Below are 57,671 nucleotides of genomic sequence, written 5' to 3'. Positions count from 1 at the left end.
GAATATAATGCGTCTATGGTCAAAGCACGTCAGACGCTGGAGTTTATGGTGAAGAACCTGGCAGATCAGGTGGGTATCATGGATGAAAGCGATCTAAAGGGCATGATCGATGTGCTTTATGAAAACCGGTGGATATCCAAAACCACCTGTGAGCATTACCATAAGATCCGCATGATCGGCAACAAGGCGGCCCATGAGGGGGATTCCAACGCCTACAGCGCGAACCAGGCATATCATATGCTTTCTCAGGAGGTTTACACCTTTGCGGATGATTACCGCAATGCCAAAAAGGGAAGAAAGCCGCTTACAAGGCCTGCAGTACAGGGCAGCAGCCAGAACCGTACCGGTGCCGGACGGGAAAGCAGCGAAGCAATGCGCACAAACCGCGTGGACAGCAGCACAAAACGTGCCGGTAAAAGCTACGGACCGGGCCGCGCCGGCAGCTCCCAGGCGGCGCGAAGCCGGAAACGTTCCGGAAGCCAGAGTTCCTCCTTTTCCTTATATACCCTGTTGAAGCTGCTGGTTCCGGTGCTGTGTATTGTGCTCCTGCTTCTGGTGGTGAAGCTTGCAAAGCCGGAAAGCAGAACAAAAGAGACGGAAGGTCCTACTGCTGTGGAGACCATGGAAGCTACGGAGGCATCGCAGGAAGAGACAGAAAGCAGCGGTCCGGTTTACCGCACCACAGATGTACTGAATGTGCGGCCGGAACCGAGTACATCTTCTGAGCGTATCGGTCAGTTGAATGCAGGTGTTACCGTAGAGTATGTACGTGCCTACGACAGTGACTGGGCGGTTATTCTTTATAATGGTCAGGAGGCCTATGTGGCCAGCCAGTATCTGACTGCCGAATAAAATTACCTGATGCAGAAAATTTCGAGAACGGATGGGACAGAATATGCGTAAAGGCGCAAAATTTTGCCCCATCCGTTTTTGCGTCTGAAAGTAAGCTTTTAAAATTTCTATATGTGTGAAAAGTCATTTCGTCATTATGCCTAAAAACTATCGCTATAAAATTGTTATTGTTTCATTTTTACTATGGTATTTTTTTAACAAAGGAGTATGATGTTAGCAGAAAGCCTATATTTTGTATAATTGTAACTGTTCAGTAGGTCTGCGCATTTACTGCGCTGACCGTAAGAAAACATAGGCGGGTAGGCAAAAATCCCATTGCCGCAGGCAATTTTTCATGGATTTTTGCTCGTGACTGTGAAAGAACTGAACAGTTACGTATAATTTTATTCTTATAGGAGGGTCAGGATGGATACCGTTATCAAGAGGATATCGGAGATTGAACAATCTGCGGTAGCGGTTATGGATGATGCCGCTGCGCGCAAGAAAGCCTTTGCTGCCGAGATGGAAGAAAAGACCCGGCGGTTTGACCAGACAGCAGATGAGGAGACAGAAAAAAAGCTGCAGAGTCTCCGACGGGAGATGGAAACCAGGATGAACCTGGAATTGTCCGGGCAGAAGGCGGAAGCAGAAAAGCAGCTTGCGCAGATGGAAAAAAATTATGAGCTTCACCATGAAGCTTATGTAAAAAAGCTGTTTCAGGAACTGATAAAGGAGTGATCGTATGGGGCTTTTGGCTTACAGCGGGATTACGACAAAGGTGCGGGCGATGGAGAGCCGCCTGCTGAAGCCGGAGCAGTTTCAGGAGCTGGCGGAGCAGGAAGATGTGCGGAGCGCGGCAGATTATCTGAAAGCGCAGCCGGCATACGCAGAAGTTTTTGAGGGTCTGGATGATACGAAGCTGCACCGCGGGTACATGGAACAGATCCTGACGCAGTCGGAATACCGTGATTTTACCAGGCTTTACCGTTTTTCCGGCGTGAAACAGAGACGGTTCCTGGATCTCTATTTTAAGCATTATGAAGTGGAAGTAATAAAAAAGCTCCTGCGGCATGTGCTGGGAGGCCGGGAAGGCCAGCCGGACTTGTCCATGTTCCAGGATTTTTTTGAGAAGCATTCCGATCTGAATTTGGAGCTGCTTTGCAGGGCAAAGAATTTTTCGGAGTTTACCGAAGCACTGGAGGGGACGGTATATGGAGAACTGCTGAAGCAGATGCAGGAGAACGGCCAGCCTGGCCTGTTTGACTGTGAGCTGAAGCTGGATCTGTTCTATTTTCGGTCACTCTGGAAATTGCGGAGCAAGATTTTAAGCAAAGAAGAACGGAAAATCCTGGATGTCTGCTTTGGAAGCCGTCTGGATCTGCTGAATATCCAGTGGATCTGCCGGGCGCGAAACTTTTACCGGCTGTCTCCGGCTGAAATCTATGCACTGCTGATACCGGTTCATTACCGGCTGCGGGCGGACAAGGTGAGGCAGCTGGTGGAGGCAGAGGACGAAGCAAAGTTCTATGAGGTGTTAAAGGAAACACCATACGGCAGGCAGGAAGAGCTTCAGACGGGAAGAACGCCGGACATCCAGCTTTTGTCGAATCAGATGTTAAACCGGATTTACGGAAAGACAGGACACCGCTATCCGCATTCTCCGGCGGTGCTGGATTCGTATCTGTACCGGAAAGAACTGGAGATGCGAAAGATCATCACGGCGCTGGAGGGAATCCGGTACGGACTTCCGGCGGCGGAGATTATGGGACTGCTGGCAAAGCAGTAAGCAGGAGGTTTGTGCAGTGCGGGAGCATTGCAACCAAGGCAGAGGCTGCGCAGAGAAAGCGCGAACCTCTGCAGACAGGAGGAGTTACCCGTGATAGAGAAAATGAAGTTTTTAAGTATCACAGGTCCGAAGGATGATATTGACCGGGTGGTGGACCAGTATCTCTCAAAGTATGAGATCCAGCTGGAAAACGCTCTGTCGGAGCTGAAAACGGTGGCAAATCTGCGACCGTATCTGGAAATCAATCCATATAAGGCGGAGCTGCAGACGGCAGCGGCACTGATGGAGGAGATCAAAGGAAACAAAGCAGTGGATGGCCATGGCAGGGATACGGGGACGGTAAGACGTGAACCTGGTCAGGTGATACAGGCGCAGGATTCCGGACTCACCGGACTTTCCGTGGAGAATGCTGTGAACACCGTCCACAGCCTGGATGAGCAGCTCCAATCTCTCCGGACCCAAAAGGAAGCGCTGGAAACGCAGGTGCAAGGCATTGAGGAATCCATGGACCGGGTGATTCCTTTCACAGATCTGAACTATGACCTGAAGGATATCATGCATTTTAGGTATATCAAATTCCGGTTTGGCCGCATGACCCATGAATACTACAACAAGTTTATGGATTATGTGTATGATACCATTGATACGGTGGTTCATAAGTGTCAGGAGGATGCGGATTACGTCTGGCTGGTGTACTTTGTGCCGGAGCCGCTTAGCGACAAGATTGACGCAATCTACGCGTCCCTGCATTTTGAACGGTTTTTCCTTCCGGATGAATATGAAGGAACACCGGTGGAGGCCACCCATGAGCTGGAACACCAGCTTGCGGAGCTTTATGAAAAGATCCGGGATGTGGATGAAAAAATCGGCAGCGCGCTGGAGTCTCACGCAGAGGAATTGCGAGCGGCATACCGGAAGCTGGAGACCTACTCCGGAAACTTTGATGTGCGAAAGCTTGCGGCCTGCACAAAGGATAAGGATCACACCTTCTACATTCTCTGCGGCTGGATGAGTGAGACAGACGCAAAGGCCTTCCGTAAGGAACTGGAGGAAGACCATGATACCTTCTGCTTTGTGGAAGAGGATCATGACAATATTATCAGCAGACCACCGACCAAGCTGAGGAATCCGGGGCTGTTCAGGCCCTTTGAAATGTTTATCCGCATGTATGGGCTTCCATCCTATGAGGAGATCGATCCGACCGTCATTCTGGGCCTGACCTACTCGTTTTTGTTCGGCTTCATGTTTGGTGACGCGGGACAGGGCCTGTGTCTGATGCTTGGCGGCTACCTGCTATACCGTGCAAAGAAGATGAACCTGGCAGCCATTATTTCCTGCTGCGGCTTCTTTTCCACGATATTTGGCTTCCTCTTCGGCAGCGTATTCGGTTTTGAGAATATCATCAAGCCGCTGTGGCTGCGTCCGAAGACTGCCATGACAAATCTTCCTTTTGTAGGAAACCTGAATACGGTATTTATCGTGGCGATCGCCATGGGTATGGGAATCGTTCTGATGACTATGGTGCTCAATGTCATCAACAGTCTGAGAAGCCATGACACGGAAAAAGCATTTTTTGATACCAACGGCATTGCAGGCATCGTATTTTACGGTGCGCTGGCTGTGACCATTATCTTGTATATGAGCGGTCATGTGCTTCCGGCTACCGCAGTTTTAGTGGTTATGTTTGTAATCCCGCTTCTGGTGATCTTCTTTAAGGAGCCGCTTACGGCACTGGCTGAGAAGCATGCGAAGATCATGCCGGAGGAAAAGGGCATGTTCTTTGTGCAGGGTGTGTTTGAATTGTTTGAAGTATGCCTGAGCTATTTTTCCAACACGCTTTCCTTTGTCCGTGTGGGAGCTTTCGCAGTAAGCCACGCGGCCATGATGGAAGTGGTACTGATGCTGGCCGGTGCTGAGGCGGGAACGCCCAACTGGCTGGTAGTAGTGCTTGGCAACCTGTTTGTGTGCGGCATGGAGGGGCTGATCGTGGGTATTCAGGTACTCCGTCTGGAGTATTATGAGCTGTTCAGCCGTTTCTACCGGGGTACCGGACGGGAATTTAAGCCATATGGAAAGCAGAATGGATGATAGACAGCAAAAGACAGATTTTAAAATAAAAAGGAGAATCCGATCATGACAGTATTAGCAAAAATCACACTGGCAGCAGCCTTACTTTTAAGCATTGCAGTTCCGTTTGGCGCATTTGCGGCAGGCGAGAAGACAAAGGGACGTTATAAAACAGCCATTGGCGTAAACGTGTTCCTGTTTATGGCAACCATCGGCGTGGCAGCAGGACTCATGTTTACCGGTCATGCGTTTGCGGCAGAGGAGACCGCCAAGGCTGTGAACAGTGCGGCCGGATGGGGCTATCTGGCAGCAGCACTTTCCACCGGAATGAGCTGCCTGGGCGGCGGTATTGCCGTATCCGCAGCAGCATCCGCAGCGCTGGGAGCCATCAGTGAGGACGGCTCCATCCTTGGTAAATCCCTCATCTTCGTAGGTCTTGCCGAAGGTGTCTGTCTGTACGGACTGATCATTTCCTTTATGATCCTTGGTTCTCTGTAAACGATGAAGATGTATCTCATCAGTGACAACATCGACACCTGGACCGGCATGCGTCTGGCCGGTGTGGAAGGCGCGGTGGTGCACGGGAAAGAGGAACTGAAGGCGGAGCTTGATAAGGTTCTGGCCGACAAGACCATCGGAATCGTTCTGCTGACGGAAAAATTCGGGCGGGAGTTCCCGGAGCTGGTGAATGAGGTAAGGTTAAATCACCGGCAGCCGCTTTTTGTGGAGATTCCGGATCGTCATGGAACCGGCCGCAAGCCGGACTTTATCACGGCCTATGTAAATGAAGCAATCGGATTGAAATTGTAAAGGAAGGTGACCAACTTGACCACCGAGGAAAAATTACAGCATTTTCTGGATACCTGCATGGAGGATGCAAGAGTCCGCAGCGGGCGGATGCTGGATGAATATATGACGGCACTGGAAAAGACATTTGAGGAACATAAGGCAGATACCCGGAGACGGGAGAAGCTGCAGCTTTCGCAGGAAACAGAGAAGATCGAGCGCGAGATCAACAAGCAGCTGGCAGTGGGCCAGATCGACATCCGCCGGACTCTGGGCAGAAAACAGGAAGAGTTAAAGGATAAGCTGTTTGTGGAGCTTCGCGATATGCTGGCAAATTACCTGGAAACGCAGGATTACCAGAAGCTTTTAGAGCGTCAGGTGCAGCATGCCGTTGAATTTGCCGGAACGGACCAGGTGATCATTTACCTGGATCCAGTGGATGAGGATAAATGTAACCGTCTTGCCCTTCACAACGGGAATGCGGAGCTTCGCATCAGTGAATATTCGTTTACCGGGGGCACGCGCGCGGTGATTCCTGCGCGCCACATCCTTATTGATAATTCGTTCCAGACCAAGCTGGAGGAAGCCAGGGAGAAGTTCCACTTCGACCTGAGCCTGACAGAAGGAGGAAACGGCCATGTCTAAGACGGGGGTGATCCGTGGGATTAACGGCCCTATCGTCCATGTAAAAGGCGATCCGGGCTTTACCATGAATGAGATGGTCTATGTAGGCCATGATAATCTGGTGGGTGAGGTCATTGGCTTAAAGGCCGGGGACACCATCATCCAGGTATATGAGGAGACGGCCGGAATCCGGCCGGGCGAGCTTGTGACGGGAACCGGAGCACCGGTATCCGTTACCCTGGCCCCTGGCATTCTGACCAATATTTTTGATGGTATCGAGCGGCCGTTGAGCGAGATCGCAAAGACCGGCGGTGCCTACATCAGCCGCGGTGTGAATGTCAGTGCCCTGGATACGGAAAAGAAATGGCAGACCCACATGACCGTAAAGAAGGGTGACCGGGTTTACGGGGGCACTATCATTGCGGAGGTGCCGGAGACTCCGGCTATCCTGCATAAGGTGATGGTTCCGCCGGACAAGGAGGGGTATGTGCTGGATGTTGTGGAGGATGGCGAGTATACGATCAGCGATCCGCTGGTAACGATCCAGCATCTGGATGGAAGTGAAGAAACACTGACCATGACCCAGAAATGGCCCATCCGTGTGGCAAGACCGACGGCAAAGCGCTTCCCGGCTACCAGGCCGTTAATAACCGGTCAGCGCATTCTGGATACACTGTTCCCGCTAGCCAAGGGCGGCACGGCGGCAATCCCGGGCGGTTTCGGTACCGGGAAGACCATGACTCAGCACCAGATCGCAAAATGGTCTGACGCGAACATCATCATTTATATCGGCTGCGGCGAGCGCGGAAACGAGATGACGCAGGTTCTGGAGGAGTTTTCCGAGCTGATCGATCCGAAAACAGGTAATCCGCTGATGGACCGCACCACGCTGATCGCCAATACCTCCAATATGCCGGTGGCAGCCCGTGAGGCGAGCCTGTATTCCGGTCTGACACTGGCGGAGTATTACCGGGATATGGGCTATCATGTTGCTATCATGGCGGATTCCACCTCCCGGTGGGCGGAGGCGCTGCGTGAGCTGTCCGGACGTCTGGAGGAGATGCCGGCGGAGGAAGGCTTCCCGGCTTATCTGGCCTCCAAGCTGTCGGCCTTTTATGAGCGGGCCGGCATGATGCAAAACTTAAACGGTACCGAGGGAAGTGTTACCATCATCGGCGCGGTATCGCCCCAGGGCGGCGATTTCTCTGAACCGGTGACACAGAATACGAAGCGTTTTGTTCGCTGTTTCTGGGGACTGGATAAGAATCTGGCTTATGCGAGACATTTTCCGGCCATTTCCTGGCTGACAAGCTACTCGGAATATTTGAATGACCTGGGTTCCTGGTATACGGAAAATGTAGATAAAAAGTTCGTGGATTACCGAAACCAGATTGTTTATCTGTTGTCCCAGGAGAGCAGCCTGATGGAGATCGTCAAGCTGATCGGCGGTGATGTGCTGCCGGATGACCAGAAGCTGATCCTGGAGATTGCCAAGGTGATCCGTGTTGGATTTCTGCAGCAGAACGCGTTCCACAAGGATGATACCTGCGTTCCCATGGAGAAGCAGTTTAAGATGATGGAGATCATTCTGTATCTGTACCGCAAGTCCCGCTCTCTGATTTCCATGGGTATGCCGATGTCGGTGCTGAAGGTGGATCCGATTTTTGACCAGGTTATCGCCATCAAGTATGATGTGCCAAACGATAACCTGGCATTGCTGGACGAATATAAAACAAAGATTGATACGTTCTATGAGGGCGTCATTGAGCGGAACGCATAGGAGGGCTGTGAAATGGCAATTGAATATTTGGGTTTAAGTGCGATCAACGGCCCTATGGTGGTGTTGGAGGGCGTTTCCGGCGCAGCTTACGATGAGATCGTGGAAATGACCGTGGATGGAAATAAACGCAAGCTGGGCCGCATTATTGAGGTGTATGAGGACAAGGCTGTGATCCAGGTATTTGAGGGTACCGAGGGTATGGGCTTAAAAAATGTACACACCCGCCTGACGGGTCATCCGATGGAGCTTGGCGTGTCAACGGAGATGCTGGGCCGTACCATGAACGGAATCGGTGAGCCGATCGACGGACTGGGAGAGATTCTGCCGGAGAGGATGCTGGATGTAAATGGCAAGCCCTTAAACCCGGTGACCCGTGAATATCCGCGAAATTATATCCGTACCGGAATTTCTGCCATTGACGGTCTGATGACCCTGATCAGGGGACAGAAGCTGCCGATCTTTTCCGGAAACGGACTTCCGCATGATCAGCTGGCGGCGCAGATCGTGCAGCAGGCATCTCTGGGGGATGACTCTGACGAACAGTTTGCAATTGTCTTTGCTGCCATGGGCGTGAAGCACGATGTGGCAGAGTTTTTCCGCCGGACCTTTGAGGAAAGCGGCGTTTCCTCTCATGTGGCCATGTTCATGAATCTGGCCAATGACCCGGTGGTGGAGCGTCTGATCACGCCGAAATGCGCGCTGACGCTGGCTGAGTATCTGGCCTTTGAGAAAAACATGCACATTCTGGTCATTTTAACGGATATGACATCCTTTGCGGAGGCTATGCGTGAGGTATCCTCTTCCAAGGGTGAGATCCCGTCCCGAAAGGGCTTCCCGGGATACCTGTACAGTGAGCTGGCAGCGCTTTATGAGCGCGCAGGCATTGTAAGAGGTGTGAATGGCTCCGTAACCCAGATTCCGATCCTGACGATGCCGAACGATGATATCACCCATCCGATCCCGGACCTGACCGGTTACATTACCGAGGGGCAGATTGTTCTGGACCGGGAGTTAAACGGCCAGTCAGTCTACCCGCCGATCAACGTACTGCCGAGCCTGTCCCGTCTGATGAAGGACGGCATCGGTGAAGGCTACACCCGGGCTGATCATCAGGCAGTGGCAAACCAGCTGTTCTCCTGCTATGCAAAGGTGGGAGATGCAAGAGCGCTGGCATCGGTCATCGGTGAGGATGAGCTGTCACCGCTGGATAAAAAATATCTGGTATTTGGCCGGGAGTTTGAGCATCGTTTTGTGGGCCAGGATCCGCATGATAACCGGAACATCATTACCACGCTGGATATTGGCTGGCAGCTTCTGGGCCTGCTTCCGAAGGAGGAACTGGACCGGATCGATACGAAGCTTCTTGCGCAGTACTATAAGGCAACAAAGCTGGATGAGAACGGGGAGCTGGTGGATGCAGAGTAAGGAGGGATCCGTATGAATCTGAATACTTTCCCGACAAAGGGAAACCTTATTTTGGCGAAGAATTCCCTTGCGCTGGCCAGCCAGGGCTATGAGCTGATGGACAAGAAGCGGAACATCCTCCTGCGGGAGCTGATGGGGCTGATCGATCAGGCAAAGGACATCCAGGCAGAGATCGACACGACCTTTACTGAGGCATATAAGGCTTTACAGAAAGCCAATATCGAGCTGGGAATCGGTTTTATCCAGGATATTGCTGGGACGATTCCGGTGGACGATACGATCCGCATCAAGACCCGCAGCATCATGGGAACGGAGATTCCGCTGGTGCAGCATGAGCCGGTGCCTCTGACACCGGGTTACGCTTTTCTTAGCACCAGTCCGGCGCTGGATGAGGCCCGGATGCATTTTGAAAAGGTGAAGGAGCTGACGGTAAAGCTTTCCATGGTGGAAAACTCGGCCTACCGTCTGGCCTCCAGCATCAGAAAGACCCAGAAGCGGGCCAATGCATTGAAGAACATTACCATTCCGACATACCAGAATCTGGTAACAACGATCGGGAATGCGCTGGAGGAGAAGGACCGCGAGGAGTTTACGCGGCTGAAAGTAATCAAAAGGTCAAAAACAGGTTAAGGCTTCACAGAAATTGTGAACTGTGATAAAATATAGCGAACGGCGAGGAAATTGAGTGGTGCCGGTCGCGAAAATAAGGTCAACAGGGGGGTTCGGAATGAGGAACCCCTTTGTCATTTACACAGGAAGTGAGGTCAGAATTTTGACAACTGTAAATATACATAGAAGCTGGAAAAGAAGAGTACAGTGCTTTGGTGCAGCGCTTCTGGCTATGAGCATGCTGGCGGGCTGCGGTACATCCCAGACCGCAAAACAGGCAGAGAGTGAGAGCACCGAGGAGAATCTGGTCCTGATGGAGGAGACTCTGCCGCAGACCGCGGCAGATGAGACCGTTATGGCGCTGTCGCCGGACGGTCCGCTGCTTCCGTCTGTTGAGGGCGTGGACGCAGAGTACAGTGAGCCGATCCCGGATTATCTGCGTATCGGTGAAAAACACCCGATCGTCTTAAAGCTGCAGCAGCGCCTGATGGATCTGGGCTTTATGGATAACGATGAACCGACGGATTATTACGGGGAAGTGACCCAGAGTGCAGTCAAGATCTATCAGCGCCAGAACAAGCTGGCACAGGACGGTATCATCGGTCCGGATACCCTGGAGGCGATTCTTTCCCCGGATGCCAAGTATTATGCAGCCCAGAAGGGCGATGAGGGTACCGATATTACCCGTATCCAGAGCCGTCTGTATGAGCTTGGCTATCTGGCCAGCGACAGCGAGGTGACAGGCAGCTTTGGAGATGATACCGAAACGGCGGTTATGAAGATGCAGAGCGTGAACGGCCTGGAGCAGGATGGTAAGGTCGGAAGAAAAACCATGAACCTCCTCTACAGTGAGGATGTGAAGGCAAATATGCTGGCTTACGGAGAGAAGAGCGATCTGGTTCTGGCAGCCCAGAAGCGTTTGAAGGAGCTGGGATATATGACCACCGAGCCGGATGGCAGCTACGGAAATGATACGATTATTGCAGTCAAACAGTTCCAGTCCCGCAATGACCAGATTGTAGATGGTTATCTGGGACCGGCTACCCGTGTGGCGTTAAACAGTTCTGACGCGGTTCCGAACGGTCTGGCCCTTGGAGACAGCGGTGATAACATCCAGCGGGTACAGAACCTGCTCAGTAAGCTGGGATATCTGAAATCTGCCAATGTGACCGGTTACTATGGTGAGGTGACCGAGGATGCGGTCAAGCTGTTCCAGCGCACGAATGGACTGAGTGCGGATGGTACGGTCGGTGTCATGACCATGGCAAAGCTGACCGGCGGAGATGCGAAGAAAGCACCGGCCCAGCCGAAGACGAATACCAGTAAAAACAACAGCAAAAACAACAGAAAAAATAATTCAAATGGCGGAAGCAAGGGCAATTCCGGCAGCACTGCTGTTCCGAATACCGGTGGTGCCAGCGGCGGCGCGAGTGCGCTTCTGGCGGTGGCAAGCTCCAAGCTTGGCTGTCCGTATGTATGGGGCTCCAAGGGACCGAACTCCTTTGACTGTTCCGGTTTCGTGTACTGGTGCTTAAACCAGGTTGGCGTGCGTCAGAGCTACATGACTTCTTCCGGATGGAGAAACGCGGGAAGATACACCAGGATCAGCAGCTTCTCTAATCTGCGTGCCGGTGATATCATCGTTGTAAGCGGCCATGTAGGAATCGTGGCAGGCGGCGGAACGGTTATTGATGCCTCCTCCGGTAACGGTAAAGTCGTTCATCGATCCTTAAGCTCCTGGTGGGCAAATAACTTTATCTGCGGATGGAGAATTTTCTAAAACAGAATCATTTGAGGCAATGGAGTTGAGCCGGAAAATCAGAGATGGTTTTCCGGCTTTTTGTGCATACAACCATTTGAAAGATATAACTGATGAAATAAATAAAATTAGATATTTTATCAGTTATAACTTATAAAATCATATTTTTATATGAATTTATCAATTATAAATGTGCTATACTATTATCAGGGACAGGAAAGGAGGCATAATATTTATGGTGAAACGCGAAATGTATATGAAACGCATACGACCGTTTATCGGAACGGACCTAATTAAAGTCATGACAGGTATCCGCCGTTCCGGAAAGTCGGTAATGCTGGAACTGATTAAACAGGAGCTGATAGATTCCGGGGTGAGTTCATCTCAGTTTATTTCTATTAATTTTGAGGATATGAGATATACGCATCTGCAGACTGCGAAAGCATTGTACGATGAGATCAGCAGCCGTTCAGCCGGGATAGATGGAAAAATTTATCTGTTTTTTGATGAGATTCAGGAAGTAAAGGACTGGGAAAAGTGTATCAATTCGTTCCGTGTTGCGTTGGATTGCGATATTTATATTACAGGTTCTAACGCAAAACTCCTTTCTGGAGAACTGGCTACTTATCTAGCTGGGCGTTATGTGGAATTTATTGTTTATCCATTTTCATTTGCTGAATTTCTGGAACTTTATCATTCTGTTTTTCCGGAGGAAACGGTTCAGAAAAGCTTTCAGCAATATATTTTGTACGGAGGAATGCCATATCTGGCCAACATTCGTTATGCGGATGAGCCGTCCAGACAATACTTGCAGGATTTGTTTAACTCTGTGCAGCTGAAGGATATTGTAAAGCGGAATAAAATCCGGGATGTGGATTTACTGGAGCGGATCATGGCCTATGTAATGGCCAATGTCGGAAATACATTTTCGGCATCGTCTCTTGCAAAGTTTCTTAAGAGTGAACAGCGGACGGTTGCGCCGGAGACGATTCTGAATTATATCCGGTATTGCTGTGATGCTTATCTGTTTTATCAAGTGAAGCGTGAGGAAGTGCAAGGCAAGCAGATTCTTGCTTCCAATGAAAAGTATTATATTGCGGATCATGGAATCCGGGAAGCGATGTTTGGAGGAAATGCAAAGGATATTAATCTGACGCTTGAAAACATTGTATATCTGGAACTGCTCCGCCGCGGATATCATGTTACGGTCGGCAAAAATCAGGATAAGGAAATAGATTTTGTCTGTGATAAGCGAGGGGAGAAACTCTACATTCAGGTGACCTATTTGCTTGCATCGGAAGAAACGATACAGCGGGAGTTTGGGGTATATGATACGGTACGGGATAATTTCCCCAAATATGTGGTTTCCATGGATGAATTTGATATGAGCCGTAATGGAATTAAGCATCGAAACATCCGTGATTTTCTGTTGGATGAAAATTGGGAGTGAAAACTTTCAAATTGTACCAAATCAAAAACTTTTCGAAAAAATAATTGACAAATGAAATAATGGTACTATAATGGCAGATATTCAAAGATTCACATCCAAATGCGTTGAACAGGACAAGGCTTTTTTGTCAGATGCGTTTTCAGAGAGCTTCCGGCCGGTGTGAGGAAGCAGCGCGGCAAAGGAGTTATCCCCTGCAAGCAGATTGTCTGAAATGCGAAAAGTAACGCTGGTGATACCAGGTGAAAGCAGACAGTAAGACAGTACGGAAACCCACCGTTAACAGGGCTCGTATTCATCCGGACTGAGAGACGGAGGATATGGTCAGAGAGGCTGATGGAATGTCAGCAAGGGAAGTGGTAACGCGGAGCGCGTATTTTATGATTAGCATATATGCCTTCGTCTTCCTGCGGAAAATTCTGCGGGAGGACGGAGGTTTTTCTTTTTTCCGCGTTATGGTTTTGAGAGGAGAGATCATTATGAATACACTTGTTATAGTATTAATCGCAGCTGTGTGTCTGTTCTGCGGATACACGTTTTACGGCCGCTGGCTGGCAAAGAAATGGGGGATCGACCCGAAGGCCAAGACCCCGGCAGTTGCTTTAGAGGATGGACAGGATTATGTGCCGACCGACGGCTGGACTGTTTTCGCACATCAGTTTTCCTCCATCGCAGGCGCAGGCCCTGTCACCGGTGCCATTCAGGCAGCTGCATTCGGATGGGTTCCGGTGCTTCTGTGGGTTATCCTTGGCGGCATCTTCTTCGGTGCGGTAACCGACTTCGGCGCACTGTATGCCAGTGTCAAGAATGAAGGTAAGTCCATGGGACTTCTGATCGAGAAATACATCGGCAGGACCGGACGGAAGCTGTTCCTTCTGTTCTGCTGGCTGTTTACTTTAATTGTTATCGCAGCATTCGCTGATATGGTTGCAGGTACGTTCAATGCTTACACTGTAGCAGATGGTGTGACCTCCCTTTCCCCGGCGGCACAGACCAACGGCGCGGCAGGTTCCATCTCCCTGATGTTCATTGTATTTGCCATGGTATTTGGTGTCATTCAGAAGCATCTTCATCTGACCGGCTGGAAAGAGACTCTGGCCGGACTGGCATGCACCGTTGCAGCATTTGCAATCGGTATGTCATTCCCGGTTGTAGCTGGTAAAGACACCTGGTCTTATCTGACCTTTGCTTACATCTTCCTGGCAGCTGTTATGCCGATGTGGCTCTTAATGCAGCCGCGTGATTTCATGACTACCTTCATGTTTGCAGGCATGATCATCGGTGCTGTTGTTGGCCTGGTGGTTGCGCATCCGACCATGAACCTTCCGGCTTACACCGGATTTAAGAATGCCAAGATGGGCGATATGTTCCCGATCCTGTTTGTAACCGTAGCGTGCGGCGCGGTTTCCGGATTCCACAGCCTGGTATCTTCCGGAACCTCTTCCAAGACGGTTTCCAATGAGAAGGATATGCTGAAGGTTGGTTATGGCGCCATGGTATTAGAGAGCCTGCTGGCTGTTCTGGCATTATGTGTAGCCGGTGCGGCAGCTGCAGCAGATGGTACCGCAGCAACCGGAACTCCGTTCCAGATCTTCTCTGCAGGTGTTGCAGGCTTCCTGGAGATGTTTGGTATCCCGGTTTATGTAGCACAGTGTTTTATGACCATGTGTGTATCTGCCCTGGCTTTAACCAGCCTGGATTCCGTGGCACGTATCGGACGTATGTCCTTCCAGGAACTGTTCTCTGCTGATGATATGGAGCATGCAGAGGGCTGGAGAAAGCTTCTTTGCAATAAGTACTTTTCCACTGTGGTAACCCTGGCCTGTGGCTTTATCTTAACCAAGATTGGTTATTCCAACATCTGGCCGCTGTTCGGCAGTGCAAACCAGCTGTTAAGTGCTCTGGTACTCATCACCCTGTGTGTATTCTTAAAGGTAACCGGAAGAGAGAACAAAACCCTGTTCCCACCGCTCATCATCATGCTGTGCGTTACCTTTACCGCACTGGTTGAGAGAACCATCGCCCTGGTACATGCTTTCGGTGCAGGTACCGCAGTCTTCATGGTAGAAGGCTTACAGCTGATCATTGCGATCCTGTTAATGGTACTGGGTATCATCATTGTGTACACATCCGGGAAGGAACTGTTTCAGAAGAAGTGTGTGAAGAACGCGCAGGTAAAGAATGCGTAAGAGTATATAGAATCGTAAATACAAGAAAGACGCAAGTCACAAAATATGTGACCTGCGTCTTTTTTGAACTCAGATAGCTCATGCCGTCTGATCTGGTTTTTTAATCCCAAATCCCACGCGCACCTTGAACAGATCTCCATCAATTAAGATCTCGAAGGTTCCACCCTGGAGCTTTGTGAGGCTCTGGGCAATGGAGAGGCCGAGGCCGCTTCCTTCGGTGGTGCGGGAGACATCTCCGCGGACAAATCGCTCAGTAAGTTCATCACCCTGTACGTTTAACGGGTTTGCGGATATGTTTTTAATCGTAAAGTAAACTTTGTCGTCTTTCAGTTTCAGGTCAGTGTAGACCCGGGTGTGTTCCATGGCGTATTTGAACGCGTTGTTGTAGACATTTTCGAGGACACGCCAGAGGTGGCGCCCATCTGCCTCGATGAGAATGCTGCTTTCCGGCAGTGTGGACACCAACTCCAGGCTTCGGGTAGCAAATTTCTCTTCAAATTCGCCGTTGGTCTGCCAGATCATTTCTACAATGTCCAGAGTGGTCATCTCCAGCTTGACATTTCCGGAGCTTGCCTTGGAGGCTTCCACCAGGTCTTCGGTCAGATTTTTTAAACGCTGGGATTTCTGATCCAGGACTTTTAAGTATTCCCGGGCGCGTTCCCCCGGAATCTGTTCCCTCTTCAGCAGGTCTACATAGTTAATAATAGAAGTGAGCGGGGTCTTGATATCGTGGGATACGTTTGTGATCAGATCGGCTTTTAAGCGTTCGCTCCTGACCTGCTCCTGAAGGGCACGCTCCAGTCCGGTTCCGATGCTGTTGATCATGTTGCCGACTCTCAGTTCCTTTCCCTCCAGACCGGCCAGATTCATCTGATAGCTGGTGTCACCGCCCGCAATTTTTGTGATGGCATCTGCAATCTGGTCTTCCTGCTGGGACTGCAGGAACAGTCGGTGAAAGGTCTTGTAATCCAGACCGACCAACAGGAGGAGCGTGATGATGCCGATAATCTTTGCGGACATATGGGACCGGAAGCAGACACATACAGCGATCAGGCTGATGCCGATGGCTTCTGCCGCAAGAAAGGCAGTAAACAGGCAGAAGAGCCGCCGGGAGTAGGTATGCTCTGCAAAATACAGGTTCAGATTTTGGCGGAAATGGTGAAGCATACTGTTTGCCCACAGCTGGCGGCTCTTGTAGCGCCGCAGCATGCTGAATGCGCCGGTCATACAGCAGCCGTAGATGATCATGGCCCGCATCATCCGCTCGGCAAAGCCCCAGTCTTCAGTCCGGGCAACAAGATGGATCAGCGGATAACCAATCTTCTCTCCCAGAAATAGCATGAACATGGTGCTGACTGCTGTCAGCAGGATCCCGCTTTCGGTGGTGATCATGTCAAAGCCATGCAGGTACGGACTAGTACGGTCTTCTGTGCGGTAACCGGATACCAGGATCAGGTAGTACAGTGTCACCAGGCAGCCAATGATGCCGATAGTCAGGCTAAACATGGCCTCAACGAAGCGGCTGCGCAGATGGCGGTAATCGGCGGCCTGCCGGGCGTATACATCGTCTGCATTATATTGGGTATCTACGGCAACCGTCATGTGGTACCGGTCTGCGTCATTTGCGTTCAGCTGCTCCAGCTGGGCCATGACATTTTTGGGAAGTTCATCCAGATTGCTGTCAATGAGAATGGAACTGCTGTCCACAGAGCAATAACGGCCCAGGGACTTTAACTGGGCATCGGTCAAATCTCCTGCGTTGGAATACTCTGAGACTACAGTCTCATCATCCAGATAATCGATCCGGAATCGGAAGTTGGACGGATTCGACAGCAGACGGTAGTTTACAATGTAATATTCACTTAAGCAGTTTAATACCTCCCGGGACAGATCCAGCAGGGAAGAGAACGCATCGCCCGGTTCCTTTAAGGTGGCGTTGGGATCGTAGGCGCGCCAGTATACCAGCTGGTCTTTTGTTGTGGAGGCATCATCATAGATAAAGAGATCATTGACGACCTCAAACTGGTCATTTAAGTAAAATCCCTGGCTTTTGGCGTAACGCAGGACCTCTTCCAGAGTGTAGGTGATCTCCGGGCCGTTGTCGCGGCTGACGGCAAACATTTCTTTGGAGAGATCCAGATTGCCGTCTGTCTCAAAGACGTCGCGGTAGGCAACATATTTGAAAACGTGATCCAGATCCGCTTGGAACTGCTGGCGAAAGGCTGCGGAATCATCATATTTGCGGTCTAGGATCCAGGACATGCCGGAACCAATATTCGTGTTTAAGTACATAACGCTGATGGAGAGAATAGCCATGAACAAAAACAGGATGTGCAGAAACACAGCAATGTTCTTTTTGATCCGCATGGAATAATCTTTCAGTCTCATGGGCAGCTCCTACTGTTTTTCGATTTTGTAGCCAACGCCCCAGACTACCTTTAAGTAGCGCGGCTCCCGCGGATTGATCTCAATCTTTTCGCGGATGTGGCGGATATGTACGGCAACCGTGTTGTCGGCACCAATGGCCTCCTCGTTCCAGATCTGCTTGTAGATCTCATCGATGGAGAAAACCTTGCCGGCATTTTTTGTGAGCAGTAGCAGAATGTTGTATTCGATGGGAGTCAGTTTAATTGGTTCGTCATCCACAAATACTTCCTTGGTATCATCGTTGATGGTAAGGCCGCCGCATTTGTATACGTTTTCATTGCTGCTTTGGTTTAAGTTGCCGAGCTGTGTATAACGGCGAAGCTGGGATTTGACGCGGGCAACCAGCTCCAGCGGGTTAAATGGTTTGGACAGGTAATCATCTGCACCGATGTTTAAGCCAAGGATCTTGTCGGAATCTTCGGATTTCGCGGAGAGGATAATGATGGGGATACTGCTGGTCTCACGTACCTTTAACGTGGTGCGTATGCCATCCAGGCCCGGCATCATGACATCGATGATCATAAGGTCAGCATGTTCTGTTTCTAAAATTTTCAAAGCATCGTAACCGTCATAGGCTTTCAAGATGTGAAAGCCTTCGCCGGTCAGGTAAATATCTATCGCATCAACGATTTCTTTATCGTCGTCGCATACTAAAATAGTCTGCATGATTGTCCTCCTTTGGCGGGTATGCGTATGGTACTTGCGTCGGACTGCCGCATACGTGCGGTACGGCAGCGTCACATCTCTTAGTATATATCAAAAAGGGCCTTACCGCAATCGGCAAGACCCTTATCTTTTGACCTACTGATAATCACATACGTTCAGCCAGCTTTGAAGCAGTTCCTGTTCTTCCGGACGTTTCTTCGTGAGCTGTGCTGCGGCTACCAGAGGCAGCCACTGCTGTACATAGCGTTTGGCGGTACCGGTTTTCTCGCAGAACAGATCCATGTACTTGTCTGCTGCTGCCTGATCGGACAGACAGAACAGAAGATAGGTTCTGGCTACATCTGCGCTGGCATTGCCCTGGGTTGCGTGAACCCAGTCAACTACATACATGGTGCCGTCTTCCTTCACGATGATGTTGTCTGGCTGGAAATCTCCATGGCACAGTTTGATGTGCTTCGGGGTGCTGTCAAGGCGGGTAAGAAGATCGTAACGGTTGACAGGATCTAATTCTTCCATCTCAGAGATCTGCCGCGCCATTTTGTCTTTTAACTTGTTCAGTAATGGACAGGTCTTGGAATGAATCATCAGCTGCAGTTCAACCATCTGATTCAGATATTCATCGCGCTTATCCGGATTTTCCTTCATAAGTTCTGTGAGTGTCTTTCCTTCGATGTAGTCTCTGGTAATGGACCAGCAGCCGTCTTCTTCGACAGAGACTGCCTGAACGGACGGAATGTTGATGCCGCCAATGGCCTCAACTCGTGCGCTAATCAAAGCTTCGTTTAAAACCTCTGCTTTCGGGAAACCCTTGCAGAAAACTTTTACTGCTTTATCGCCATCGCGATAGACACTTTTGGTCGCGTTTTTGGAAATTAATGCTCTTGCCATACGAAACTCTCCTTCCTTAATTGTGTTACTGATGCTTGCCGTCAGGTTTGCTAATCGGATCATCAATAGGTCGGTTCTTATTTTACTACAAAGCTGGAAGAATGTCACCAACTTTGTGATAATATTTTAACGAAATGCGAGGCCTGTTTGTATCCGCTGCTGACGGTATCCGGTTGTTGGGTGTTATGAGAAGCGAAGGATTGCAGTTCCGTATGCTGGCAGCGGCAGGGATACGGAATATGGCTGGCCGTCGCACTCGGATTTGACTGCTTTTAAGACCGGAGCCTTCTCTCCGGTTTTGTAAGAACCGTGCTCGTTATCAAGGATTACGGTATAATTGCCGCGTTTCGGAACGCCGACCCGGTAATCCGGCCGTGCTACCGGTGTGAAGTTACATACGAACAGGAGACTCTTTTTGTGGTTCTTCGCGTAGCGCACGAAGCTGTAAATGCTGCGGTCTCCGTCGTTGGCATTGATCCAGGAAAAACCGTCCCAGTCATCATCGGATTCATAAAGTGCCGGGTATTTCTGATAAATATGTAACAGGTCGCGCACATAATTCTGCAGGTCCTTATGCAGGTCTTCCTCAGTCAGGTGCCAGTCCAGACTAACCTTTTCATCCCACTCGTGAAGCTGGCCGAAATCCTGTCCCATGAACAGAAGCTTCTTGCCCGGATGTCCCAGCATGAAGGTGTAGCCGGCTTTCAGATTGGCAAATTTATCACCAAAGAGGCCGGGCATTTTGTTGATCATGGAACATTTTAAGTGGACCACTTCATCATGGGAAAGTACCAGAATAAAGTTCTCGCTGTTAAAGTAGGTGAGACCGAAGGTCATCTTATGGTGATTAAATTTGCGGAAGTATGGGTCCAGCTTCATATACTCCAGGAAATCGTGCATCCAGCCCATGTTCCATTTAAAGGTGAAGCCCAGCCCGCCCTCCTTCGGGTCGTGTGTGACTAACGGCCATGCAGTGGATTCCTCGGCAATGACCATGGAGCCGTGGCCGCGCTGGACCACAACCGTGTTTAAGTGACGGAAAAATTCAATGGCTTCCAGATTCTGGTTGCCGCCGTACCGGTTTGGCACCCACTCGCCATCCTTGCGTCCGTAGTCGAGATAGAGCATGGAAGCTACCGCATCCACGCGCAGGCCATCTACATGAAACTGCTCGATCCAGTAGAGGGCGTTGGCAATGAGGAAGTTGGAAACCTCATGCTTCTCATAGTCGAAGACTTTGGTACCCCAGTCCGGGTGTTCGCCCTTGCGCGGGTCTGCGTACTCAAAGAGCGCCTGTCCGTCAAAATCAGCAAGGCCGTGGGCATCCCGCGGGAAGTGGGCCGGAACCCAGTCCAGGATGACGCCGATGCCTTTTTTGTGCATATAGTTTACAAAATATTTGAATTCCTCCGGGGTGCCATAGCGGGAGGTGGGAGCATAATAGCCGGTTACCTGATAACCCCAGGAGCCATCGTACGGATGCTCTGCAATCCCCATCAGTTCTACATGGGTGTAGCCCATCTCCTTCACGTAGGCGGCCAGCTCGGCGGCAGCTTCCTTATAGGTATAATAGCCGTCCTTTTCCGGGCGGTTTTTCTTTTTCCAGGAGCCCAGGTGTACCTCATAGATGCTCATGGCCGCCTCGCGCGGGTTGGTGTTTTCACGTTTCTGTACCCAGGTGCCATCCGTCCAGCGGAACGTGTCGTTGAAGGCAGTAATGGATGCCGTGCCAGGCCGGTATTCGGCGTACTGGGCAAACGGGTCAGCCTTAAAAATGACCTTGCCGGTCTGGGTAGTGATGGCAAATTTATAAAGCTCGCCCGGTTTGATGCCGGGAATAAAGCGCTCGTAAATGCCGGAGGTTTCCAACACCTGCATAGGGCAGGCATCGGGATCCCAGTTATTAAAGTCACCTACTACGCTGACAGATGCAGCGTGTGGAGCCCATACCGCAAAATAATAGCCGTCTTTGCCATCGAAGGTTTTCGGGTGGGCGCCGAGTTTGTTGTAGATCTCATAGTGGGTACCTTCTCCGAACAGGTAACGGTCACCGGCGGTGATAAAGCCGGTCTCGGTCTGCTTTTTCTTATCTCTGACTGCCATAAGGTCAATCCTCCCTGATCTTTAAGACAACACTGCTGTTGCCCGGTAATGTAAGATTTAATGTTCCGTTCTCAACTGGAATGATGGAGCCGTCCATCAGATTTTCTGCCTGGGAAGCCTGCAGCGGGACTGGGATAGAAAGGCGGCTTTCCTGGTCATCACTGTTGGCTGCGGTGATGCAGATACTTCCCTGGGCATGTCTGGCGAAGGCGTACTGCCGGTTGGTGAGCAGCAGTTCCTGATAGCGTCCGCCGTGAAACTCCGGATTTTCCGTGTGGATGCGGGCCAGCTTTGCGATCAGGTCCGTAAGATCACTGTGCTTTGCTTCGCCCTCTTTCAGGGTGATGCAGGGACGCAGGGCTGCATCGCTTTCGCGGGTCCTCATGCCTTCCAGCCCCCACTCGCCTCCATAATAGATGGAAGGAATGCCCGGAAGGGTGAAGAGCAGTGTCCATGCCAGCGGCAGATGTGCTTTTTTGTTTAGCTTGCTGGCAATGCGGTTTTCATCGTGATTGTCCAGGAAGGTGTAAAGCCTGGTGCCAATGGCTTCCAGTCTCCGCACATTGTGGGCAATCTCAAAGAAGTTGTGGTCATTGAGCCCGGAGTACAGGCTCTTATGTAATTCGTAGTTGGTAACGGAATGCAGCATGCCATCGTTCACCCATCGGCCGTATTCCCCGTGGATCACCTCGCCCATGAGCCAGAAATCCGGCTTCATGGAAGCGGTCTGGGTGCGCATCTCCTGCATGAATCCGAAATCCATGACATTGGCGCAGTCTAAACGGATGCCGTCAATGTCAAATTCGGAAATCCAGAAGCGGATGACATCGAACAGATACTGCTTTACCTCCGGATTCTGCAGATTCAGACAGGGCAGCTCGAAATGTCCCTGCCATGCTTCATAGCCGAAACCATCGTTGTAAGGGCTGTTCCAGCCAAAGTTCACGCCCTTGTACCAGCCGCAGTAGCGGGAACCTTCGCGGTTCTTCTGAATATCCCGGAATGCGAAAAACTCGCGGCCGGTGTGGTTAAATACTCCGTCTACGACTACCCTGATGCCTGCCTCATGGCAGAGTCTCGTGAAATGGCGGAAGCCTTCGTTTGTGCCAAGCCTGCGGTCTGCAAGCCTGTAATCCCGGGTGTCGTAGCCATGGGAGGAGGACTCAAAGAGCGGTCCGATGTAAAGGGCGGTGCAGCCTGTGGCTTCCATGTGGGCAACCCATTGGTTCAGTTCCAGAAAGCGGTCGGCTGCGGCGTCTTCGGTGTTGACGAATGGCGCCCCCAGCATACCCAGCGGGTAAATGTGATAAAAAACTGCTTTGTCATACCATGATGCCATAAATATCAAGTCCTCCTGATTACATAGTTTCGTTTTTTAAAAATCCAGCCGTTCCAGAAGCTTGAAGCGCCGGAGCAGAAACTGATAGCGGAGCCAGACTGCATTCAGCTCGTAGATACAGCAGTCGATCAGTGGTGGCTCTGTCACCTGATCGAACTGGTTTAACAGGGATTCCATTTTTTGCTGGGTCTGATGGATTTCTGCCTTCAGTTTCAGGTTTTCCCCGGCTGATGCCTGGTGGCGGCCAGGGAAGAATGGTCTGTTGTTTTTCATAGCTTTACACTCCTTTTGGAATGTAGTATCTGGAATACATGGAAAAAATATACGCGTTTATTACGGTTTCTGGCTGAAGATTTCTTCGACCAGGTAGCCAAGTTTCATCAGCTGCCTTGTGCAGTCCATAAAGGTGAGACGGTAGTAATTGGAAGTACCGGACTGGGTAACTTCTACCAGTCCGCAGCTTTTCATGATCTTTAAATGATGTGAGATAGCCGGTCTGGACAGATTGGTCTGCCGGGTGATCTCGTTGACGTTCAGCCCTTCCGTGTGACCGTTCTGGGAGGCAATGCACAATGCTTCGATGATGTTTAAGCGGACCTCATCTCCGAGGGCGATAAACAGCGGCATACAGCTGTGAAACAGTTCCTGTAGTTCTTTGGAGTCCGCCATACAAACCTCCTTTGGTTTAAAAAATTGAACTAAGTTCATTCTATCACGACAGATTGTTCACGTCAACCAAAATAAATGGATCAAAAACAAAGTTTTTCGTCAAAATGTCCTAAGATGCGCAAAAAAATACCGCCTGGTCTTTGGCCAGACGGTGTGGAACGCAGAGCGGCAGTTACTCATCGAAGTCGGTTTCAAATATACCTTCCGGGGTGCGCATGGTGAGGATACCCAGATTAAATGCTTCGTCGGAAATGGTGATGTGATATTCAAATACCACATCCTCTTCAAATTTGGAGAGAACAACATAATCTCCGTTTTCTTTTCCTTCGATCTGATCGCAGATGTCGTTGTAGACGGCTTCACCGGAGATTTCACGCGGGTATCCGGATGCTTTGATCTTTGCTTCAATGGCTTCATATAATTCATTCATGGTGATGGTACTCCTTTTCTTGATTCCGATAGCTTCAGTATAACATCTTCACAGGATGATGTCCAATTATTTGGAGAGAGCAGGTGCCGGCTTAGAAGCCGGATCATACAGTCGAACTTTGTCGTTTTATGCAGGATGTGTATATTGACGGAAATACTGATCTCCGGTATGATAAGTCCACAATCAACGCATCGGTCTGATGCGAAGTCTGGCAGCGCCGCTTAAGCTATGGCAGCGCCTGCCGGATATCAATGTATGATCTCAGCCGTTTCGGCAGAATTTTCATGATGGATTTTACAGCAGGCAGCAGCCTGGTATTTGAGACAGGTATGTGCCGGAAAAGGTGGTGGTATCTCGTAGAATATGGGACAGAACATCTGATATTATGCGCAGGTGTAATGGTGTGTGCGTGGACGGATCTGAAATATGGAAAGGTAAGGAATTACTGGCTTTGGCTGCTGACTGTTGCCGGTGTGCTGCATAGAGGCTCTGCATTTTTTTTCGGTGCAGTATTATTTCTGGCAGCAGGAATGTGCCTGTTCCGTTTTCGTGTTATGGGCGCAGGGGATGGTAAGCTGATGGCTGTGATTGGCGGTTATCTTGGTCCTTTGCCGGGATTTTACGCGATAGCGCTGGGGTTTTTGACAGGAGCCGTATGGAGCCTGTGGAGAATGAAACGCTACGGTGTGGCAGCAGAGCGGTTTAATTATATGAAACGTTATGTAGAAATGGTGACTGCCAGCCGGAACATTCAGCCATATGATTCCCTGGATCAGCCGCAGGCGGTTCATCATATCCCGTTTGCAGTTTGCCTGGCGGCCGGTGTGCTGGGGTATTTGTTCCTTTCCTGGTGTGGTTTTGGGGTAACTGTTCAGTAGGTCTGCGCACTTGTTTGCGCTGACCGTGAGAACACATGGGAATGATGAAAAGGGGGAAGATGATGAAAAAGATTATGGCAGTCTACGATGCAGACTCCCGGTATGCAGACCGTCTGGCAGAGTTCGTGAATCAGAGAAGTCAGGTTCCGTTCCAGGTGGTCGCTTTTACCAGTCTGGAAAAACTAAAAGAGTTTGCAGCGCGCGAGAAAATTGATCTGCTGCTGGCTGGCAGCGGAGTAGAGAAGGAGCAGCTTGACGGGATCCCGGCAGCGCAGGTTGTGTGGCTTAGTGAGAATGGGGTGGCTGAAGAGGGCGAGGCCGTGGTTTATAAATATCAGGCATCGGACGATCTTCTGAGGGAAGTAATGTCCTGGTATCGGCCACAGGAGATTCCGGTACTCATGACAGCCGCAGGCAGACGTAGCAGGATCACAGGAGTATATTCACCAATCGGACGGTGCGGAAAAACCAGTTTTGCGCTGACGCTGGGGCAGGTACTGGCCCGGGAGGAAAAGGTGCTTTATATCACACTGGAAGAATTTTCCGGTCTTTCTGCATTGACAGGGACCGTGTATACAGGCGGTCTTTCCGATCTGCTTTATTATTATACCCAGCGCGAGTACAGTTCAGTACGCCTGGGAAGTGTTACCTACAACTGGGGGGAGCTGGACTATATTCCTCCGGTGACTTATGCAGAGGATAAGAATGGAATCCGCCAGGAGGTGTTTTCCGGACTAGTGCAGCGGATCGCAGCGGATGGAACTTACGAAGAGCTGATCCTGGATGTGGGAGGATTTTGCGGAGGTTCAGAAGAACTTCTTGGCATTTGTGATGTGGTCTATGTACCGGTAAAAGATGATGTAGTATCTACGGCAAAGCTGGAAGAATGGAAAACATATCTGAACCGGTCAGGACGCAGTGCAGTCTGGGAAAAGCTGCGGTTTTTAAAGCTCCCGGAACCGGGGCCGCTTCCAGCCAGGGAAAGCTATCTGGAACAGCTTTTATGGAGTGATCTGGGAGATTTTGTCCGGGAATTAAGATAGCGCCGGTACCTGGGCCAAAACGAAGCCTGCGCTGCAAAACAGGTGCAGCAGCGAAAAATGGGAAGAAGGGGATGGTGAAGCTGGTGGAGAATACGGAGGAAACGGTCCATGCAAAGAAACTGCTGGACGAGCTGCGCAGCGAGGTGCGGGAGGCGCTGAGTGGTTTTGAGCAGATTGGGGATGACGAACTGTATGACTGCATTGAACAGGCCGTTGCCGGAGTGGCAGAGCGGCAGTATCTGCCCCTGGGACAGAGGATTGATTTGAAAAACAGGCTTTTTGACAGCTTCCGGCGACTGGATATCTTGCAGGAACTGGTGGATGATCCGGAGGTGACGGAGATTATGGTAAACGGAAAGGATCATATTTTCGTGGAACGGAGCGGCAGGCTGGAACGCTGGGATCGCAGCTTTGAACAGGTGGAGCAGCTGGAGGATATGATCCAGCAGATCGTCAGCAAAATTAACCGTGTTGTAAATGTGAGCAGGCCGATCGCGGATGCACGTCTGGTGGAGGATGGTTCGCGTGTGCACATTGTGCTTCCGCCAATTGCCTTGGATGGACCGGTTGTGACGATTCGAAAATTTCCGGAGCCAATTACCATAGACCGGCTGATCCGTTATGGATCCCTGACCCGTGAAGCCGCTGATTTTCTGGAAAAGCTGGTCCGGTCCGGGTATAACATTTTTATCAGCGGTGGGACCGGATCCGGCAAGACTACATTTTTGAATGCCTTATCTGCCTATATTCCGGAAACTGAGCGGGTTATTACCATAGAGGATTCCGCAGAATTGCAGATTACCCAGATTCCCAATCTGGTTCGTCTGGAGACCCGCGGAGCCAATGCAGAGGGAGAAGGCGCTGTAGAGATCAGTGACCTGATCCGTGCATCACTTCGTATGAGACCTAATTATCTGATTGTCGGGGAGGTGCGCGGAAAGGAATGCCTGGATATGCTGCAGGCGATGAATACCGGACATTTTGGCCTGTCCACCGGACATGGAAACAGTGCAAGAGATATGCTGTCGCGCCTGGAAACCATGACGCTCATGGCAGCAGATATTCCTCTGACTGCGGTGCGAGGGCAGATTGCCTCTGCAATCGATATTCTGGTGCATCTCGGCAGGCTGAGGGACAGAAGCCGGCGGGTGTTGGAAATTACGGAAGTAACCGGATACGCGGAGGGCGAGATTCAGTTAAATCCGCTTTACCGGTTTGAGGAAAGGGGAGATGCGGATGAGGACAGGAGCCCGGGCGGCGCAAAGCAGGGCGTCCGCGGCAGCCTCACAGCAGTCGGAACGCTTGCAAGGCAGGAAAAGCTTCACGCAGCCGGTTACAGCCTGTAAGCAGCAAATTGACTATGGTACCTATCATTTATCATTTCAGGAAGTACTGTTGGCATTGGGAAAAGGCGCGGCAGTGAGTGCATTGTTTGCCTATATTTTCTATCGAAGCATGCTGGCATTCGGATTTATGCTTCCGCTGTGCTGCGGAATCCTCATATGGCGGGAACGCAGACAGCGTTTAAAACGGCGCAAACGCATGCTGGCACAGCAGTTTAAGGAAGCAATGGTCATTCTGGCGGCTTCTTTAAGTGCAGGCTATGCCGTGGAAAATGCCATGGCGGTAAGCCTGGAGGAATTGCGGCTCCTCTATGGGGAGCAGGGACTGATCGTCCGGGAGTTTTCCGGCATGGTGCAGCAGATCCGCACAAACCGGAATGTAGAGCAGGTGCTTGCGGAGTTTGCCGGGCGCAGTGGCCTGGAAGATGTGCAGAACCTGGCTGAAGTCCTCGGCATTGGAAAGCGGACAGGAGGTGATCTGGGAAGTATCATGCGCCATACGGCAGAAGTGATCCGGGATAAGATGCAGGTAAAGGAAGAAATCATCACGCTGACCACGTCACGTCAGTTTGAGCAGAAGATCATGAATATGATTCCGTTTTTTATCATTGTTTATGTGGAAGGAAGCTCACCGGGATTTTTTGATCAGATGTATTGCACGGGAATGGGACGGGTGCTGATGACGATGTGCCTGATTTTGTATCTGACTGCGTTCTGGCTCTCAGAGCGGATTCTGGATATAGAGGTGTGAGCATGAAATTGAGAAAACATGTAAATTCTGAAATGGACAAGAAGAGAGTATCATCTGAAGCGGGAGGATCACAGAAAAAAAGTCGGCTGTCGGCTGCAGCATGCGTGGGAGTAAGTCTGATCCTGTGGGGATATCTGAGGTGGTTTGGGCCGGGGCAGGACATGCAGCTGGCAGGTGGCCTGGTGGAGCGGGAGGGTTACGGAGGAACACAGAAGGAGCAGGAGCTGATTGTGAGCGGTCTTGGAGAAGAAGAGCAGACCGTAACCGTAAAAATAAGCCCGCGAGTGTATACAAAAGAAGAGGCGGACGATGTCTTTTATGGAGCTATGGAACAGCTTGGGGAACAGATACTGGGAGAGAATGAAAGTCTCGACGCAGTGACAGAAAATCTGGTACTCCCTTCCTATCTGAGAGAAAGCGGTGTGCAGATCCGCTGGCATTCTTCGGAGCCGGAACTATTATCTTCCTCAGGTATAATTGAAGGCGAGGTGCTGAAACGTCAGGAGGTTTTGCTGCAGGCAGAGCTTCGTACCGGTGATTTTCAGGCGGATTTTGAAATACCGGTCACATTGCTGCCTAAATCCCGGAGCCAGGAAGAACGGCTGCTGCGGACATTTTCTGAAGAGCTTGTCCGGCTGGATGAACAGCAGAAAAACGAAGCATACCTGAAACTCCCTGTGGAATATCAGGGAAAAACGCTTTCTTACCGGCCGGCGGAAAAACAAAATTATGGAGTGATTCCGTTTCTGGGAATCCTGATGGCCGCGCTTTTCGTTCTGCGCGAAGATTCAGAGCGGAAGGAACGGGAGAAAAAGCGGGAACAGCTGCTGCTTCTGGATTATGCAGAGATGGTTTCCAAGCTGCAGGTGCTTGTAGGTGCCGGCATGACGGTGCGCAATGCATGGGGCCGTATGGTACATGATTATGAGAACACAGATTTCAGAAAGGAACGTCCGGTCTATGAAGAAATGCGGCAGACCTATTACCAGATGGAAAACGGAACATCAGAGGGTGCGGCATATCGGGAATTTGGCCGAAGATGCCGTCTGCAGCCTTATTTAAAGCTGAGCAGTATTCTGGAACAAAACCGGAAAACAGGAACGAAAAACCTGCGGGAGCTTTTGCGTACAGAGGTGGAGGATGCTTTTGAAATGCGGAAAAATCTTGCCAGGAGAATGGGGGAGGAAGCCGGGACGAAGCTTCTGCTGCCGCTGTTTTTGCTTTTATTGATCGTCATGATCTTTATTATGGTTCCGGCTATGATGACAATGGGGTAAGTACAAAACAGATGCAGAAACAATGAGATTGCCGGCAAATGACGGCGAAAGACAAGGGAGGAAAGCATATGGAACAGATGAAAAACCGGAAAGAACATGAAGCAACAGAGAAATTTGCCAATGGTCTTGCTGATGAGTTTAGGGCCTTCTGGGCAGACGAGGATGGAGTCGGTGTGATCGAGGTGGTCCTGATCCTGGTTGTGCTCATTGGTCTTGTGATTATTTTCAAGACCCAGATCCGGAAATTGCTGGAGACCATTTTCAAACAGATTGAAACTCAGTCAAAAGAAGTGTATTAGCGTATGACCGGGAATCGGGAGCTGGGCGGGCAGGTTACCGTGTTTGTCAGCATGATCATGATGATCCTCTTTGCGTTTCTGTGCGTGCTCCTGGAATCAGCGCGCACAGCCGGCGCAAGATGGTATCTGCAGATGGCAGCATCTTCTGCAATGGATTCGGTATTCAGCCAGTATCACAGAGGGCTTTGGGATAACTACTGTCTGCTGTTTGCGGAATACGAGAGCGGGGAGGAAATCGAAGCAGATTTTGCCGGTTTTCTGACTCCTTATCTGGAAACGGATAACTGGTATCCCATGGCATTGCAAGAGACGCAGGCCGAGGAGATTGTGCGGGTTACGGACGGACATGGAAAATATCTGGAAAAAGAGATTCTGGATTATATGAAGTACGGCATCTGGAATCCGGATTTCAGGGGAGATGAAGCAGAGCAGCTATGGGACCAGGACCAGGAGGCGGAAGCTGTGACCGAGATGGCAGAGACTTATCGGAAGCGGACTAAGGACATGTGGAAGCTGGAAAAGATCCTGGAATCCATCAGTGAAAATCTGGAGAGTGAGCGAATCAGCCAGAATGAGGGCTTAAGAGCACTTTCTGCTTATGATGGAGACGGATTCCGGCGTGAAGCAAACCAGATGATCCGGGAGTTAAAAAAGATGCCGGGACTGGTGAAAAAATATGAAAAAGAAGCAGATAAGCTGGCAGAAACGCTTGCAGCCGACCGGCAGAACCAGGAGGAACGGGAGGATCGGCTGAGCGCGGAAACGGCAGATGCCCTGGATGAGGAAATCAGTGAGTATGAAGCATATGTCGCGGAGGATGGCAAGCGCCGTCAGGAGGTGCGCGATCTTGATCCATGGTCGGCAGAAACGATCCGGAGACTGGAGAATCTGATTGAAGAGTCTTATGAGGTGGAACGCGAGATCGAGGAGTGGGAGGACGATGATGACGATGAGGATGGTGACAGTGAACCGGATTATGAAAGCCTGTGGAGGCCGGTGCGAAATGGTTTGCAGAGTATCAAAATCCCTGCGCTGTCATTTGCGCATGGAGTCAAGGATAAAGAAACCGAAAATTTGTTAAAACAGGTAGAGCAGCTTTATCAGGAAGGACTACTGGAACTTCTGGTGCCGGAAGGGCAGACAGTCTCGAAAAAAACTGTTGAGACTTCGCTGCTGCCATCTGAGGCAGAAAGCTACGATGAAGAAAGCGGAAGCGGCAGCATGGCGGAACACATCCTGGTGAATGAATACTGTGGAAAATTTTTCAGACAGTTTTGTACAGAAGAAACCGCATCCGGACATGCACTTGATTATGAGCTGGAGTATCTGATCTGTGGAAACCCAAATGATTCGGACAATCTGAGTGGTGTGGTGCACCGGCTTCTGGCTGTGAGGGCTGGTCTGAACCTGATTCATATTCTTCGGGATAAAGGAATGAGGAAACAGGCAAGAACGCTGGCAACTGTGATTACGGGAGCAGCAGCCATAACTCCGCTGGTTCTGGTAACAACCTTTTTTGTCATGTCGGTATGGTCCCTTGGGGAAGCACTGATGGATGTGAAGGGACTGCTGGCAGGGAAAAAAGTGAAACTGGTCAAGAAAAAGGATGACTGGACGCTTACGATAGAAAACCTCATAAGCATGGCAAAAAACAGAAAGCTGGATGCGGGCGGCGGTGACAGCGGTCTTTCATATCTTTCCTGGCTGAAAATCCTGCTGTTCGTAACACCGATGGTCCGTCAGGATTACCGGATCATGGATGTGATCGAGTTGAATCTGGCACAGGGGAAAAGCGGCTTTTGCATGCGCAATGCGGTATATCAGGTTCAGATGTCGGGGAATGTCTGTGGGAAGCATCTTTTTTTCTCTCCGGCTTTTGTGGGAAACCTGACCGGAAATCGTGATTACAGTATGATGATGACAGTAAAGGCCGAACGCCGGTACTGATAGAAATTTGCTGTGATAAATTCTTTTGGGAAGGGAGGTGAAAAGGAATGCTTTGCTGGAAGAAACACAGCAGTGAGGAGCAGACAGAGCAAAATAATAAAACAAATGTACCTCTCCAAGTACGAAGCCCCTTTTATGTAAGAAAACGAAGTATGCTCCGTAAGGCAGAATGTGGTCCGGTCAGCAGAGCATTCCCTTTCATCTCCCGGAAACAGAGAAAATCTGAAAATCAGAGGAAAATGAAGGCTTCCATGACACTGGAAGCGGCGTTTACCCTGTCGCTTCTGATTTTTGCGTCCGTTAGCCTGATGCTTCCTGCAAAAATCATGATAACTGAGCGGAAAATGCAGGCGGGACTGGAGAGCGCCGGAGAAGAACTCAGTCAGTTTGCCTATCTTCTGGATAGCCTGAACGAAGAAAAACAGGAAAATAGTTCAGGTGCCGGAGAATCAGATAAGACCTTCTGTCTCAATGCGGAGCAGGCAGCAGCTCCGCTTTATGCCCGTGCAAAAGTGATGTCTTACTGCGATACAGAACGGATATCACATATCAGTATGCGGAAATCTTCAGTGCGGAAGGAGGATGAGATTCTGGATCTGGTGATGGACTATGAGATATCCATGCCATTTCCGGTGTTGGGCCTTTCCTCCCTGCACCGTACGATACGCTGCAGGCGCAGATGCTGGACCGGGCGTGAGGGCCGATATGGGGAGCGTGATTCGGACGGCGGAGAAGATGAGCAGATTGTCTATATCGGAAAGAACAGTACGCGGTATCACCCGGACCGGAACTGCCATTATCTTTCAAATCGTCTGACAGCTGTGTCGTGGGAGCATATGGCAGAGAAACGTAATATAAATGGAGGAAAATATTATCCGTGCGTTTCCTGTGGGAAGGAGGCCGCAAAGGGCAGTACGGTTTATATCATGTCGAGCGGCAGCCGTTATCACAGCAGACAGGACTGTAAGTCGATCACGGCGTATGTGCGGGCGGTAAGACGAAAGGATGTAAAGCATCTGGGTGCGTGTTCATACTGCGGTGGGTGAACAAAACGAGGAGCACGTTGGCCTGGAATGCGAAATACAGGAAAGAGGGTATGTGATCTGATATGGGAATTTTAAATTTTGCAGTGCAGGCAGTGCGGCTTGGTATATTTATGCTTTTTCTGCTTATGGCAGCCTGGCAGGATTTCAAAACAAAAGAGATAAATGTGAGACTTTTCTGGATATTTGGCGTGGCTGGTCTGGGTCTTTGCTGTTTATCGGGAGTGGAAACGGCGGCAGATGTACTGGCATCGGCGCAGAGCCAAAGGCTGCTGCCGGAGCTCTGGGAGAATGTATTTCAATCGTTTCTGTTAGGGCAGCTACCAGGGCTGGTGCTGTTTCTTTTTTTCAAATACGGAGAAGAAATTGGTAAAGGAGACTGCTGGTTTTTTCTGATATGTGGCTGGTATTTGGGATTATGGGATACGATCTTTGTTCTTGGAGGAGCAGTGCTGATATGCGGACTTGCCGGACTTGGATATTATGTGAGCGGATGCATACAGGGAAGCCAGACGGGCCGGATGCGGAGAAAGATGCAGTGGCCGTTTTTGCCGTTTGCAGCAGTACCGGGGATATGGATTGCGGCTGTCCGCCTCAGAGATATCATCCGGATGACAGCAATGCTACGCCGTTTTTGCCTATGAACGTATTTTTGCATACATTTACTGCCGGAAGAGAAAAAAGCCTGTGTGCCAGCATTACTGTAGAGGTAGCGGGAGTCATGGCAGTTGTACTGTTTACGATCATGGTGCTGATGGGACAGGCTATGAGCTGGAGTGCCCGGGCAGGCGGGATGTTTGCTCTGCATGAGACGGTAGAGCGGGAGCGACACCAGATTGAACATGCAGAGGAAAGAAGGATAAAACGGCAGGCAGAAGGAAACGAATGGAATCTGGAAATTTCAGCACCTGTATTCCGTCCGGAAACAGCATTGAGAATGTGGGGGTTGGTGGAGGATATAACAGAATGAATATCAGTTATCAGAGAGAAATGAAACGAAATTATCTGATCGTGGAGACAGAAAAACGGGATGAGATTCCATTTGAGCAGAATATGCTGGAACAGAACCAGATTGATGGAGTTCTTCATTTTCAGGTGCGGAAAAAAGATACGGATATCCGCTTTTTTTATGAGATCACATCAAAACAGCCGCTTTTCCGTCTTTTGGAAGGACAGTCGGTACAGGCCGGGCAGATCCGGACGCTGGTGAGGGGAATTGCGTATGCGCTGGAGCATATGGAGCAGTATCTGCTGAGTGAAAACTGTGTACTGCTTACTCCGGAGTATTTATATGTCGAGCCGGAAAGCTTGAAAGTCTGGTTGTGTCTGGTCCCGGGGCTGGAGCGTGATTTCCCGGAGGATTACAGCCGCCTGCTCGAGTATCTGCTGGGCAAGGTGGATCACAAGGATAAAGAATCGGTTGTGCTGGCTTATGGACTATATCAGGAAACCAGAAAAGAAAATTATGGAATGGAAGATATTCTCCGGCTTGCGCAGCAGAAACTGGATATTAACTACACGGACTGTGAAAGGGATGCAGAGCCGCTTCAGGATTTTGAAATACGTCAGGGCGAGGCGGACCGGAGAAATACCGGAATGGCTGAAAACAGGAAGAAGCCAGAACAGCGGCAGACCGGCCGGGATATCCATGCAGACCGTGCAGAGACAGAATGGAAACCGGGAATGGTGCGTGCGAGGCAGATCCAGACAGATACCGTGAAGGAATCCTTTGGGCTGTTTGGCAGATGGAAGCAGCGCAGGAAAGCACGCAAAGAGGAAAAACAGCGCGAACAGGAGCGGGAAATGCAGATGCCGTGGGATCTGATGTTTGTGGGTGAGACACAGTCAGAATATGGGGGGTCTGCCGGTCATCTGGATGAAGACGACAGAACCGGTGGAATGACACCGTTTTCAGGCGGAAGCACATCAGCGGTGCCATTTTTGCAGCAGGGCAGCGGTACTGTACTTTTAAATCCGGGAAAGGATGAAAGTGAAATCGGACTTCGGCTTCTCCGGGCACTGGATGACGGCGAACCGGACATCAGGATAGCATATTATCCTTTTATCATCGGCAAACAGGAAAATCTGGTAGATCATGTGCTGAATCGTGAAACCGTCAGCCGCCTGCATCTTCGTATTGACCAGAAAGACGGGCATTATTATGTTCAGGATCTGAATTCTACAAACGGAACCATGGTGAATGGCCGTATGCTGGAAAATAACGAGACGATCGAAATCCGGGAAGGAACAGATCTGAGCATAGCAGGAATCAGGTATCAGTTCCGGTAGCCGGGCTGTACAATCAATCGATTTTGTACATGGATTTTTCAGGGAAGATACGGTAAGATAATGGATGAGATACGTTATGAAAATGTTATAAAAAGAACGGAGTTTACATGGACCAGTATCAGAATCCTTATTATATGGTGCCGCAAAGGCGGCCGCGGGCCTGGATAAACGGCACGCTGATCATCCTGAACATTCTTTATTTTTTGTATCTGGAACTGACCGGTTCCACAGAAGATGCCTATTTCATGCTGGAGCATGGGGCTATGTATGGTCCGTTAATTCTGAGGGGGCACGAGTATTACCGGCTGCTGACCTCCATTTTTATGCACTTTGGCATCGATCATATTGTGAATAACATGCTGGTTTTGTTTGTGCTTGGGGATAATCTGGAACGGGCGCTGGGAAAAGTGAAGTATCTGATTTTTTACCTGAGCTGCGGCGTTTTGGCCAATGTGGTTTCCCTGCTGTTTGAGATGCCGGTGGGTGACTGGTCAGTGGGAGCCGGAGCTTCCGGTGCGATTTTCGGTGTGGTCGGCGGGCTGATCTATGTGGTAGCTGTAAATAAGGGACTCCTGGAGGATCTGAGCACAAGACAGCTGGTGGTAATGGCAGTGTTTTCCCTGTATCTTGGTTTTACCAGTACCGGAGTAGATAACACCGCACATGTAGCCGGTCTGGTGATCGGAATGATCCTGGCAGCCATCCTGTACCGCAAACCAAAGCGTACTTGCAGAGCGGACATTTGGGAGTTATAATGTGCGATAAGCAAGGAGCAGTGCTTTTCATTTGTTTTTGAACTGGCACTGCAAGAAACCGAATGGAGGAAACGACAATGAGAGACGACAACTGTATTTTCTGCAAGATCGCAAACGGCGAGATTCCGTCTGCAACCGTATATGAGGATGATGATTTTCGTGCGATCCTGGATTTGGGACCGGCATCAAACGGCCATACCCTGATCCTGCCCAAGAATCATTATAAAGACCTGTGTGAGGCAGATGAGACGGTCATGGCAAAGATTTTGCCGTTGGCTGAAAAGCTCGGGAAATCCATGAAAAGCCAGCTTGGCGCAAGCGGCTTCAATGTAGTTCAGAACAACGGAACCAGCGCAGGGCAGACGGTATTTCACCTGCATGTGCATGTGATCCCGCGTTATGAGGGCGGACCGGATATGGTAAACTGGGTACCGGGCAAGCCGGAACAGGATGAACTGGCACAGACAGCAGACGCTCTGAAGGCAGGGCTGTAGAGAAAACATGTGACTGTGAGGATACTAAACAGTTACGAAAACATAACATAAAACGGGCGGTGAAAAATGGAAACCATTTTCACCGCCCGTTTTTGTCAGAGCTATTTGTTTGTGTCTTCTTTTTCGGCATAGGATGCGATCAGCCCCATAACAATGCTTACTGCATCGGACAGATCACTCTTTTCCATGGCATCGATAAATTTCCGGCGATTTTCGTAGGTGTTTTCGATGGCATCATACAGGGTATCGCTGGTAACCTGTTCTTCTTCCAGAACGGTGGAGAAGCCCTGCTTCTCGAAGGAGCGTGCGTTTAAGATCTGGTCTCCGCGGCTGGCTGCTGCGGAGAGCGGGATCAGGACATTCGGCTTTCTGAGTGCCAGAATCTCACAGATGGAATTTGCGCCTGCGCGGGACAGGACGATGTCGGCTGCTGCAAACAGATGTCGCAGCGGCGCGTCTACATATTCGTACTGTACATATCCGGGGCGGCCGATGAGACTGTCATCCAGATGGCCTTTTCCGCAGATATGTATTACCTGATATTTCGTCAGAAGTTTCGGAAGCAGTGCGCGGACGGCGTTGTTGACGGCAACAGCACCCAGGCTTCCGCCGATGACCATAATGATGGGCTTGGCTGCGGAAAGTCCGGTATAGTTGAGTCCGGTCAGACGGTCACCCTGCAGCAGCTCGCGGCGGATCGGAGATCCGGTGAGAACAGCTTTGTCCTCCGGCAGATATTGTAAAGTCTCCGGGAAGTTGCAGCAGACTTTGGCAGCGGATGGAATGCAGATTTTGTTAGCCAGGCCAGGGGTCATGTCAGACTCGTGGATAATGGTTGGAATTTTAAAATGCCTGGCAGCCAGGACCACCGGAACAGCGACAAAGCCGCCCTTGGAGAAGACCACGTCCGGGCGGTATTTCTTTAAGAGAGAACGGGCTTCGGCATATCCTTTGATGACACGGAACGGATCAGAAAAGTTTTTGATATCAAAGTAGCGGCGCAGTTTGCCAGATGAAATGCCGTCATAAGGAATTCCGGCGTTCTCGATGAGCTTTTTTTCAATGCCGTTGTAGGACCCGATGTAGTGGATCTCGTAGCCACGCTCCTGTAAAGATGGAAGCAAAGCCAGGTTTGGTGTGACGTGTCCGGCAGTACCGCCGCCGGTTAAAACGATTTTTTTCATATAAAAACACCTCCGATTGGATGAAAGTCATGCTTGTAAAAACATCTGTATTACTATAGTAACTGTCAGGGGCAAAATGTCAACCCTGAATCGTTCGAAGGGTCATTTGCGGCAGCCCTGGCGGTGCCTGAACGATCATAATTCCGTTGCCTTTCCGGAAAAGATTTGTTAGACTTGTAGTAATGGCAGCAAAACTGTCAGGGAGCAGGATTTCGCACAGATTGCAGGATTCCGCATACATGCAGGAAAAGACAGCTCCCGAAATCAGAATCAGAAATAGCAGTCAGAAAGCAGAGGAAATCATATATGTTAGGAATTATCGGTGCCATGAAGGCAGAAGTAGCGCAGTTAAAGCAGGAAATGAATCAGCCTGAGGTTGTAACCGTGGCCGGTATGGAGTTTTACAGGGGAACCATCGGAGAAAAAGAGGTGGTTGTGGTTCAGTCCGGAATCGGCAAAGTCAGCGCAGCCCTGTGCGTGCAGATTCTGGCAGACCGTTTTGGCGTGGATGGCGTGGTTAACACCGGTATTGCGGGTTCTTTAAAGGCAGAAATCAATATTGGTGATCTGGTGCTTTCTACTGATGCCATTCAGCATGATGTGGACGCTACCAATTTTGGCTACCCGTTAGGTGAGATCCCACAGCTTGGGACGCTGACCTTTGAAGCAGATGAGCGCCTGCGTAGTCTTGCAAAGAAGTGCTGTGAGGAGGTAAATCCGGATATCAGCGTTTACGAGGGCAGGATTCTGACTGGTGACCAGTTCATTTGCGACAAGAACAAGAAAGAGTGGTTGAGCAAGACGTTTAACGGCTCCTGCACCGAGATGGAGGGTGCAGCGATTGCCCAGGCAGCTTATTTAAACAAGATTCCATTCCTGATCGTACGCGCTATCTCAGATAAGGCGGATGACAGTGCTTCCATGGATTATCCGGAATTTGAACGTCAGGCCATTATCCACAGTACGAATCTGACCCGCGCTCTGATTCTGGCATATTAATCTATCTTAAGGTAACGTGCGTTTTTTAGCAGAATTTGACGAACGATTCTGAGCTCCCTGAACTTTTCAAATGGTGGCCGGACAGTTATAATGATACCTGTCGAGACACCATGACAACTGCACACCTGCGGCGGAACGGATCCTGAAACGACGCAGGCGTATGGTTGGAAAAAGGAAAAGAAAGGGGAGCTGTTTTTATGCTGCAATTACTGGAAACTGGCCGCGTGCTCTATGCGCTGGCAGCATTTTGTGTACTGGGAATCCTGACACGTCTGGTTACCCGTCATGCTTACAAAAGATTGCTGAAGGAAAGCAAAGACCTTTCACTGACCAAGAACAAAAGTTTAAAAGAACTCCGGCAGAGAGCGGAGAATACATACCGCATCAACCAGGGCCTGGTGGATAGCGGTGCCTGGCTGGAGCATCAGCTGTATGAGTTTCATATGATGGGGATTCGCCTTTCTGGCTGGAGCGGCATGGGGGCCAGATGGACCTGGCTCTGCCTGCTGCTTGGCGGAGCGGCGGCATTTTTCTCTTACTGGTACCGCCTGGATACCTATTATATAGTCCTGTATGGCGGCGGCGCAGTACTGATGGCCATGCTGACGATGCTGTTTGATGGCGGGATTGCCGGAGATTTGCGGGAGCAGCTTCTGATCAGCCTTCAGGATCAGATTGACAATGTCGTGGGGCCAAAGATGGCACGGAATATGGCTGTGGAGAATGGGCGCACTGAAGGCATGGGAGACCGCGGAGCGCTGCGCAATGTGAGCCGCCTTGTGGACCGGGCCGGCCGTATGGGCCGTGTGGAGCCGGAAGAGGCGGAGAAGCCGGTTCCCCGGACAACGCAGCCGGTTTCGGGTGGGTACCGGGAAAGCCGTAGGAACAATAACATCAGTTCTGCGGCGGCGAAAACTGCGCCTCCGGAACCGGAGACACCGGCAAAGGAAAGTATCCGGGACGCAGAGTTTATTAAACGGGGGCTGGAGCAGATGGCAGCCAGCCGTGAGAAAAACAGAGGCGGTGATGAAAACTGGATCCGGGACCTGAAGCCGGAAGAGGTAGAACTGATCGGAGACATTTTAAAGCAGTATCTGGCCTGAAAAGCATGGAGAACATCCGGCTGCTGTCTGTGTAAAGTGCGAATAGCAGCAAAAAATCCATCTGACAACAAAGGGAAGCGTTTCCAGATAACGGAAAGGCCTCCCTTTTCCTAAATTATTCTTCAATCACTTCAATTTCCAAATAATCAAAATCAATTTGTTCAATAAAGCTATCTTTTGTAAAGCGTGTTTTGGCATGGCGCTTAAAGTCATTGATATTGGAGGAGAGCCAGATTGGTTTTCCAAGATCAAATTCATAACAGATATCATCCAGTGACTGGAAGACCATGTTGGTGCGGGACATGCTGTAATCGGTCTGGCAGATCACAGTATCCCTGATCAGATGGTTGTCTTTCCAGATTTTTCCCCACATACGGAACATATATCTTCTCTCCTTTCGGATTGCATTTGGACGTCGTAAACATACAGAACAGTTGGTTGTAGTTTACAAGTATAAGTGATTTTTGTTTTTCTGTAAAGCCGTTCAAAACAGATCCCAACACATTTGCTTGTAGTTCGAATCAGAATGTAGTAAACTGTAAATAGTATATTTCGAAAAAAAGCTTTCGCAAAAAACAAATGCCCGGAGGGGGATTTCGTTTATGCCAGGGAAAAGCTTGCGAAGGAGGAAACAGATATGGCGCAGACTATTCAGGAATGCCTGGACTATCTGGCAGCAGCAAGGGAATCTGTCGAGGAACTGTCATTAGCTGCAGACCGGGAAGAGCAGCTGAAACAGGACGAAAGCCGTTTGAAAAAGGCTTTGGACACAGAGAAGAAGCAGATGACAGATGCCGTTGGTTCTACGGTAAAAAAACGAAGAGACGATATCAATTCCAGCTATGACGCGGAGATCAATAAAGCACAGGATCAGTTAAAGAAAGCCCGGGCCAAGCGGGAAAAGGCAAAGAATCAGGGCATGAAGGAGCGTATTGCGGAGGAAACTTCGGAACTTCATGAGTATAACAAGGAGCTGCTCGCCCATATGAAGGCAAAGTTTAGGGAAAACCATGTGCCATCCTGGTGCAGAAGCCATCTTTACTACAGCCTTTATATGCCGCGCTGGGCTGGGGAGTTTTTCGGTCTCCTGATCTTTATTGCACTGTTTTTTGCGGCGCTTCCGTTTGGGCTTTACATGCTTCTGCCTCAACATAAAACCTGGCATCTGGCTCTTGTTTATGTGGCAGATATTCTGATCGTTGGCGGAATTTATATGTGGATCGGTAATCACACCAAGCTCCAGTACGCAGAGTGCTTAAGGAAAGGCCGTCAGATCCTGGATCAGATGCATGCCAATGACAAGAAGATCAAAGTGATCACCGGTACCATCCGCAAGGACCGCAATGAGTCACTTTACGATCTGGAAAAGTATGACGACGAAATTGCGCGGCTGACTCAGGAACTCAACGAGGTGGCTGCAAAGAAGAAAGAAGCGCTGGGCACCTTTGAAAATGTGACGAAAAACATTTTACAGGATGAAATTGAGCATGGATACCGGGAAAAAATCGCGGATCTGGATCATCAGTATGAGGATGTAAAACGCCAGCTTCAGCTAACCTCAGCTGAGGTGAAGGCACGCCGTTTGACTCTGACAGACCAGTATGGAAGCCATCTTGGAAAAGAGTTCCTGGATCCGTTTAAGCTGCAGGATCTGAGTAATATCCTTCAGCAGGGGAGGGCGGCCAACATTAGCGAGGCAATCAGTGTTTACCAGGAGGATGCGCGGAAACATTGATTTCTTGCGGGATCATGCCGCGAATAAAAGTTGTCCCGTTTGCCTATAATAGCAATAACAAAACGGTGCAGGCGGGATGACATTATGAAAAAACAGATCAGAGAGCAGGACATTTATTATTTCGATTCCGGTGAGCAGGAAGATACCGCGCTGTGTGCCGGCATGCTCCGCCAGATGATCGCGGAGATCATGCGGAGGGAGAATCGGAAAGGTGTCCTGCTCTTTTGCATTGGTACAGATCGCTCCACAGGAGACAGTCTGGGACCACTGATCGGGCATAAACTGAAAAGGGCGGGACTGAAAGACCGCCGGATAACAGTAGTGGGGACATTGGACAGCCCGGTTCATGCCATGAATCTGGAACAGGCAATTTTTATGGTACAGCACTGTTATCCGGATCATGTGATCGTGGCGGTGGATGCATCGGTCGGTCAGACAGAGCATGTGGGCTGCATTACCCTGGGGAAGGGAGCGCTCCGGCCGGGGCTTGGCGTATGCAAGGAACTACAGGAAGTGGGAGATATCTTTATTACCGGCATTGTGGGAGGATATGGAAATTATGATCCGCTGATGCTGCAGAGCGTACGGCTTTCTGTGGTGATGCAGATGGCAGATTCCATCTGCGAGAGCATCCGCCAGGCATTGTTGCCGGAATTCCATACTTTTTGTCGAAGAGTTTTTTGAGCTGAGTGACCGAAAATGACAAATTATATGGGTACCCCCGTGTTATGATGCAGCAAATGGCCGTGGACAGGCGGGAAACTGCCTGAACAAGCGGTTACAAACATCATGCAGCGGGGTGAAATTATGGGTGAACTTTACAATCCGTATCCGAAACTGCCAAAGAATATCCGGCAGATCGGGGAACGGGATCAAGTGGTTAAGCTTTATATCGAAGATTATGTCAATACATATCTGAAACGATTGTATCCGGCCGGCGGACAGGATCTGCGGGTCGGATTGCTGCTGGGCGAAATCCGGACAGAGGACGGGATACCGTTTCTGTTTATCGACGGAGCCATGGAGATGGAGCAGGTGACCCGGGATGGGGAGAAGGTGGAATTTACCGAGGAGGCCTGGAAGAAAGCCTATCAGGTTATGGAGCAGATGTTTCCGCACCGCAGTGTGCAGGGATGGTTTCTGTGCGGTGCGCCTGGCTGTGCGTTGAGTCCCCTGGATTACTGGAAGCAGCACGGCCAGTATTTTTCCGGGAGGAATCAGCTGATGTATTTAAATTCCGGTCTGGAAGGGGATGAGGCAATCTACACGGCCTCGGAGGACGGATTTTATAAGCTGAGGGGCTATAGCATCTATTATGAGAGAAACCAGATGATGCAGGATTACATGGTTTCTAGGAAGGATGCGCGGCGTGTGGAAAGCGGGACGCGGGATGTGGTGATCCAGGATTTTCGTGACCGGATGGAGGAGCGCAAACAGAGCGTGGGACATGCCCGTTCAACCATTGGACTTCTGGGAGGTACCTGCAGTGTACTGGCGGTTCTGGTGCTGGCCGGCGGCATGATCATATTTGGAAATTACCGGAAAATGAGAGATATGGAGAGTGTGATCGCTTCTGCTCTGCCGTATTCCTACACAGGGCAGAAAAACAGCGGAGAACTTGAGGTGGAGTCCGTGCCGGGTGAGGTGTATCCGACACTGGCAGACATTGTGATCGATCCGGCCGGCGGAAATGGTGAGAGCGGAGCGGCAGACAGCAGTGCGGCCGAGAGTGAAGCACAGGAAAGTGCGGATGCAGCAGGTGAAGCAGCTGGGAGCAGTGCAGAGAAAAACGGCACATTTCAAGGCGGAAACGCGGGCGCCTCGGCAGATGCGGCGGATGCAGCGCCTGCGGCAGCAACAGTACAGATCCCGTCCGATGCCGTAAAGTATGTGGTCCGGGATGGGGAAACATTGTACAGCATCTGTATGGAACGGTATCATAGTATGGCACAGATTTCACAGATCTGCGCGTGGAACGGACTGGCAGACGAGAATCACATTTCCGTAGGGCAGGAGTTGTATCTTCCGGCGAAATGATGTATACTGAATTTATATATCCTTCACTGTTGGAGGCAACGGAAAGGCTATGTTAGGAGACAAAAGAGATGAGTGATTTCAGCTCCATGAGCAGAGAAAGTAAGAAAGATAAGCTGCGCAGACAGATCGTCAGTCCGCAGCAGCCCGCATGGAACGCTGAACCGGAAGAAGACAGTGAAGCGGTGGTGCGCAGGGCTCATAACCGGGTACTGCGTCACCGGTGGATCCTCGTATTACTGGTACTGCTGTTGATTGCCGCAGGCGCGGCTGCCTGGTTCTTTTATCAGCGCAATTACCGCTATTCCGGTTATGAAACAGCATGGCAGGTGGATTTAAACGAGGGAAGCCTTGTGGGCTACGAGAGCTTTGGAACGAATGTTTTAAAATACACGAAGGACGGTGCTTCTTACCTGGACAACCGGGGACGCACAGTCTGGACAGAGAGCTATGAGATGAAATCTCCCATCATTTCCGTAAAGGGAGATTACGCAGCCATTGCGGATATGCAGGGCAACAGCATTTACATATGCAATACAGACGGAACACTGGGGCAGGCAACAACGGTGCTTCCCATCAGCAAGGTGGCAGTATCCGGGACCGGTGTTACGGCTGCTGTGCTGGAAGATTCTGCTTCCAGCTATATCACATTTTTTCAGAAAGACGGCACTTCCCTGGATATCACCGTTAAGACCAATATGTCGGGAGACGGCTATCCGCTTGATATCGCATTGTCAGATGACGGCACTCAGCTGATGAGCTCCTTTGTTTATCTGCAGGGCAGTGAACTGAAAAACCGTGTGGTATTTTACGACTTTTCCGAGATCGGAAAGAATGTGCCGAACCGTCTGGTGGGCGGCTTTGATGACGAATTCCAGGGGGATATGGTACCAAGGGTAACCTATATGGGAAATCCATATTCCTGTGCGTTTTCCGGCAAGGCTTTAACCTTTTTCTCTTCCAGAAACCTGGCGTCACCGGAGCTGGTGGAGCAGAGGAACATTGAGGAGCGGATCGACAGTGTATTCTACTCCGATGAGTATGCGGCAGCCATTGTCCGCAATACCAACGGAGAATACGGAAGCCGCCTGGAGGTTTACAAAAAGGACGGTACCCATGTGCTGAGCAAGGAATTCAATTTCGAATATACCCATGCAGATTTTGACGGAGATCTGATCATCCTGTACAATGAAGATTCCTGCAGGATTTATAATATGAGCGGAACAGAAAAATTTGATGCAACGTTTGATTTTCCTGTTTCGAAGATCAGAAAAGGACGGTTCCCGGGAACACTGGTGGTAACCGGTCCGCAGCAGATGCAGGAGCTGAAGCTGCGTTAGCAAGTATGCAATACAAAATTATACAATACCAGGAGGTCTCACCAATGAACACTATCGATACCATGTCTGTGAACGCAATCCGCGTATTATCCGCAGATGCGATCCAGAAAGCAAAATCCGGTCATCCGGGTCTTCCGTTAGGCAGTGCTCCGGCAGCATATGAACTCTGGATGAACCACATGAACCACAATCCGGCAGATCCGCAGTGGGCAAACCGCGACCGCTTTATTTTATCCGGCGGTCATGGCTCCATGTTGTTATATTCCCTGCTCCATTTATTTGGATACGGTGATCTGTCTAAGGAAGATCTGATGAATTTCCGTCAGTTAGGCTCCAAGACAGCAGGTCATCCGGAGTATGGACACACCGTTGGTGTTGAAGCAACGACCGGACCATTAGGTGCCGGCATGGGTATGGCAGTCGGTATGGCAGCAGCAGAAGCACATCTGGCAGCTATCTTCAACAAAGAGAATTATCCGGTCGTTGACCATTACACTTATGTTCTGGGCGGCGACGGCTGTATGATGGAAGGCATTTCCTCCGAGGCATTCTCCCTGGCAGGAACCCTGGGCCTTTCCAAGCTTATCGTATTATATGATTCTAACCGCATCTCCATCGAGGGAAGCACCGATATCGCATTTACCGAGAATGTACAGGAGCGCATGGCTGCATTTGGTTTCCAGACTCTGGACGTTGCAGACGGCAACAACCTGGAGGAGATCGGCAAAGCCATCGAAGAGGCAAAAGCGGATACTACCCGCCCGTCCTTCATCACCATCCATACCCAGATCGGTTATGGCTGCCCGGCAAAACAGGGCAAGGCAAGTGCGCATGGCGAGCCTTTAGGCGAAGAGAATATCGAAGCTATGAAGGATTTCCTGGGATGGCCGTCCAAAGAGCCGTTCTATGTGCCGCAGGAGGTGTATGACCACTATGCAAAGGCAGCAGAGGAAAAGGCTGAGACTGAGGCTGCATGGAATGTGATGTTTGCTGCATATTGCCAGGAGTACCCGGAGATGGAAGCACTCTGGAACCAGTATTACGGAGACACGGACGAGCTTGCAAAGGCACTTATGGAGGACGATTCCTTCTGGGCAAACAGCGAGAAGGCTGAGGCAACCCGTAACCTGTCCGGTAAGATCATCAACAAGTTAAAAGACCGCATGCCGAACCTGATCGGCGGCTCTGCTGACCTGGCTCCGTCCAACAAGACCAACATGAGCGATGCAGGAGATTTCTCCAAGGCAGATTACGCTGGCAGAAATATGCACTTTGGTGTTCGTGAGCTGGCTATGACGGCAATCGGAAACGGTATGATGCTGCATGGCGGCCTGCGGACCTATGTATCCACCTTCTTTGTATTCAGCGATTACACCAAGCCGATGGCACGTCTGTCTGCCCTGATGAAGATGCCGTTAACCTTCGTCTTCACTCACGACAGCATTGGTGTAGGCGAGGATGGACCGACCCACGAGCCGATCGAGCAGCTGGCTATGTTCCGCGCAATGCCGAATTTCCATGTATTCCGTCCGTGTGACGCAACTGAGACGGCAGCAGCCTGGTACAGCGCAGTTACCTCCAAGACCACCCCGACCGCACTGGTACTGTCCAGACAGAACCTGGCTCCGATGCCGGGAAGCTGCAAGGATGCCTTAAAGGGCGGCTATGTGATCGATGACTGTGAGGGAACCCCGGATCTGATCCTGATCGCGTCAGGATCTGAGGTAGAGCTTTCTGTAAAGGCAAAAGAGATCCTGGCAGCAGAGGGCAGAAAGGTACGTGTTGTATCCATGCCGTGTATGGATCTGTTTGAGGAGCAGTCCGCAGAATATAAGGAGTCCGTACTTCCGAAAGAAGTCCGCAAACGTGTTGCCGTAGAGGCACTGAGCGACTTTGGCTGGGGCAAGTACGTTGGTCTGGACGGCGCATGCGTGACTATGACCGGTTTCGGTGCAAGCGGTCCGGCAGCACAGCTTTTTGAACACTTTGGATTTACTGCAGAGCATGTTGCTGATGTAGCACGCAGCCTGTAAGATCTTATAAAAGAAACATGCAGCCCGTACCGCCCGGCAGAAAAATCTGCCGGGCGGTGTGGGTATCGGGAAGGAGAACGGCATGCACGAAAGCGAAAAGAAATGTATTGGCATTGACGTGGGGGGAACCTCCGTTAAGATTGGTTTATTTGAGACAGATGGTACCCTGCTGTTTAAGTGGGAGGTTCCGACCAGAAAGGAAGAGGGAGGCCGCTATATTTTAGAGGATGTGGCAGCTTCCATCCGGGAAGTCCTTATGGAAAAGGAAATCCACCTTTCTGACATTCTGGGAGCAGGACTTGGTATTCCGGGACCGGTCATGCCGGATGGCTATGTGGAGGTCTGCGTGAATCTGGGCTGGCGGAATGTAAATCCCCAGAAGGAACTCAGTGCCATGCTGGATGGAATTCCGGTCCGGAGCGGAAATGATGCCAATGTGGCAGCCCTGGGTGAAATGTGGCGCGGCGGCGGTATGGGCTTTACCGATATTGTCATGGTAACCTTGGGAACCGGCGTGGGCGGCGGCATTATTATTGATGAGAAGATCATTGCCGGAAAGCATGGACTGGGCGGTGAAATCGGTCATATCCATGTACGCGATGAGGAGTGGGAGCACTGCAACTGCGGTGGTGTAGGCTGTGTGGAACAGATTGCCAGTGCAACCGGTATTGCCAGAGAGGCGAGACGCCGCATGGCAGGAGAGGAGACTCTTTCTGTACTTCGCCAGTATGGTGACGCAGTAACAGCGAAGGATGTTCTGGATGCAGCAAAGGCCGGGGATGAGCTGGCGCTCTCCGTGGTGGAGACGGTGGGCCGTTATCTGGGCGTGGCTCTGGCAGGCATTGCCATGACGGTAGATCCGCAGATGTTTGTCATTGGAGGCGGTGTGTCAAAGGCAGGTCAGTTTTTAATTGATATCATCGACAAATATTATCAGCACTATTCTCCTATTTCACAGAATAAGGGCGTGATTGGTCTGGCAAAACTGGGAAATGATGCGGGAATTTACGGAGCAGCCCGTCTGGTGCTTGGTTAAGGATACATGTATTAAAAAAAGAAATGCCCGGAGCAGGATTGCTCCGGGTAAACTCTTGCAAAACCGCGCAAAATCAGATAAAATGAGGAGACCCCGGTGGACTTTCGTCCAGCCGGGGCAATTATGAAAAATCTATGTGCAATTTGACTGTTTCATCAAGTTACAACCGTTTTCTTAAGACATTTTCAGTATAGAAAATAGTTGTGAATAAATTATGAACGGCACATGAACAAAATGTAAAATATAGTGCAAAATCCATAATTATATTTCGCGGAGAAATGATTCTTTGTGAAAATAGCAAAAGAGATTTCGGCAAGCACCAACAAGAGGAGGACATTATGTCAGAAGAGAGAAAAAGACGGACGATCGTAATCGGACATAAGAATCCGGATACCGATTCTATCTGTTCCGCAATCTGCTACGCAGCATTGAAATCTAAGATCACCGGAAATGAATATGTGGCAGGCCGCGCCGGTCATGTAAATGAGGAGACCCAGTATGTACTCAACTACTTTCATGTAGAGGCTCCGCAGCTGATTGAGAGTGTAAAGACCCAGGTTAAGGATATTGAGATCCGCGCGACCAAAGGCGTAGACCGCAATATTTCCTTAAAGAAGGCATGGAACCTGATGCAGGATGCCCATGTTGTGACTCTGCCGGCAGTCAGCGAGAAAGGGGTTCTGGAGGGCCTGATCACAGTTGGTGATATTACAAAATCCTACATGAACGTGTTAGACAGCAGTATCCTGTCCAAGGCACATACGCAGTACAAGAACATTCTGGAAACTCTGGAAGGCGCCATGGTCGTGGGCGACGAGAATGATTATTTCGATCAGGGTAAGGTACTGATCGCAGCGGCAAACCCGGATATGATGGAGTATTATATCTCAGAGCATGATCTGGTTATCCTGGGCAACCGTTATGAGTCCCAGCTGTGTGCCATCGAGATGGAGGCAGACTGCATCATCGTCTGCGAGGGCGCCGCAGTTTCCATGACCATCCGCAAGCTTGCGCAGGAGCATGGCTGCACGGTCATGACCACTCCGTACGACGCGTATACTGCTGCCCGCCTCATCAACCAGAGTATGCCGATCGGTCATTTCATGAAGACTGAGGACCTCATCACCTTTGAGGACAGCGACTGCATCGATGATGTGAAAGAGGTTATGGCAAGCAAGCGTCATCGTGATTTCCCGGTTCTGGACAAGGACGGTAAGTACCTGGGCATGATCTCCCGCAGAAATTTGCTTGGTGCAAAGGGAAAGCAGATCATCCTGGTAGATCACAATGAGAAGAATCAGGCCGTAGATGGTCTGGAGAATGCAGACATCCAGGAGATCATTGACCACCATAAATTAGGTACCGTAGAGACTATCTCACCGGTATTCTTCCGCAATCAGCCGGTGGGATGTACCGCAACCATCGTTTATCAGATGTACCATGAGAACAATGTAGAGATCGATAAGGCAACCGCAGGCATGCTGTGCAGTGCTATCATCTCTGATACCCTGTTATTCCGTTCTCCGACCTGCACCCCGATCGACAAAATGGCAGCAACTGAGCTGGCAAGGATTGCCGAGATCGATATGGACCGCTATGCAGCCGACATGTTCTCAGCAGGAAGCAACCTGCGCGGCAAGAGCAATGATGAAATCTTCTATCAGGATTTCAAGCTGTTCAATTCCGGTAAAACCAGTTATGGTGTAGGCCAGATCAGCTCCTTAAATGCAGATGAGCTGGTAGAGTTAAGGGAGCGTCTGCTTCCGTTCTTAAAGAAGCCCCACGAGGAGCACGGCGTGGATATGATCTTCTTCATGCTGACCAATATCCTGACCGAGTCTACCTCCCTGCTTTGCGAGGGCGAGGGTGCAGAAGCACTCATCCGCGCTGCATTCCATATGGAAGAAGCCGGTGCTGACGATGAGGCAAATGTGGTAGAGCTTCCGGGTGTGGTATCCAGAAAGAAACAGCTGATTCCGTCCATCATGATTGCCTGCGAGAACTAAGAGGAGAAAAATATGGGAAAACAGAGCTGGCGGGGCGGCAACATGCTGTACCCGGTACCGGCCGTGATGGTAAGCTGCGCACGGCCCGGTGAAAAGCCAAATATCATAACGGTAGCCTGGGCCGGAACCGTCTGCTCTGCCCCGGCTATGCTTTCTATTTCCGTGCGGAAAGAGCGCTATTCTTACGACATTATCAAAGAGACCGGCGAATTCGTGGTCAATCTGGTGACAAAGGATCTGGTGTTTGCCACCGACTACTGCGGCGTAAAATCCGGCCGTGATACAGATAAGTTCCAGGAGATGAAGCTGACACCGCTTCCATCTCAGCATATCAGCGCACCGGGCATTGCGGAGAGTCCGTTAAACCTGGAGTGTAAAGTGAAGCAGGTGGTGGAGCTTGGAAGCCATGACATGTTCATTGCGGAGATTCTGGGCGTAACGGTGGATGACCGTTACATGGATGAGAAGGGAACCTTCCATTTAAATGACGCAAAGCTGGTCAGCTACTCCCATGGAACGTATTTTGAACTGGGAGAGAAGATCGGAACCTTTGGATATTCGGTACGGAAAGACAGCAAAAATAAAAGCAAACGTTCCGATACAGCGAAGCACACACGGAGGAAAGCAAAATGAAATCAAACATTACATTGGTAGGCATGCCGGCATCCGGTAAGAGTACCATCGGCGTTCTGCTGGCAAAACGCCTTGGCTATTCATTTGTAGATGTGGATATCGTGATTCAGGAAAAAACCGGCCAGCTTTTAAAAGAGATCATTGCGGAGCGCGGAACCGAAGGGTTCTTAAAGGTCGAGGAAGCAGTGAATGCAGAGCTGGAGACAGAGCGTTCCGTGATCGCTCCGGGCGGCAGCGTGATCTACGGCCCGAAGGCCATGGAACACCTGCATGAAATCAGCACAGTCGTGTACTTAAAGCTGAGCTATGAGGACGTAAAGCAGCGCCTTGGCGACTTAAAAGACCGCGGAGTAGCCTTAAAGGACGGCATGACCCTGTTGGATCTCTACAATGAGCGCGTGCCGCTTTATGAAAAGTATGCGGACGTGACCATTGACGAGACTGGAAAGGCACTGGGCACCTGTGTAGACGAACTCCGTAAGATCATGGAACAGCGGATGGAGAACGGCGAGCTGGCCAGATAATAAATTTACTCCAGCATTCGGACAGCCGTTCCAGGGAAAAAGCCGCGTTTGCGGGACTGGTGGAAGGACAGAGCGCAGCCGGACGCCCGGTAACCGGTTCGCAGTAGCGTCTGTAAAGCCGGAATGCGGTGCCGCCGTTGGCAATAATCGTCTGGATATTGGCTGCTTTTAAAATCCGGCTGATGTCTGCGGGAACAGCATTTTTAATACTGCTGTCACTGGATCCTTTGATATCACAGGATGTGATGACATCCCAGAGAGCAAGACCATGTGTGAGAAGCATGGTCTTTTTTTCGTCTATGGACTGGGGAACTGGAACCTCCAGAAGCTGAGCCATGAGCTTCCAGAAACGGTTCTGCGGATGACCATAGTAGAACTGGTTCTCCCGGGATTTTACGGAAGGGAAGCTTCCGAGGATCAGAATGCGGGAGTGTTCATCGAAGACCGGCTCAAAGGTGTGCTGGACGTGGGTGTAGCCTGGTGGAAGCGGAGTCATATTTGGATTCATGAAAACCTTCTTTCTGCGGGAACTTTCGCTCAGAAAACCCGCTGTGGTTTGTGTATTGCAGGAACTGTAACGTCTGCCCTTAACTGTATGCTTTTTTCACCGGGAAGTCAATATCATAGGTTTGAAGCCGTACAGCCTTCTTTTTTTTCGTCGGATCCTGTGTTATACTCATATGTAAAAATGATGTTCATGCAGCGCATGAATAAGAAAAACGGTACTGACATTGTGTGTGAACAGTAACAAAAAACGGATTGGGAAAGGGGCTTGGAGTCATGGAACAGGATGAGAAACAGACGGCGGTGGCAGAACTTCTGGAAGATTTTTTAGAGGAACAGCTCTGGGCGTGCATCGTGGCGTTTCAGGGAGAGCCGCTTCGTACCATGTCCGGGCTTCCGTATTCCTACACATTAAAGGAAGGAAAACATGGCGGCCTTACAAAGGAACTCTGGGTGGACCGGCGGGAGAACAGCAAGTCCATCACTTGGAGCTCAGTCCGGATGGCGTTCCAGAATGTGCTGAAGATGAAGGAAAGCCTTTCGGAAGGTGAAAAGCCCTATGTGAAGCGCCCAAAGGCACTGGGAGATATCCGTGGAATATCCTATATTTATCCGCTGTTTGACCGGTTTGGGCTGATTGAGACAGACCCGGATAAGGGAGAAACCAATGGAGTACAGATGTGCCTGCAGATGGAGGAAGCTTCTGCTCACAGCGAAGCAGAAGAAAATACAGAAGGTGAGATAGCAAGATGAACTTAAAGGAGCAGCAGTATGTATGCACCCTGGCGCGCTGCCAGAGTCTTTCCCGGGCGGCGGAGGAACTGTTCATTTCTCCTTCGGCGCTGAGTGTCTATATCAGCAATCTGGAAAAATATCTGGGCGTCCGCCTGTTTGAGCGCACGGGAAGGGGCAAGGCATTTGTCCTGACTTCCATCGGGGAAGAGTACGTGGTGCGGGCGGAGAAAATGCTGGAGCTGAAGGCTGAGTTTGACGGGCTGGTGGAGAATGAACTGCATAAAAGCCATCCGGCTATCCGTGTGGGGATCCAGCAGCGCAGGGCAATCTCCATTGTGCCGGAGGCTCTGCAGCGCTTTATGGAGAAGTATCCGGATGTAGATGTGATCTTCCGGGATGGAAACCTGGGAGACCTGACCCGCATGTACCGGGAAGGCAGCGTGGACTTTATGGTCTCCATTTTCCGGGATGAGCTGCCGGACGCAGTCTGTCAGGAAATCGCAAAGGAGCCGGTGCTTCTGGCACTGCCGGACACCCACCCGGCTGTCTCGTACGCATATTCCGTGGAAGGGGACATATTTCCGCATCTGGACATACGCCATCTGGATCGGGAGACCTTTATTGTTCCGATGCAGGACCAGAGCATGCGCAGAACCGCGAATTACATTCTGGAGCGGGCGCGTATCCGTCCGGGGCGGATCATAGAGATTGGTCATTTTGACGTGATCCTGAGCATGGTAAACCAGGGACTGGGAATCGGATTTAACCGTCTCGGCTACATTTCGGATATGCAGAAGTTTGAGCATGTGCGGTATTTTCTGATCAACCGGGAGTCCTATCAGTCCAGCCTGGTGCTGGTGTACCGGAAGGGACACGTGATTTCCGAATGCGAGAAGTACCTGTTGGACATTCTGGTGGAGACGATCCGGAGCCGTTATGAGCAGGAAGCCACTGAGGGATCCGGAGTTTCCCATTACACAGAAAAACGACAATAATTGCACTAATATAACAAACAATTCAAAAAATTTAAAACTGCTTTAAGAAAAACAAAATGGTAAAAAGCCACCATCACTGTTATACTTTAAAATAATAAAATTTAACAGGAGGTGGCTTTTGGTATGAGTACCAAGAAAAAGTTTCGAGTACCGCACAGCTTTGTGATCGTATTTTCTATTATCATCGCTGCTGTGCTTTTAACCTGGATCATTCCGGCCGGTGAGTATGCCCGCGTGGAAAATGCGGATGGCATCAAGGTCATTGATCCGACCCAGTTTAACTACATTGCGAGAACTCCGGTCAATCCGCTGCTGATCCCGATGTACATTGTTAAGGCATTCATCAAACGTGTGGATATCATGCTGGTTATCTTATTCTCCGGCGGCGCGTTCCACATGCTGACCCAGTCCGGCGCACTGCAGGCAGTGATCGCAAAGCTGGCAAAGAAATTCTCCAACAACCTGTATGTGTTCATTCCAATCCTGACCCTGATGTTTGGTCTGATCTGTACCACCCAGGCTGTAAACATGTTCATTGCGTTTGCTCCGGTTATGGTAATGCTGGCGCTGGCAATCGGACTTGACTCCATCACGGGTGCTGCCATCATCCTGCTTGGCGGCGCGATTGGATTCTCCACCGGTACCTTAAATCCGAATACCACGGTTGTTGCGCAGAAAATCGCAGAGCTTCCGCTGTACTCCGGTATTGGATACCGCTGGGTATGTTTCGCGGTTTACTATGTCATCACCAATATCTTCCTGGTTCGCTATGCGTTAAAGATCAAAAAGGACCCGACCAAGAGCCCGATGTATGATCTGGATCAGAACAGTGAGCTTCGCGCAGGCGGCGGTCTGGAAGATTTCGGCACTATCGATACCCGCAAGGTATTAAACATCATTGCCCTGGTTGTTTCTCTGGGTGTAGTTATTTACGGAAGCATCAAGTTTGGCTGGGATATGCCGGAGATGGCAGCGATGTTCATCTGGCTGGCAATCGTAGTTGGCATCATTTCCGGATTTGATTCGGATACCATTTGCAAGAACTTCCTGGAAGGCTGCAAGAAGATGATGTCCGCTATGATCATCATCGGCCTGGCCCAGTCCATCAGCTCCATCATGTCTGACGGTAAGATCATTGATACCGTTGTGCATGGCCTGGCAGGCGGCCTTGGAAGCGTACCGACCCTGCTTCAGGCACCGGCGATGCTGATCGCGAACACCATCATCAACGTGTTCCTGACCTCCGGTTCCGGACAGGCAGCAGCTGTTATGCCAATCCTGGTTCCGCTTTCCGATCTGATCGGTGTGACCAGACAGACTGCGGTTCTGGCATTCAACTTTGGTGACGGCTTCTGTAACTACATTCTGCCGACCTCTACCGCACTGATGGGTATCATCAGTGCCTGCAACATCCCGTATGACCGCTGGATGCGTTTCATGTGGAAGATGTTTGCCATCTGGCTGGTTGTTGGAACCGTGCTGCTTGTCATTGCGCAGCTGATCAATTACGGACCAATGTAAGAGGATGATAAGGAGTAAAGAAAATGAGTGATAAAAAGTTTCTGTTTGAAGCCATTGACGCGCAGCGCGCTGAGCTGTGCTCCATGGCAGACCAGATTTTTGATAATCCGGAGTACGAGGGCGAAGAGGTATTTGCCAGCGGCCTTCTGACCGATTACCTGAAGAAAAACGGGTTTGAGGTAGAGATGGGCGTGGGCGGTTTTAAGACCGCGTTCCGCGCTGCCTACAGTCATGGCGAGGGTGGACCGGTTCTTGGTATTCTTTGCGAGTACGACGCGCTCCGCAACCTGGGACACGGCTGCGGCCATCATATGCAGGGCCCGGGATGTCTGGGCGCCGCAGTAGCATTAAAGAATCTGGACACGGATAAGCCGTTCCAGCTTGTAGTATATGGAACCCCGGCTGAGGAGACCTTTGGCAGCAAGGTTCAGATGATCCAGAACGGCTGCTTTAGGGAGCTGGATGTGGCTTTCATGATGCATGGCGGTCCGAACACCTGCACCGATATCAAGTGCCTGGCTCAGAAGAGCTACAAGGTAACCTTCCACGGACACCGGGCCCATGCGGCACTGGCACCGGAGAAGGGCCGCAGCGCCTTTGATGCGATGCTTGCAGCATTCCAGGGCATTGAGTTTCTGCGTGAGCATGTGCCGGATGATGTGCGCATGCATTACTGCATGACCGAGCTTCCAGGCCCGGCCAACGTGGTTCCGGCTACCGCAAAGGGTGAGTTCTCCCTTCGTTCCTTCTCCAGAAAAGAGCTGGAAGAGGTCAGTGAGCGCTTCCAGGATATCATCAAGGGCGCAGCCCTGATTGCAGGTGTAACCTATGATATCGAGGAGGGAACCTTCTTCTACAACAAGATTCCGGTTCTGGCATTAAACAAGCTTCTGATGGACAATGCTGAGCTTGCGGGAGCACCGCAGCTGGCACCGCCCCGGGAGAAGACCGGCTCGACAGATTTCGGCAACGTAATGTACGAGATTCCGGGCTCCTGCATCCGTGTGGCATTCGTTCCGGAGGGAACGGCATCCCACTCCCAGGAGTTTGTAGATGCAGGTAAGAGCGAGAGCGCTCACAACTGCGTGATCTACGGCGCAAAGGCCATCGGTGGAGCCTGCTACGACCTGCTTACCAAAGAGGGCCTGTTAGACCAGGTAAAAGTAGAATTTGCCGAAAACAAAAAGAAAAACCAGTAACAAAACAATCAAAGAAAAGAAATGCAACTGCATGGATTATAGTGAAAGAGACTATATTCGCGCAGCTGATGCAAAAGGAAGAGGGCTGACGCGGATGTCGGTCCTCTTTTGCTGTTCTATAAAATCAGCCGGAATCTGGGAAATTCAGGAGCGTTCCGGCACCGGGGATTTATCTGGAATGGTGCAGCGCGGAAAGGAACAGAACCATGGATACAAACAAGACGAAGAAAAAATGGAAGGAACTGGGAATCGATGCCCTGTTTGATTTTGCGGGCGCGTTTTTGCAGGCAGTAGGCGTCTGGTGTTTTATTGAGCCGAGCCGCATCGCGCCGGGCGGGGTGTCCGGTATTGCATTGATGCTAAATCACCTGTTTGCGCTGCCCATCGGTGCGGTGAGCCTGGTGATCAACATTCCGCTGATGCTTGCCGCCTGGTGCCTGTTAGACCGCTCCATGACCCTTAAAACCGTCCGAACCGTTATCTGGATGAGTGTGATCCAGGACCTGGTATCTATGGCCGGAATCTGGCAGTATGAGGGCGACCGGCTGATCTCCTGCGGGTTTGGCGGGATTTTCGTGGGAGTCGGCATGGCGCTGATCTTTATGCGAAACTCTACCACAGGAGGCGGGGATATCCTGGCAAAGCTTCTGCAGAAGCTCTGCCCCTATATGCAGACCGGTTATGCCATTATGCTGGTAGACTTTGTGATCGTGGGAGCTTCGGTTCTGGTGTTTGGTGAGATTGAGGCGGCACTGTATGGCATCATTTCCATTGTCTGCACGACACAGGCAGTGGATACGCTGCTCTATGGTATGAATAAGGGAAGTCTGATCACCATTCACTCAGAAAAGAATGAGGAGATTGCAAGGGAAATCATGGAGACCATGGACCGCGGTACTACGTTTTATAAGAGCATTGGCGGATACAGCGGAAAAGAGGGGCTAACTCTGACCTGTGCGGTGGACCGCAAACAGTTTCATGTGGTCAAAGAGATCATTGACCGGCATGACCCGAGGGCCTTTGTGATCGTGTCACCGACGAAAGAAACCTATGGAGAGGGATTCATCGGGGATTACCGGAAACTGTAGGAAGAAAAAAGGATTGAAATGCAGAGAAGCCAGAAATGCTATCTTGCGTTCCTGGCTTCTCTATGTTATACTCTTACCCGTTGCAAAGCCCGCAAAAATAAGGTCTTAAAGGGCTCGCCGATTTCCGGCGTAAGGCTATATATCTTCGATATATACCTTCCGCGGCAGTCGCCAGATGTACATGCAAGCATGTTCGCCTGGCTCGTTGCTGCGCGAAAATGAATCGAGTGTTCGTGACCTTCCACTCGTAAAACAAAACTAAAGGAGAATTGAATATGAACAAACAGCGTAACCAATCAACAACTGGCCGCATTACCCAGGGAGCAGCCATTGCGGCTGTCTATGTGGCTCTGACTATGATCGTTGCACCGATTGCTTTCGGTCCGGTCCAGTTCCGGATTTCCGAGGCACTCTGCGTGCTCCCGTATTTTTTACCGAGCGCGGTACCGGGTGTGACCGTCGGCTGCTTTCTTGCAAATCTGCTCTGCGGAGCAGCACCGCTTGATGTAGTGTTCGGCAGTATTGCAACCCTGATCGGAGCAGTTGGCTCCTATTATCTTGGGAAGAAGAATAAATGGCTGGTATGCCTGCCGCCGATCCTTTCCAATACCATCATCGTTCCATGGGTACTGCGTTATGCATATGGCTCTACAGACCTGATCCCGTATGCGATGCTGACGGTAGGAATCGGAGAGATCCTGGCTATTGGAGTACTGGGTAATCTTCTGCTTCTGGCACTGGAGCGGAATCACAGAGTGGTATTTACACAGTAAAGTTACAACATTTCCATATAAGCGAGCAGCTGGTCTAAAAGTCCCAGTCCGATCCAGATCAGGATCAGCAGGACAACGGCTCCCGCAATGAAAAATACGAGTTTGTAAAAGAGGTAGGCCCGGGCGAATTCTTTTCGTGCCGGGTCTTCTTCATACCGGGCTTTATGAAAAAGATAAAACCAGCCCACAATGGGCATGTTCATGCACATGAATGTGAAAAACCAGGAGCGGACAGAAGGCGTCCACCAGCGCTCACTTAAGGGGCGGATGGTGAGACGCTTTTTG

Annotated in this window: 54 protein-coding genes and 1 pseudogene (2 of these 55 cut by a window edge); 43 read left to right on the top strand and 12 right to left on the bottom strand. The window is 50.4% G+C overall.

The features are described 5' to 3' along the window. The 13 genes from ACMP1L_RS05895 to ACMP1L_RS05835 form a co-directional block, all read left to right on the top strand. Window positions 1-852, top strand: partial view of an SH3 domain-containing protein gene (locus tag ACMP1L_RS05895; RefSeq protein ID WP_418452312.1) — the 3' portion only. The gene continues 78 nt to the left of window position 1, outside the view; 852 of the gene's 930 nt are visible here — the last part of the coding sequence; its start codon lies beyond the left edge, outside the window; its stop codon occupies window positions 850-852. A gap of 405 nt (window positions 853-1,257) precedes the next feature. Continuing rightward, the gene (locus ACMP1L_RS05890) at window positions 1,258-1,569 is read left to right on the top strand and encodes an ATPase (protein WP_118731765.1); all 312 of its coding nucleotides are present in this window, start codon (window positions 1,258-1,260) and stop codon (window positions 1,567-1,569) included. A 4-nt stretch (window positions 1,570-1,573) separates the two neighbouring features. Then, window positions 1,574-2,617, top strand: coding sequence for a V0D/AC39 family V-type ATPase subunit (locus ACMP1L_RS05885; protein ID WP_418452311.1), 1,044 nt, complete (start codon window positions 1,574-1,576; stop codon window positions 2,615-2,617). A gap of 90 nt (window positions 2,618-2,707) precedes the next feature. Next, window positions 2,708-4,705, top strand: coding sequence for a V-type ATP synthase subunit I (locus ACMP1L_RS05880; RefSeq protein WP_118731767.1), 1,998 nt, complete (start codon window positions 2,708-2,710; stop codon window positions 4,703-4,705). Between the two features lie 45 nt (window positions 4,706-4,750). Then, window positions 4,751-5,182: an ATP synthase subunit C gene (locus tag ACMP1L_RS05875; protein WP_118731768.1), complete on the top strand. Its 432-nt coding sequence runs from the start codon at window positions 4,751-4,753 to the stop codon at window positions 5,180-5,182. A gap of 3 nt (window positions 5,183-5,185) precedes the next feature. Continuing rightward, window positions 5,186-5,494, top strand: coding sequence for a V-type ATP synthase subunit F (locus ACMP1L_RS05870; RefSeq protein WP_118731769.1), 309 nt, complete (start codon window positions 5,186-5,188; stop codon window positions 5,492-5,494). A gap of 15 nt (window positions 5,495-5,509) precedes the next feature. Next, a complete protein-coding gene (locus ACMP1L_RS05865; RefSeq protein ID WP_118731770.1) occupies window positions 5,510-6,115 on the top strand; it encodes a V-type ATP synthase subunit E in 606 nt (201 codons plus the stop codon). Continuing rightward, on the top strand, window positions 6,108-7,874 hold the full coding sequence (locus ACMP1L_RS05860; protein ID WP_118731771.1) for a V-type ATP synthase subunit A: 1,767 nt from the start codon (window positions 6,108-6,110) through the stop codon (window positions 7,872-7,874). The genes ACMP1L_RS05865 and ACMP1L_RS05860 overlap by 8 nt, the downstream gene beginning before the upstream one ends. A 12-nt stretch (window positions 7,875-7,886) precedes the next feature. Next, the gene (locus ACMP1L_RS05855) at window positions 7,887-9,299 is read left to right on the top strand and encodes a V-type ATP synthase subunit B (RefSeq protein ID WP_118731772.1); all 1,413 of its coding nucleotides are present in this window, start codon (window positions 7,887-7,889) and stop codon (window positions 9,297-9,299) included. 12 nt (window positions 9,300-9,311) lie between these two features. Beyond that, window positions 9,312-9,929 carry a V-type ATP synthase subunit D gene (locus tag ACMP1L_RS05850; RefSeq protein ID WP_118731773.1) on the top strand — a complete coding sequence of 206 codons (618 nt, stop codon included), beginning with the start codon at window positions 9,312-9,314 and terminating at the stop codon, window positions 9,927-9,929. Between the two features lie 211 nt (window positions 9,930-10,140). Next, window positions 10,141-11,688 carry a peptidoglycan-binding protein gene (locus ACMP1L_RS05845; RefSeq protein WP_475544520.1) on the top strand — a complete coding sequence of 516 codons (1,548 nt, stop codon included), beginning with the start codon at window positions 10,141-10,143 and terminating at the stop codon, window positions 11,686-11,688. Window positions 11,689-11,902: 214 nt separating this feature from the next. Next, window positions 11,903-13,117: an ATP-binding protein gene (locus tag ACMP1L_RS05840; RefSeq protein WP_418452307.1), complete on the top strand. Its 1,215-nt coding sequence runs from the start codon at window positions 11,903-11,905 to the stop codon at window positions 13,115-13,117. A gap of 476 nt (window positions 13,118-13,593) precedes the next feature. Next, window positions 13,594-15,303 (top strand): carbon starvation CstA family protein, encoded by a 1,710-nt coding sequence (locus ACMP1L_RS05835; protein WP_418452306.1) that lies wholly within the window; start codon window positions 13,594-13,596, stop codon window positions 15,301-15,303. Window positions 15,304-15,381: 78 nt separating this feature from the next. Here ACMP1L_RS05835 and ACMP1L_RS05830 read toward each other — a convergent pair whose 3' ends face one another. The 8 genes from ACMP1L_RS05830 to ACMP1L_RS05795 form a co-directional block, all read right to left on the bottom strand. Then, window positions 15,382-17,691 (bottom strand): sensor histidine kinase, encoded by a 2,310-nt coding sequence (locus ACMP1L_RS05830; RefSeq protein WP_418452305.1) that lies wholly within the window; start codon window positions 17,689-17,691, stop codon window positions 15,382-15,384. 9 nt (window positions 17,692-17,700) lie between these two features. Next, window positions 17,701-18,396, bottom strand: coding sequence for a response regulator transcription factor (locus ACMP1L_RS05825; RefSeq protein ID WP_118731775.1), 696 nt, complete (start codon window positions 18,394-18,396; stop codon window positions 17,701-17,703). Between the two features lie 135 nt (window positions 18,397-18,531). Further along, window positions 18,532-19,284 (bottom strand): phosphotransferase family protein, encoded by a 753-nt coding sequence (locus ACMP1L_RS05820; protein WP_118731776.1) that lies wholly within the window; start codon window positions 19,282-19,284, stop codon window positions 18,532-18,534. A gap of 183 nt (window positions 19,285-19,467) precedes the next feature. Beyond that, window positions 19,468-21,387, bottom strand: coding sequence for a 1,4-alpha-glucan branching protein GlgB (gene glgB, locus ACMP1L_RS05815; protein ID WP_418452304.1), 1,920 nt, complete (start codon window positions 21,385-21,387; stop codon window positions 19,468-19,470). Between the two features lie 4 nt (window positions 21,388-21,391). Then, window positions 21,392-22,726, bottom strand: a complete 1,335-nt coding sequence (locus ACMP1L_RS05810; RefSeq protein ID WP_418452302.1) for an alpha-amylase family glycosyl hydrolase — start codon at window positions 22,724-22,726, stop codon at window positions 21,392-21,394. Window positions 22,727-22,762: 36 nt separating this feature from the next. Then, on the bottom strand, window positions 22,763-22,999 hold the full coding sequence (locus ACMP1L_RS05805; protein ID WP_118731779.1) for a DUF2508 family protein: 237 nt from the start codon (window positions 22,997-22,999) through the stop codon (window positions 22,763-22,765). Window positions 23,000-23,059: 60 nt separating this feature from the next. Then, window positions 23,060-23,395, bottom strand: a complete 336-nt coding sequence (locus tag ACMP1L_RS05800) for an ArsR/SmtB family transcription factor (RefSeq protein WP_118731780.1) — start codon at window positions 23,393-23,395, stop codon at window positions 23,060-23,062. Between the two features lie 172 nt (window positions 23,396-23,567). After that, complete coding sequence (locus tag ACMP1L_RS05795) at window positions 23,568-23,825, bottom strand: hypothetical protein (protein WP_118731781.1); 258 nt, start codon at window positions 23,823-23,825, stop codon at window positions 23,568-23,570. Between the two features lie 284 nt (window positions 23,826-24,109). Here ACMP1L_RS05795 and ACMP1L_RS05790 point away from each other — a divergent pair, with 284 nt between their 5' ends. From ACMP1L_RS05790 to ACMP1L_RS05730, 13 genes and pseudogenes are all read left to right on the top strand, one after another. Beyond that, window positions 24,110-24,703: an A24 family peptidase gene (locus ACMP1L_RS05790; protein ID WP_418452301.1), complete on the top strand. Its 594-nt coding sequence runs from the start codon at window positions 24,110-24,112 to the stop codon at window positions 24,701-24,703. Window positions 24,704-24,762: 59 nt separating this feature from the next. Beyond that, window positions 24,763-25,746, top strand: a complete 984-nt coding sequence (locus ACMP1L_RS05785) for a P-loop NTPase family protein (protein ID WP_118731783.1) — start codon at window positions 24,763-24,765, stop codon at window positions 25,744-25,746. Between the two features lie 71 nt (window positions 25,747-25,817). Further along, window positions 25,818-27,092, top strand: coding sequence for a TadA family conjugal transfer-associated ATPase (locus tag ACMP1L_RS05780; RefSeq protein ID WP_418452299.1), 1,275 nt, complete (start codon window positions 25,818-25,820; stop codon window positions 27,090-27,092). 49 nt (window positions 27,093-27,141) lie between these two features. Then, entirely contained in the window at window positions 27,142-27,840 is a 699-nt protein-coding gene (locus tag ACMP1L_RS05775) for a type II secretion system F family protein (RefSeq protein ID WP_418452298.1), read from the top strand. Between the two features lie 2 nt (window positions 27,841-27,842). Next, on the top strand, window positions 27,843-29,117 hold the full coding sequence (locus tag ACMP1L_RS05770; protein ID WP_118731786.1) for an immunoglobulin-like domain-containing protein: 1,275 nt from the start codon (window positions 27,843-27,845) through the stop codon (window positions 29,115-29,117). A gap of 125 nt (window positions 29,118-29,242) precedes the next feature. Next, window positions 29,243-29,416 (top strand): annotated as a pseudogene (locus ACMP1L_RS05765) (Flp1 family type IVb pilin); the annotation flags it as partial. Between the two features lie 3 nt (window positions 29,417-29,419). After that, window positions 29,420-31,363, top strand: a complete 1,944-nt coding sequence (locus ACMP1L_RS05760; protein ID WP_418452296.1) for a DUF5702 domain-containing protein — start codon at window positions 29,420-29,422, stop codon at window positions 31,361-31,363. 251 nt (window positions 31,364-31,614) lie between these two features. Beyond that, a complete protein-coding gene (locus tag ACMP1L_RS05755) occupies window positions 31,615-32,409 on the top strand; it encodes a hypothetical protein (RefSeq protein ID WP_147353154.1) in 795 nt (264 codons plus the stop codon). A gap of 62 nt (window positions 32,410-32,471) precedes the next feature. Next, window positions 32,472-33,050, top strand: a complete 579-nt coding sequence (locus ACMP1L_RS05750; RefSeq protein WP_418452294.1) for a prepilin peptidase — start codon at window positions 32,472-32,474, stop codon at window positions 33,048-33,050. Between the two features lie 77 nt (window positions 33,051-33,127). Beyond that, window positions 33,128-33,376, top strand: coding sequence for a hypothetical protein (locus ACMP1L_RS05745; RefSeq protein ID WP_147353155.1), 249 nt, complete (start codon window positions 33,128-33,130; stop codon window positions 33,374-33,376). Then, the gene (locus tag ACMP1L_RS05740) at window positions 33,373-34,695 is read left to right on the top strand and encodes a DUF6382 domain-containing protein (protein WP_418452293.1); all 1,323 of its coding nucleotides are present in this window, start codon (window positions 33,373-33,375) and stop codon (window positions 34,693-34,695) included. Before ACMP1L_RS05745 ends, ACMP1L_RS05740 begins: the two co-directional genes overlap by 4 nt. Window positions 34,696-34,802: 107 nt before the next feature. Then, the gene (locus ACMP1L_RS05735; protein ID WP_418452291.1) at window positions 34,803-35,450 is read left to right on the top strand and encodes a rhomboid family intramembrane serine protease; all 648 of its coding nucleotides are present in this window, start codon (window positions 34,803-34,805) and stop codon (window positions 35,448-35,450) included. Between the two features lie 77 nt (window positions 35,451-35,527). Next, on the top strand, window positions 35,528-35,944 hold the full coding sequence (locus ACMP1L_RS05730) for an HIT family protein (protein ID WP_418452290.1): 417 nt from the start codon (window positions 35,528-35,530) through the stop codon (window positions 35,942-35,944). 101 nt (window positions 35,945-36,045) lie between these two features. Here the strand turns inward: ACMP1L_RS05730 and ACMP1L_RS05725 are convergent, their stop codons facing one another. Further along, complete coding sequence (locus ACMP1L_RS05725) at window positions 36,046-37,128, bottom strand: undecaprenyldiphospho-muramoylpentapeptide beta-N-acetylglucosaminyltransferase (protein WP_178756017.1); 1,083 nt, start codon at window positions 37,126-37,128, stop codon at window positions 36,046-36,048. A gap of 306 nt (window positions 37,129-37,434) precedes the next feature. Between ACMP1L_RS05725 and ACMP1L_RS05720 the strand changes: the two genes are divergently transcribed. Further along, window positions 37,435-38,127: a 5'-methylthioadenosine/adenosylhomocysteine nucleosidase gene (locus ACMP1L_RS05720; protein ID WP_118731801.1), complete on the top strand. Its 693-nt coding sequence runs from the start codon at window positions 37,435-37,437 to the stop codon at window positions 38,125-38,127. A 197-nt stretch (window positions 38,128-38,324) separates the two neighbouring features. Further along, window positions 38,325-39,230 carry a hypothetical protein gene (locus ACMP1L_RS05715; RefSeq protein ID WP_418452288.1) on the top strand — a complete coding sequence of 302 codons (906 nt, stop codon included), beginning with the start codon at window positions 38,325-38,327 and terminating at the stop codon, window positions 39,228-39,230. A 115-nt stretch (window positions 39,231-39,345) separates the two neighbouring features. Here the strand turns inward: ACMP1L_RS05715 and ACMP1L_RS05710 are convergent, their stop codons facing one another. Then, a complete protein-coding gene (locus ACMP1L_RS05710; protein ID WP_118731803.1) occupies window positions 39,346-39,612 on the bottom strand; it encodes a hypothetical protein in 267 nt (88 codons plus the stop codon). A gap of 255 nt (window positions 39,613-39,867) precedes the next feature. Between ACMP1L_RS05710 and ACMP1L_RS05705 the strand changes: the two genes are divergently transcribed. From ACMP1L_RS05705 to ACMP1L_RS05665, 9 genes are all read left to right on the top strand, one after another. Next, window positions 39,868-40,965 (top strand): hypothetical protein, encoded by a 1,098-nt coding sequence (locus ACMP1L_RS05705; RefSeq protein ID WP_418452286.1) that lies wholly within the window; start codon window positions 39,868-39,870, stop codon window positions 40,963-40,965. A gap of 84 nt (window positions 40,966-41,049) precedes the next feature. Beyond that, window positions 41,050-41,649, top strand: a complete 600-nt coding sequence (gene yyaC, locus ACMP1L_RS05700; protein ID WP_118731805.1) for a spore protease YyaC — start codon at window positions 41,050-41,052, stop codon at window positions 41,647-41,649. Window positions 41,650-41,772: 123 nt separating this feature from the next. Next, a complete protein-coding gene (locus ACMP1L_RS05695; protein WP_118731907.1) occupies window positions 41,773-43,002 on the top strand; it encodes a LysM peptidoglycan-binding domain-containing protein in 1,230 nt (409 codons plus the stop codon). 68 nt (window positions 43,003-43,070) lie between these two features. Beyond that, the gene (locus ACMP1L_RS05690) at window positions 43,071-44,339 is read left to right on the top strand and encodes a DUF5711 family protein (RefSeq protein WP_118731806.1); all 1,269 of its coding nucleotides are present in this window, start codon (window positions 43,071-43,073) and stop codon (window positions 44,337-44,339) included. Between the two features lie 44 nt (window positions 44,340-44,383). Beyond that, entirely contained in the window at window positions 44,384-46,372 is a 1,989-nt protein-coding gene (gene tkt / locus ACMP1L_RS05685) for a transketolase (protein ID WP_118731807.1), read from the top strand. An 82-nt stretch (window positions 46,373-46,454) separates the two neighbouring features. Next, window positions 46,455-47,408 carry an ROK family glucokinase gene (locus tag ACMP1L_RS05680; RefSeq protein WP_177304741.1) on the top strand — a complete coding sequence of 318 codons (954 nt, stop codon included), beginning with the start codon at window positions 46,455-46,457 and terminating at the stop codon, window positions 47,406-47,408. Window positions 47,409-47,746: 338 nt separating this feature from the next. Then, window positions 47,747-49,414: a putative manganese-dependent inorganic diphosphatase gene (locus ACMP1L_RS05675; RefSeq protein WP_418452284.1), complete on the top strand. Its 1,668-nt coding sequence runs from the start codon at window positions 47,747-47,749 to the stop codon at window positions 49,412-49,414. A gap of 12 nt (window positions 49,415-49,426) precedes the next feature. After that, window positions 49,427-50,047 carry a flavin reductase family protein gene (locus tag ACMP1L_RS05670; RefSeq protein ID WP_418452283.1) on the top strand — a complete coding sequence of 207 codons (621 nt, stop codon included), beginning with the start codon at window positions 49,427-49,429 and terminating at the stop codon, window positions 50,045-50,047. Continuing rightward, on the top strand, window positions 50,044-50,571 hold the full coding sequence (locus ACMP1L_RS05665; RefSeq protein ID WP_418452282.1) for a shikimate kinase: 528 nt from the start codon (window positions 50,044-50,046) through the stop codon (window positions 50,569-50,571). The genes ACMP1L_RS05670 and ACMP1L_RS05665 overlap by 4 nt, the downstream gene beginning before the upstream one ends. Here the strand turns inward: ACMP1L_RS05665 and ACMP1L_RS05660 are convergent. Continuing rightward, window positions 50,531-51,079 carry a DNA-deoxyinosine glycosylase gene (locus ACMP1L_RS05660; protein ID WP_418452280.1) on the bottom strand — a complete coding sequence of 183 codons (549 nt, stop codon included), beginning with the start codon at window positions 51,077-51,079 and terminating at the stop codon, window positions 50,531-50,533. The genes ACMP1L_RS05665 and ACMP1L_RS05660 overlap by 41 nt on opposite strands. Before the next feature lie 272 nt (window positions 51,080-51,351). Between ACMP1L_RS05660 and ACMP1L_RS05655 the strand changes: the two genes are divergently transcribed. From ACMP1L_RS05655 to ACMP1L_RS05630, 6 genes are all read left to right on the top strand, one after another. Next, window positions 51,352-51,828 (top strand): hypothetical protein, encoded by a 477-nt coding sequence (locus ACMP1L_RS05655; protein WP_177304737.1) that lies wholly within the window; start codon window positions 51,352-51,354, stop codon window positions 51,826-51,828. Beyond that, entirely contained in the window at window positions 51,825-52,805 is a 981-nt protein-coding gene (locus ACMP1L_RS05650) for a LysR family transcriptional regulator (RefSeq protein WP_418452279.1), read from the top strand. Before ACMP1L_RS05655 ends, ACMP1L_RS05650 begins: the two co-directional genes overlap by 4 nt. Window positions 52,806-52,928: 123 nt before the next feature. Further along, the gene (locus ACMP1L_RS05645) at window positions 52,929-54,326 is read left to right on the top strand and encodes a YfcC family protein (protein WP_418452277.1); all 1,398 of its coding nucleotides are present in this window, start codon (window positions 52,929-52,931) and stop codon (window positions 54,324-54,326) included. Between the two features lie 23 nt (window positions 54,327-54,349). Continuing rightward, the gene (locus ACMP1L_RS05640; protein ID WP_418452275.1) at window positions 54,350-55,525 is read left to right on the top strand and encodes a M20 family metallopeptidase; all 1,176 of its coding nucleotides are present in this window, start codon (window positions 54,350-54,352) and stop codon (window positions 55,523-55,525) included. A gap of 206 nt (window positions 55,526-55,731) precedes the next feature. After that, window positions 55,732-56,613 (top strand): YitT family protein, encoded by an 882-nt coding sequence (locus ACMP1L_RS05635; RefSeq protein ID WP_177304733.1) that lies wholly within the window; start codon window positions 55,732-55,734, stop codon window positions 56,611-56,613. A gap of 275 nt (window positions 56,614-56,888) precedes the next feature. After that, window positions 56,889-57,386 (top strand): QueT transporter family protein, encoded by a 498-nt coding sequence (locus ACMP1L_RS05630; RefSeq protein WP_418452274.1) that lies wholly within the window; start codon window positions 56,889-56,891, stop codon window positions 57,384-57,386. Window positions 57,387-57,388: 2 nt separating this feature from the next. On the opposite strand, the gene ACMP1L_RS05625 is transcribed toward ACMP1L_RS05630, so the two are convergent. After that, on the bottom strand, window positions 57,389-57,671 hold the 3' portion of the coding sequence (locus ACMP1L_RS05625; protein WP_118731817.1) for a hypothetical protein. It continues 170 nt past the right edge of the window; 283 of the gene's 453 nt are visible here — the last part of the coding sequence; its start codon lies beyond the right edge, outside the window — the gene reads right to left on this strand; its stop codon occupies window positions 57,389-57,391.

The sequence above is a fragment of the Ventrimonas sp. genome (assembly GCF_048380235.1).
Lineage (GTDB): Bacteria > Bacillota > Clostridia > Lachnospirales > Lachnospiraceae > Brotaphodocola.
This window is presented reverse-complemented; position numbering and strand designations above follow the sequence as displayed.

Excerpts from the sequence above, each read along its gene's own strand:
- ACMP1L_RS05745 (WP_147353155.1), top strand. The coding sequence starts at position 33,128 with ATGGCAGTTGTACTGTTTACGATCATGGTGCTGATGGGACAGGCTATG.
- ACMP1L_RS05890 (WP_118731765.1), top strand. The coding sequence starts at position 1,258 with ATGGATACCGTTATCAAGAGGATATCGGAGATTGAACAATCTGCGGTA.
- ACMP1L_RS05730 (WP_418452290.1), top strand. The coding sequence starts at position 35,528 with ATGAGAGACGACAACTGTATTTTCTGCAAGATCGCAAACGGCGAGATT.
- ACMP1L_RS05855 (WP_118731772.1), top strand. The coding sequence starts at position 7,887 with ATGGCAATTGAATATTTGGGTTTAAGTGCGATCAACGGCCCTATGGTG.
- ACMP1L_RS05645 (WP_418452277.1), top strand. The coding sequence starts at position 52,929 with ATGAGTACCAAGAAAAAGTTTCGAGTACCGCACAGCTTTGTGATCGTA.
- ACMP1L_RS05690 (WP_118731806.1), top strand. The coding sequence starts at position 43,071 with ATGAGTGATTTCAGCTCCATGAGCAGAGAAAGTAAGAAAGATAAGCTG.
- ACMP1L_RS05760 (WP_418452296.1), top strand. The coding sequence starts at position 29,420 with ATGACCGGGAATCGGGAGCTGGGCGGGCAGGTTACCGTGTTTGTCAGC.
- ACMP1L_RS05805 (WP_118731779.1), bottom strand. The coding sequence starts at position 22,999 with ATGAAAAACAACAGACCATTCTTCCCTGGCCGCCACCAGGCATCAGCC.
- ACMP1L_RS05635 (WP_177304733.1), top strand. The coding sequence starts at position 55,732 with ATGGATACAAACAAGACGAAGAAAAAATGGAAGGAACTGGGAATCGAT.
- ACMP1L_RS05840 (WP_418452307.1), top strand. The coding sequence starts at position 11,903 with ATGGTGAAACGCGAAATGTATATGAAACGCATACGACCGTTTATCGGA.
- ACMP1L_RS05710 (WP_118731803.1), bottom strand. The coding sequence starts at position 39,612 with ATGTTCCGTATGTGGGGAAAAATCTGGAAAGACAACCATCTGATCAGG.
- ACMP1L_RS05820 (WP_118731776.1), bottom strand. The coding sequence starts at position 19,284 with ATGGCAAGAGCATTAATTTCCAAAAACGCGACCAAAAGTGTCTATCGC.
- ACMP1L_RS05695 (WP_118731907.1), top strand. The coding sequence starts at position 41,773 with ATGGGTGAACTTTACAATCCGTATCCGAAACTGCCAAAGAATATCCGG.
- ACMP1L_RS05650 (WP_418452279.1), top strand. The coding sequence starts at position 51,825 with ATGAACTTAAAGGAGCAGCAGTATGTATGCACCCTGGCGCGCTGCCAG.
- ACMP1L_RS05830 (WP_418452305.1), bottom strand. The coding sequence starts at position 17,691 with ATGAGACTGAAAGATTATTCCATGCGGATCAAAAAGAACATTGCTGTG.
- ACMP1L_RS05810 (WP_418452302.1), bottom strand. The coding sequence starts at position 22,726 with ATGGCATCATGGTATGACAAAGCAGTTTTTTATCACATTTACCCGCTG.
- ACMP1L_RS05780 (WP_418452299.1), top strand. The coding sequence starts at position 25,818 with ATGGTGAAGCTGGTGGAGAATACGGAGGAAACGGTCCATGCAAAGAAA.
- ACMP1L_RS05665 (WP_418452282.1), top strand. The coding sequence starts at position 50,044 with ATGAAATCAAACATTACATTGGTAGGCATGCCGGCATCCGGTAAGAGT.
- ACMP1L_RS05770 (WP_118731786.1), top strand. The coding sequence starts at position 27,843 with ATGAAATTGAGAAAACATGTAAATTCTGAAATGGACAAGAAGAGAGTA.
- ACMP1L_RS05630 (WP_418452274.1), top strand. The coding sequence starts at position 56,889 with ATGAACAAACAGCGTAACCAATCAACAACTGGCCGCATTACCCAGGGA.
- ACMP1L_RS05835 (WP_418452306.1), top strand. The coding sequence starts at position 13,594 with ATGAATACACTTGTTATAGTATTAATCGCAGCTGTGTGTCTGTTCTGC.
- ACMP1L_RS05670 (WP_418452283.1), top strand. The coding sequence starts at position 49,427 with ATGGGAAAACAGAGCTGGCGGGGCGGCAACATGCTGTACCCGGTACCG.
- ACMP1L_RS05640 (WP_418452275.1), top strand. The coding sequence starts at position 54,350 with ATGAGTGATAAAAAGTTTCTGTTTGAAGCCATTGACGCGCAGCGCGCT.
- ACMP1L_RS05655 (WP_177304737.1), top strand. The coding sequence starts at position 51,352 with ATGGAACAGGATGAGAAACAGACGGCGGTGGCAGAACTTCTGGAAGAT.
- ACMP1L_RS05740 (WP_418452293.1), top strand. The coding sequence starts at position 33,373 with ATGAATATCAGTTATCAGAGAGAAATGAAACGAAATTATCTGATCGTG.
- ACMP1L_RS05800 (WP_118731780.1), bottom strand. The coding sequence starts at position 23,395 with ATGGCGGACTCCAAAGAACTACAGGAACTGTTTCACAGCTGTATGCCG.
- tkt (WP_118731807.1), top strand. The coding sequence starts at position 44,384 with ATGAACACTATCGATACCATGTCTGTGAACGCAATCCGCGTATTATCC.
- ACMP1L_RS05845 (WP_475544520.1), top strand. The coding sequence starts at position 10,141 with ATGAGCATGCTGGCGGGCTGCGGTACATCCCAGACCGCAAAACAGGCA.
- ACMP1L_RS05825 (WP_118731775.1), bottom strand. The coding sequence starts at position 18,396 with ATGCAGACTATTTTAGTATGCGACGACGATAAAGAAATCGTTGATGCG.
- ACMP1L_RS05715 (WP_418452288.1), top strand. The coding sequence starts at position 38,325 with ATGCTGCAATTACTGGAAACTGGCCGCGTGCTCTATGCGCTGGCAGCA.
- glgB (WP_418452304.1), bottom strand. The coding sequence starts at position 21,387 with ATGGCAGTCAGAGATAAGAAAAAGCAGACCGAGACCGGCTTTATCACC.
- ACMP1L_RS05725 (WP_178756017.1), bottom strand. The coding sequence starts at position 37,128 with ATGAAAAAAATCGTTTTAACCGGCGGCGGTACTGCCGGACACGTCACA.
- ACMP1L_RS05885 (WP_418452311.1), top strand. The coding sequence starts at position 1,574 with ATGGGGCTTTTGGCTTACAGCGGGATTACGACAAAGGTGCGGGCGATG.
- ACMP1L_RS05875 (WP_118731768.1), top strand. The coding sequence starts at position 4,751 with ATGACAGTATTAGCAAAAATCACACTGGCAGCAGCCTTACTTTTAAGC.
- ACMP1L_RS05660 (WP_418452280.1), bottom strand. The coding sequence starts at position 51,079 with ATGAATCCAAATATGACTCCGCTTCCACCAGGCTACACCCACGTCCAG.
- ACMP1L_RS05860 (WP_118731771.1), top strand. The coding sequence starts at position 6,108 with ATGTCTAAGACGGGGGTGATCCGTGGGATTAACGGCCCTATCGTCCAT.
- yyaC (WP_118731805.1), top strand. The coding sequence starts at position 41,050 with ATGAAAAAACAGATCAGAGAGCAGGACATTTATTATTTCGATTCCGGT.
- ACMP1L_RS05755 (WP_147353154.1), top strand. The coding sequence starts at position 31,615 with ATGACACTGGAAGCGGCGTTTACCCTGTCGCTTCTGATTTTTGCGTCC.
- ACMP1L_RS05720 (WP_118731801.1), top strand. The coding sequence starts at position 37,435 with ATGTTAGGAATTATCGGTGCCATGAAGGCAGAAGTAGCGCAGTTAAAG.
- ACMP1L_RS05785 (WP_118731783.1), top strand. The coding sequence starts at position 24,763 with ATGATGAAAAAGATTATGGCAGTCTACGATGCAGACTCCCGGTATGCA.
- ACMP1L_RS05870 (WP_118731769.1), top strand. The coding sequence starts at position 5,186 with ATGAAGATGTATCTCATCAGTGACAACATCGACACCTGGACCGGCATG.
- ACMP1L_RS05795 (WP_118731781.1), bottom strand. The coding sequence starts at position 23,825 with ATGAATGAATTATATGAAGCCATTGAAGCAAAGATCAAAGCATCCGGA.
- ACMP1L_RS05680 (WP_177304741.1), top strand. The coding sequence starts at position 46,455 with ATGCACGAAAGCGAAAAGAAATGTATTGGCATTGACGTGGGGGGAACC.
- ACMP1L_RS05790 (WP_418452301.1), top strand. The coding sequence starts at position 24,110 with ATGATGGATTTTACAGCAGGCAGCAGCCTGGTATTTGAGACAGGTATG.
- ACMP1L_RS05750 (WP_418452294.1), top strand. The coding sequence starts at position 32,472 with ATGGGAATTTTAAATTTTGCAGTGCAGGCAGTGCGGCTTGGTATATTT.
- ACMP1L_RS05735 (WP_418452291.1), top strand. The coding sequence starts at position 34,803 with ATGGACCAGTATCAGAATCCTTATTATATGGTGCCGCAAAGGCGGCCG.
- ACMP1L_RS05675 (WP_418452284.1), top strand. The coding sequence starts at position 47,747 with ATGTCAGAAGAGAGAAAAAGACGGACGATCGTAATCGGACATAAGAAT.
- ACMP1L_RS05850 (WP_118731773.1), top strand. The coding sequence starts at position 9,312 with ATGAATCTGAATACTTTCCCGACAAAGGGAAACCTTATTTTGGCGAAG.
- ACMP1L_RS05705 (WP_418452286.1), top strand. The coding sequence starts at position 39,868 with ATGGCGCAGACTATTCAGGAATGCCTGGACTATCTGGCAGCAGCAAGG.